At 63.0% G+C, this 57671-nt stretch carries 50 protein-coding genes (1 of these 50 running past the window's edge); 15 read left to right on the forward strand and 35 right to left on the reverse strand.

Translation table 11 applies throughout. The annotated features are described in order from the left end of the window. Positions 1-308 precede the first annotated feature (308 nt). From gshB to AC1RTQ_RS15935, 7 genes are all read right to left on the reverse strand, one after another. A complete protein-coding gene (gene gshB, locus AC1RTQ_RS15905) occupies positions 309-1256 on the reverse strand; it encodes a glutathione synthase (RefSeq protein ID WP_492877140.1) in 948 nt (315 codons plus the stop codon). 79 nt (positions 1257-1335) lie between these two features. Then, positions 1336-2514, reverse strand: a complete 1179-nt coding sequence (locus tag AC1RTQ_RS15910; protein ID WP_492877141.1) for a benzoate/H(+) symporter BenE family transporter — start codon at positions 2512-2514, stop codon at positions 1336-1338. A 138-nt stretch (positions 2515-2652) separates the two neighbouring features. Then, positions 2653-4521, reverse strand: a complete 1869-nt coding sequence (locus tag AC1RTQ_RS15915; protein ID WP_409817343.1) for a potassium transporter Kup — start codon at positions 4519-4521, stop codon at positions 2653-2655. Between the two features lie 78 nt (positions 4522-4599). Next, entirely contained in the window at positions 4600-5895 is a 1296-nt protein-coding gene (gene gshA, locus AC1RTQ_RS15920; protein ID WP_302092448.1) for a glutamate--cysteine ligase, read from the reverse strand. Between the two features lie 78 nt (positions 5896-5973). Continuing rightward, the gene (locus AC1RTQ_RS15925; protein ID WP_492877142.1) at positions 5974-7440 is read right to left on the reverse strand and encodes a TrkH family potassium uptake protein; all 1467 of its coding nucleotides are present in this window, start codon (positions 7438-7440) and stop codon (positions 5974-5976) included. Positions 7441-7449: 9 nt separating this feature from the next. Then, complete coding sequence (trkA, locus tag AC1RTQ_RS15930) at positions 7450-8910, reverse strand: Trk system potassium transporter TrkA (protein WP_492877143.1); 1461 nt, start codon at positions 8908-8910, stop codon at positions 7450-7452. An 83-nt stretch (positions 8911-8993) separates the two neighbouring features. Continuing rightward, positions 8994-10274 carry a glutamate-5-semialdehyde dehydrogenase gene (locus AC1RTQ_RS15935; RefSeq protein ID WP_492877144.1) on the reverse strand — a complete coding sequence of 427 codons (1281 nt, stop codon included), beginning with the start codon at positions 10272-10274 and terminating at the stop codon, positions 8994-8996. A 107-nt stretch (positions 10275-10381) separates the two neighbouring features. On the opposite strand from AC1RTQ_RS15935, the gene AC1RTQ_RS15940 reads away from it, so the two are divergent. Continuing rightward, positions 10382-10687, forward strand: a complete 306-nt coding sequence (locus AC1RTQ_RS15940; protein ID WP_304351744.1) for a hypothetical protein — start codon at positions 10382-10384, stop codon at positions 10685-10687. A gap of 162 nt (positions 10688-10849) precedes the next feature. On the opposite strand, the gene holA is transcribed toward AC1RTQ_RS15940, so the two are convergent. From holA to leuS, 3 genes are all read right to left on the reverse strand, one after another. Then, the gene (holA, locus tag AC1RTQ_RS15945; protein WP_492877145.1) at positions 10850-11902 is read right to left on the reverse strand and encodes a DNA polymerase III subunit delta; all 1053 of its coding nucleotides are present in this window, start codon (positions 11900-11902) and stop codon (positions 10850-10852) included. A 148-nt stretch (positions 11903-12050) separates the two neighbouring features. Further along, complete coding sequence (locus AC1RTQ_RS15950) at positions 12051-12563, reverse strand: LPS-assembly lipoprotein LptE (RefSeq protein WP_492877146.1); 513 nt, start codon at positions 12561-12563, stop codon at positions 12051-12053. 150 nt (positions 12564-12713) lie between these two features. Further along, positions 12714-15422, reverse strand: coding sequence for a leucine--tRNA ligase (gene leuS, locus AC1RTQ_RS15955; protein ID WP_409817352.1), 2709 nt, complete (start codon positions 15420-15422; stop codon positions 12714-12716). Positions 15423-15790: 368 nt separating this feature from the next. On the opposite strand from leuS, the gene AC1RTQ_RS15960 reads away from it, so the two are divergent. The 3 genes from AC1RTQ_RS15960 (at position 15791) to AC1RTQ_RS15970 (ending at position 18119) form a co-directional block, all read left to right on the forward strand. Then, entirely contained in the window at positions 15791-16996 is a 1206-nt protein-coding gene (locus AC1RTQ_RS15960) for a mechanosensitive ion channel family protein (RefSeq protein ID WP_492877148.1), read from the forward strand. Positions 16997-17065: 69 nt separating this feature from the next. Further along, complete coding sequence (locus tag AC1RTQ_RS15965) at positions 17066-17647, forward strand: DJ-1/PfpI family protein (protein ID WP_003060496.1); 582 nt, start codon at positions 17066-17068, stop codon at positions 17645-17647. A 118-nt stretch (positions 17648-17765) separates the two neighbouring features. Further along, positions 17766-18119: a ribbon-helix-helix domain-containing protein gene (locus tag AC1RTQ_RS15970; RefSeq protein WP_409817354.1), complete on the forward strand. Its 354-nt coding sequence runs from the start codon at positions 17766-17768 to the stop codon at positions 18117-18119. Positions 18120-18122: 3 nt separating this feature from the next. Here AC1RTQ_RS15970 and AC1RTQ_RS15975 read toward each other — a convergent pair whose 3' ends face one another. The 3 genes from AC1RTQ_RS15975 to trxA form a co-directional block, all read right to left on the reverse strand. Further along, a complete protein-coding gene (locus AC1RTQ_RS15975) occupies positions 18123-18611 on the reverse strand; it encodes an META domain-containing protein (protein ID WP_492877151.1) in 489 nt (162 codons plus the stop codon). Between the two features lie 65 nt (positions 18612-18676). Further along, positions 18677-19678, reverse strand: coding sequence for a nuclease-related domain-containing protein (locus tag AC1RTQ_RS15980; protein WP_492877153.1), 1002 nt, complete (start codon positions 19676-19678; stop codon positions 18677-18679). Between the two features lie 209 nt (positions 19679-19887). Then, a complete protein-coding gene (trxA, locus tag AC1RTQ_RS15985; RefSeq protein ID WP_492877155.1) occupies positions 19888-20838 on the reverse strand; it encodes a thioredoxin in 951 nt (316 codons plus the stop codon). Positions 20839-21157: 319 nt separating this feature from the next. Between trxA and AC1RTQ_RS15990 the strand changes: the two genes are divergently transcribed. The 5 genes from AC1RTQ_RS15990 (at position 21158) to AC1RTQ_RS16010 (ending at position 26400) form a co-directional block, all read left to right on the forward strand. Continuing rightward, entirely contained in the window at positions 21158-22135 is a 978-nt protein-coding gene (locus tag AC1RTQ_RS15990) for an ABC transporter ATP-binding protein (protein ID WP_492877157.1), read from the forward strand. After that, on the forward strand, positions 22132-23544 hold the full coding sequence (locus AC1RTQ_RS15995) for a hypothetical protein (RefSeq protein WP_492877159.1): 1413 nt from the start codon (positions 22132-22134) through the stop codon (positions 23542-23544). The genes AC1RTQ_RS15990 and AC1RTQ_RS15995 overlap by 4 nt, the downstream gene beginning before the upstream one ends. A 100-nt stretch (positions 23545-23644) precedes the next feature. Then, complete coding sequence (purE, locus tag AC1RTQ_RS16000) at positions 23645-24139, forward strand: 5-(carboxyamino)imidazole ribonucleotide mutase (RefSeq protein ID WP_304351735.1); 495 nt, start codon at positions 23645-23647, stop codon at positions 24137-24139. Beyond that, the gene (locus AC1RTQ_RS16005; RefSeq protein ID WP_492877161.1) at positions 24136-25392 is read left to right on the forward strand and encodes a 5-(carboxyamino)imidazole ribonucleotide synthase; all 1257 of its coding nucleotides are present in this window, start codon (positions 24136-24138) and stop codon (positions 25390-25392) included. Before purE ends, AC1RTQ_RS16005 begins: the two co-directional genes overlap by 4 nt. Before the next feature lie 9 nt (positions 25393-25401). Further along, the gene (locus AC1RTQ_RS16010) at positions 25402-26400 is read left to right on the forward strand and encodes an L-threonylcarbamoyladenylate synthase (RefSeq protein WP_492877163.1); all 999 of its coding nucleotides are present in this window, start codon (positions 25402-25404) and stop codon (positions 26398-26400) included. Positions 26401-26502: 102 nt separating this feature from the next. On the opposite strand, the gene AC1RTQ_RS16015 is transcribed toward AC1RTQ_RS16010, so the two are convergent. From AC1RTQ_RS16015 to dacB, 3 genes are all read right to left on the reverse strand, one after another. After that, complete coding sequence (locus tag AC1RTQ_RS16015; protein WP_492877165.1) at positions 26503-27174, reverse strand: OmpW/AlkL family protein; 672 nt, start codon at positions 27172-27174, stop codon at positions 26503-26505. Positions 27175-27209: 35 nt separating this feature from the next. Beyond that, on the reverse strand, positions 27210-28385 hold the full coding sequence (locus AC1RTQ_RS16020; protein ID WP_492877167.1) for an SGNH/GDSL hydrolase family protein: 1176 nt from the start codon (positions 28383-28385) through the stop codon (positions 27210-27212). 249 nt (positions 28386-28634) lie between these two features. After that, on the reverse strand, positions 28635-30083 hold the full coding sequence (gene dacB, locus AC1RTQ_RS16025; RefSeq protein ID WP_492877169.1) for a D-alanyl-D-alanine carboxypeptidase/D-alanyl-D-alanine endopeptidase: 1449 nt from the start codon (positions 30081-30083) through the stop codon (positions 28635-28637). A gap of 173 nt (positions 30084-30256) precedes the next feature. Here dacB and tsaB point away from each other — a divergent pair, with 173 nt between their 5' ends. The 4 genes from tsaB (at position 30257) to corA (ending at position 33582) form a co-directional block, all read left to right on the forward strand. Beyond that, a complete protein-coding gene (tsaB, locus tag AC1RTQ_RS16030; protein ID WP_304351730.1) occupies positions 30257-30964 on the forward strand; it encodes a tRNA (adenosine(37)-N6)-threonylcarbamoyltransferase complex dimerization subunit type 1 TsaB in 708 nt (235 codons plus the stop codon). A 7-nt stretch (positions 30965-30971) separates the two neighbouring features. Next, entirely contained in the window at positions 30972-31484 is a 513-nt protein-coding gene (rimI, locus tag AC1RTQ_RS16035; RefSeq protein WP_034372809.1) for a ribosomal protein S18-alanine N-acetyltransferase, read from the forward strand. Next, the gene (locus AC1RTQ_RS16040; protein ID WP_492877172.1) at positions 31475-32383 is read left to right on the forward strand and encodes a uracil-DNA glycosylase family protein; all 909 of its coding nucleotides are present in this window, start codon (positions 31475-31477) and stop codon (positions 32381-32383) included. The genes rimI and AC1RTQ_RS16040 overlap by 10 nt, the downstream gene beginning before the upstream one ends. 212 nt (positions 32384-32595) lie before the next feature. Further along, entirely contained in the window at positions 32596-33582 is a 987-nt protein-coding gene (gene corA / locus AC1RTQ_RS16045; protein ID WP_492877174.1) for a magnesium/cobalt transporter CorA, read from the forward strand. 84 nt (positions 33583-33666) lie between these two features. On the opposite strand, the gene AC1RTQ_RS16050 is transcribed toward corA, so the two are convergent. Then, positions 33667-35253 carry an aldehyde dehydrogenase (NADP(+)) gene (locus tag AC1RTQ_RS16050; RefSeq protein WP_492877176.1) on the reverse strand — a complete coding sequence of 529 codons (1587 nt, stop codon included), beginning with the start codon at positions 35251-35253 and terminating at the stop codon, positions 33667-33669. 246 nt (positions 35254-35499) lie between these two features. Here AC1RTQ_RS16050 and AC1RTQ_RS16055 point away from each other — a divergent pair, with 246 nt between their 5' ends. Together AC1RTQ_RS16055 and AC1RTQ_RS16060 are read left to right on the forward strand one after the other, a co-directional pair. Further along, positions 35500-36582, forward strand: a complete 1083-nt coding sequence (locus tag AC1RTQ_RS16055; protein WP_492877178.1) for an Ldh family oxidoreductase — start codon at positions 35500-35502, stop codon at positions 36580-36582. A 171-nt stretch (positions 36583-36753) separates the two neighbouring features. Beyond that, positions 36754-37464, forward strand: coding sequence for a GntR family transcriptional regulator (locus AC1RTQ_RS16060; RefSeq protein ID WP_012840221.1), 711 nt, complete (start codon positions 36754-36756; stop codon positions 37462-37464). A gap of 78 nt (positions 37465-37542) precedes the next feature. Here the strand turns inward: AC1RTQ_RS16060 and AC1RTQ_RS16065 are convergent, their stop codons facing one another. The 18 genes from AC1RTQ_RS16065 to AC1RTQ_RS16150 all read right to left on the reverse strand — a co-directional run. Further along, complete coding sequence (locus AC1RTQ_RS16065) at positions 37543-38535, reverse strand: TRAP transporter substrate-binding protein (RefSeq protein WP_492877180.1); 993 nt, start codon at positions 38533-38535, stop codon at positions 37543-37545. 45 nt (positions 38536-38580) lie between these two features. Beyond that, on the reverse strand, positions 38581-39846 hold the full coding sequence (locus AC1RTQ_RS16070) for a TRAP transporter large permease (protein ID WP_034382281.1): 1266 nt from the start codon (positions 39844-39846) through the stop codon (positions 38581-38583). A gap of 1 nt (position 39847) precedes the next feature. Then, the gene (locus AC1RTQ_RS16075) at positions 39848-40480 is read right to left on the reverse strand and encodes a TRAP transporter small permease (protein ID WP_012840224.1); all 633 of its coding nucleotides are present in this window, start codon (positions 40478-40480) and stop codon (positions 39848-39850) included. A 212-nt stretch (positions 40481-40692) separates the two neighbouring features. Beyond that, positions 40693-41637, reverse strand: coding sequence for a dihydrodipicolinate synthase family protein (locus tag AC1RTQ_RS16080; RefSeq protein ID WP_034382285.1), 945 nt, complete (start codon positions 41635-41637; stop codon positions 40693-40695). Positions 41638-42386: 749 nt separating this feature from the next. After that, on the reverse strand, positions 42387-43655 hold the full coding sequence (locus AC1RTQ_RS16085; RefSeq protein ID WP_492877183.1) for an MFS transporter: 1269 nt from the start codon (positions 43653-43655) through the stop codon (positions 42387-42389). Between the two features lie 150 nt (positions 43656-43805). Beyond that, a complete protein-coding gene (locus tag AC1RTQ_RS16090; RefSeq protein WP_492877185.1) occupies positions 43806-44870 on the reverse strand; it encodes a porin in 1065 nt (354 codons plus the stop codon). 206 nt (positions 44871-45076) lie between these two features. Next, positions 45077-46036 (reverse strand): PDR/VanB family oxidoreductase, encoded by a 960-nt coding sequence (locus AC1RTQ_RS16095; protein ID WP_492877187.1) that lies wholly within the window; start codon positions 46034-46036, stop codon positions 45077-45079. Then, positions 46033-47058 carry a Rieske 2Fe-2S domain-containing protein gene (locus AC1RTQ_RS16100; RefSeq protein ID WP_302092475.1) on the reverse strand — a complete coding sequence of 342 codons (1026 nt, stop codon included), beginning with the start codon at positions 47056-47058 and terminating at the stop codon, positions 46033-46035. The genes AC1RTQ_RS16095 and AC1RTQ_RS16100 overlap by 4 nt, the downstream gene beginning before the upstream one ends. 24 nt (positions 47059-47082) lie before the next feature. Next, complete coding sequence (locus AC1RTQ_RS16105) at positions 47083-47304, reverse strand: recombinase-like helix-turn-helix domain-containing protein (RefSeq protein WP_003060438.1); 222 nt, start codon at positions 47302-47304, stop codon at positions 47083-47085. Between the two features lie 184 nt (positions 47305-47488). Next, the gene (locus tag AC1RTQ_RS16110) at positions 47489-48466 is read right to left on the reverse strand and encodes a Bug family tripartite tricarboxylate transporter substrate binding protein (protein ID WP_492877190.1); all 978 of its coding nucleotides are present in this window, start codon (positions 48464-48466) and stop codon (positions 47489-47491) included. Positions 48467-48643: 177 nt separating this feature from the next. Beyond that, on the reverse strand, positions 48644-49615 hold the full coding sequence (locus AC1RTQ_RS16115) for a VOC family protein (protein WP_492877192.1): 972 nt from the start codon (positions 49613-49615) through the stop codon (positions 48644-48646). Between the two features lie 186 nt (positions 49616-49801). Beyond that, a complete protein-coding gene (locus tag AC1RTQ_RS16120) occupies positions 49802-51277 on the reverse strand; it encodes an aldehyde dehydrogenase (protein WP_492877194.1) in 1476 nt (491 codons plus the stop codon). A gap of 11 nt (positions 51278-51288) precedes the next feature. Beyond that, positions 51289-52983 (reverse strand): thiamine pyrophosphate-binding protein, encoded by a 1695-nt coding sequence (locus tag AC1RTQ_RS16125; protein WP_492877196.1) that lies wholly within the window; start codon positions 52981-52983, stop codon positions 51289-51291. Beyond that, a complete protein-coding gene (locus tag AC1RTQ_RS16130; RefSeq protein WP_492877198.1) occupies positions 52976-53776 on the reverse strand; it encodes an SDR family oxidoreductase in 801 nt (266 codons plus the stop codon). Before AC1RTQ_RS16130 ends, AC1RTQ_RS16125 begins: the two co-directional genes overlap by 8 nt. Next, positions 53769-54644, reverse strand: coding sequence for an IclR family transcriptional regulator (locus tag AC1RTQ_RS16135; protein ID WP_492877200.1), 876 nt, complete (start codon positions 54642-54644; stop codon positions 53769-53771). Before AC1RTQ_RS16135 ends, AC1RTQ_RS16130 begins: the two co-directional genes overlap by 8 nt. Before the next feature lie 127 nt (positions 54645-54771). Beyond that, positions 54772-55548, reverse strand: coding sequence for an SDR family oxidoreductase (locus tag AC1RTQ_RS16140; RefSeq protein ID WP_302092482.1), 777 nt, complete (start codon positions 55546-55548; stop codon positions 54772-54774). Between the two features lie 321 nt (positions 55549-55869). After that, positions 55870-56628, reverse strand: coding sequence for a 5'-methylthioadenosine/adenosylhomocysteine nucleosidase (locus AC1RTQ_RS16145; RefSeq protein ID WP_492877202.1), 759 nt, complete (start codon positions 56626-56628; stop codon positions 55870-55872). A gap of 131 nt (positions 56629-56759) precedes the next feature. Then, on the reverse strand, positions 56760-57671 hold the 3' portion of the coding sequence (locus tag AC1RTQ_RS16150; protein WP_492877204.1) for a Bug family tripartite tricarboxylate transporter substrate binding protein. The gene runs 75 nt beyond the window's last position; 912 of the gene's 987 nt are visible here — the last part of the coding sequence; its start codon lies off the right edge, out of view; the stop codon is at positions 56760-56762.

Genomic DNA, 57671 nt, shown 5'->3' on the forward strand with positions numbered 1-57671 from the left:
AGAGTTTGTTCCGAAGAACTGGCTGCTTGCCCTCAAACGCCCACGCTTATCGGCTGTATTTTTTTAAGGAACCGAGTGCAAAATCAAAAACTTGATCCTGAATCTCGTTGCTTGCTGCGATCAGCGAAGCCTTGAATTGTATCACAACTTTGCCGCCTGATTTCATTCAGATCGACTAGCAAAAATTTGCATTTCGCTCAGTGAAGCCTTGCATTGTACACAGATTTTTGCAGTCCAGACAACACCTGCACGGACATCCAGACAAAGAACCCCGGCAGGCAAAGCCTGCCGGGGTTCTTTGTCGCTTCTCAAGCGCGAGCGGCCTGCTCCAGTGCGTCGACAAACAGCGCAGCCACATCGCAGCCGGTCTGATCAAAGATCTCCTGGAAGCAGGTGGGACTGGTCACATTGATCTCGGTGACGTTATGGCCGATGACATCGAGCCCGATCAATAGCAGGCCGCGCTGCACCAGGCGCTCTCCAATGAACTCGGCAATTGCCTTGTCCTGCTCCTCCAACGGCCGGGCAACCCCCTTGCCACCAGCCGCCAGATTGCCGCGCACCTCATTGCCCTGCGGAATGCGAGCCAAGCAGAACGGCACGGGCTTGCCACCGATGATGAGCACCCGCTTGTCGCCATGAACGATGTCGGGCAGGAACTTCTGCACCATGACACTGGTGGAGCCGCCCTGATTCAGGGTTTCGATGATGCTGCCTAGATTGCGGCCGTCTTCGCCAACCCGGAAGATGCCCATCCCCCCCATGCCGTCCAGCGGCTTGAGGATGATGTCCTTGTGCTCCGCATGAAAGGCACGGATATCCTGGGCACTGCGCGTGACCAGCGTCGGCGAGATGAATTGCGCAAACTCCATGATGGCAAGCTTTTCGGGGTGCTCGCGCAGGGCACTGGGCTTGTTGAAGACCTTGGCCCCCTCGCGCTCCGCCTGACCGAGCATGTGCGTGGCATAGAAGAACTCGGAGTCGAACGGCGGGTCTTTGCGCATGACGATGGCGTCAAAGTCTGCCAGCACCGTCTGCGCAGACTGGGTTTCCTCGAACCATCGCCCCTTGTCCCCTGTCAGGGTGATATGCCGCACCCGCGCCATGACCTTGGAGCCACTTTGCCAGGAGATGTGGCGGGGCTCACAGGCCACGATCTGGTGACCTCGGCGCTGAGCCTCACGCATCATGGCAAAGGTGGAGTCCTTGTATATGACAAAGGATTCCAGCGGATCGGCGACAAACAGTATTTTCATGGTGAAAAACTCTAGCGGTAGAGGTAGATACCGGCATCATGCCCAGCCGGGCATAACACCACAATATGACGGCAGATACTCAGGTCTTGCGCACACGCAGGCTCTGGACAAGCAAGGCCAGGCTGCCAGCGACCACGCCCCAGAAGGCCGAGCCCACCCCTGCGATGACGACGCCGCTGAGCGTGACCAGAAAAGTGATGAGCGCCGCCTCTCGGTGCTTTTCTTCCTTGAAGGCCGTCGCCATGCCGCCGCCTATGGAACCCAGCAGGGCCAGTCCGGCGATGCAGGCCACCAGCTCCCTGGGGAAGGCGGTCAGCAGACCGGTAACCACTGCACCAAAGATAGCTATCAATATATATAGCAGTCCGCACACGGCAGCAGCGGTATAGCGCTTGTTTCTGTCCTCATGCGCCTCGTCTCCCATGCAGATCGCCGCCGTGATGGCACTGAGGTTGAGGGCATAGCCGCCAAAAGGCGCCAACAGCAAGGTCGCCACGCCGGTCATGCTGATGACCCTGGACACCGGTATCGGATAGCCTGTGGCGCGAATCACCGCCACGCCCGGCAGATTCTGCGAGGCCATGGTCACGACGAACAGGGGCAAAGCCAGGCTGATGAGCGCCTGCAGCGAGAACTCGGGAGCCGTATAGACCGGCATGGCCAGACCTGCGTGTACGGCCGACCACTGCATCTGCCCGCGCAGCGCAGCCCAGGCAGTTCCAGCCAGCAAGGTGATGATGACCGCATAGCGCGGAGCCATGCGCCGCGACAGCAGATAGGCGAGCAGCATGACCAGCCCCAGGGACAGATTGGTCTCGGCCGCAGAGAAAGCCTGCATGCCGAACTTGGCCAGCACGCCGGCCAGCAGGGCCGAAGCGATTTCCATGGGGATGCGGTTCATGATGCGTTCGAACCAGCCGGTCACCCCGACCAGGATGATGAGGGCCGCGCTGACGATAAAGGCACCGATCGCCTCTGCCATGGAGAAACCACCTGCCAGCCCAGCGGTCGCCAGCACCGCCGCCCCCGGGGTGGACCAAGCCACCATGACCGGCATGCGCAGAATCAGCGAAGGGACCAGCGAACACAGACCCATGCCCAGGCCCAGCGCCCAAATCCAGGAAGTGATTTGCTCAGGCGTGGCATGAAAGGCCTGCGCCGCCTGAAACACCAGGGCTACCGAACTGGTAAAGCCTACCAGCACGGCCACAAAGCCTGCGGCCACGGCGGCAGGACTCAAGTCTTTGAAAAAGCGCATCCGTGCATTCTGGCACCAGCCCCACCGAAAATGATGCGCCCCGTGCGAGCGTGAATGGCGAAGCCCGCCATAACTTCAAAAATCATAGCTACTAGCGCTTACTGGTAAAGCGCTAAAGGCATATTTGACTCAAAATTTTTACAACTCGATCTTGGAGCCCAGCTCCACCACCGAGTTGCTCGGGAGGTGCAGGAAGTCAGCCACACGGCTCGCGTTCTTGTGCATCTGCGCAAACAGCTTTTCGCGCCAGTGCGCCATGGAGTTGTTCATGCGCGGGATGATCACATCACGCGACAGGAAATAGCTGGTGGACATGGAGTCCAGTTTGCAGCCTTGGGTACGCAGCTGCGCCAGCGCAGCAGGCACATCGGGCTCGTTCTTGAAGCCGTAGTGAATGATGACTTCCCAGCAGTCGCCGCCCAGCGACTCTGCCTCTACCCGCTTGTCCATCACAACCCAGGGCACTTCGTGGTTACGCACGGTCACAAAGAGATTGCGCTCATGCAGCACTTTGTTGTGCTTGAGGTTATGGAGAAGCGCATGCGGCACGGTGCCGGGCTCCCCCGAGAGAAAAACCGCCGTGCCGGGCACGCGCGTGGGCGGATGGCGCCAGGTGGATTCCAGAAACTGACGCAGATCCAGCGCATCCGCCTGCAACTTCTGATGCAGCAGCTCGCGCCCGCGACGCCAGGTCATCATCAGGGTGAAGACCGTGCCACCGATCAGCAGCGGGAACCAGCCGCCTTCAAACAGCTTGAGCAGATTCGAGGCGAAGAAAGCCAGATCCACCACGAAGAAGAAGCCCGTTGCCAGCAGGCACAAGGCCAGCGAGTAGTTCCAGCGATAGCGAATGACAAAGAAGGTCAGCATGGTGGTGATCAGCATGTCCAGCGTCACCGCAATACCGTAGGCCGCCGCCAGATTGCCGCTATTGCGAAACAGCAGAACAGCCAGCGCAATCGCCACAAACAGGCCCCAGTTGACCAGAGGCATATAGATCTGGCCAGTCTCCTTCACACTGGTGTGGCGCACTTCAAAACGAGGGAAGTAGCCCAGCTGAATGACCTGACGCGTCACGCTGAAGGCCCCTGTGATCAGCGCCTGCGAGGCGATCACCGTGGCCATGGTGGCCATGATGACCAGCGGCAGCAGCGCCCAGCTGGGTGCCATCATGAAAAACGGGTTCTTGACAGCCTCGGGATTGGCCAGCAGCAAGGCACCCTGACCAAAGTAGTTCAATGTCAGCGCCGGCATGGCAACGCTGAACCAGGCCAGACGGATAGGCTTCTTGCCGAAATGCCCGAGATCGGCATACAGTGCCTCGGCACCGGTCACGCAGAGCACGACCGAGCCCAGAATGATGAAGCTGATGCCCGGGCTGTTCCAGATGAAGCGGACCGCGTAATGCGGGCTGAGCGCAGCCAGGATTTCCGGATGCCCCATGATCTGATGCACACCCAGCAGGGCAATACAGACAAACCAGGTCACAGTGACAGGGCCAAAGAACTTGCCGATGCCTGCTGTACCGCGCTTTTGCACGAAGAACAGCAAAAACAGGATCACCAGCGTCAGCGGAATCACGGCCTTGGTGAAATGCGGCGAGATGACTTCCAGGCCCTCGACCGCCGAGAGCACGGAAATCGCCGGAGTGATCACGCCGTCGCCATAAAACAGCGAGGTGCCGAACATGCCCACCAGAAACAGCGTGCCGGACAGTCGCGGCTTGTCCTTGACTGTCTGCGAGGCCAGGGCCAGCATGGCCACCAGCCCGCCCTCGCCGTTGTTGTCGGCGCGCAGCACCAGTGTCACGTATTTGAGGGAGACGATGACCGTGAGCGTCCAGAACAGTACCGAGAGCACGCCATAGACGTTGTCTGGCGTGAACGGCACATAGCCTGAGCCGAAAACCTCCTTGACCGAGTACAAAACACTGGTGCCGATGTCTCCATAGACGACACCGATCGCACCCAGGGTCAGGGCGCCTAGCGAGGATTTCGAATTTTGCACAGGTCAGGAGCGACTCGTAAGGCAGTCACCGAGTGGGGAAATTGTCGGCATTGTGCGCTGTCCTCAGCGCCGGTGAGATCAGTCGTAGATTTCTGCGTCGGGATTAGTGGCTTCCAGCTCATAGCTGGCAGCCAACATGGCCAAACGTGCTATCACGCCATACATGTAGAAGCGGTTCGGGGCGCTGGCGCCCGGGCGCGCGCTGACCTGAGGCAGGTGATTGCTCTGCTGGAAAGCCAGGGGCACATAGCCCGCACCGGGGGCATTGAGGTTCTCGTCCTCGCCGCGCTCGGGGTGCATGCGGTAGAAACCGCCCACCACGTAACGATCCATCATATAGACCACAGGCTCGGCCACGGCGTTGTGCATGCGCTCATAGGTCAGCACGCCCTCCTGCACGATGACGTCATGCACGGTCTGGCCGTCCTTGATGACTCCCATCTTGTTGCGGCTCTTGCGCGGCAACGCGGCCAGCTCCTTGGCATCGCGCACGGTCATCACGCCCATGCCGTAAGTGCCGTTGTCGGCCTTGACCACGGCAAACGGCTTTTCCTTGATGCCATATTCCTTGTACTTGCGGCGCACCTTGCCCAGGATCACGTCCACCTGCTCGGCCAGGGCCTCCATGCCCGTGCCTTCGGCAAAATCGATGTTCTCCACATGGCCGAACAAGGGATTGATCAGCCAGGGGTCGATGCCCAGCAGCTTTCCGAAGCGCTTGCCGACTTCCTCGTAGCTCTGGAAGTGGCGACTCTTGCGACGCACATTCCAGCCTGCATGCAGCGGCGGCAGCAGATATTGCTCGTACAGCTCCTCGATGATGCCGGGCACGCCGGTGGAGAGATCGTTGTTGAGCAAAATGGTGCAGGGGTCGAAATCCTTGAGGCCCAGGCGGCGCTTGCTGCGGATCACCGGCTCCAGCTTGATCTCGTCACCCAGCGGCAGCGTGATGGACAGCGTCTTCTTGATCTCGGGGCTGATGGAGCCGATACGCACGTTGAGACCCGCCATGCTGAAGATGCGCTTGAGCTGCAGCACGCTGGCCAGATAGTGGGTGTTGCGCGTGTGGTTCTCGGGGATGATGAGCAGATTGCGCGCCTCGGGGCATATCTTTTCGATAGCAGCCATCGCAGCCTGGACAGCCAGTGGCAGCATTTCATCGGTCAGGTTGTTCCAGCCGCCTGGAAACAGGTTGGTATCCACCGGTGCCAGCTTGAAACCCGCATTACGAATATCCACCGAACAGTAGAACGGCGGCGTGTGCTCCATCCATTCCAGGCGGAACCAACGCTCAATGGCAGGCATGGAGTCGAGAATGCGCTGCTCAAGTTCGTTAATGGGGCCGGTCAAAGCCGTGACGAGATGTGGAACCATAAATACCCTCAGGAGACGATGGTGGGGGGCAATTGTAGAGATTGAAGCATGAGATAGGTGTTTTCCCCAATCTTTGTTTCAACGACGCCAGAATGCCGGTGACAGCAAAGCCATGAAACTCAGTATCTCGAGCCGCCCCAACAGCATGCCCAGAGTACACACCCAGATCTGGAAATCCGTCAACACCGTGTAGTTGGATGATGGGCCAACCGCGCCCAGCCCCGGCCCCATGCAGTGCACGCTGGCCAGCACCGCAGAGAACGCGGTCAGAGGGTCGAGATCGGTCAACAGCAGCACCATGCTCAGCACAATGACGGTGGCACCGTAAACCAGCATGTAGGCCAGCACCGAAAAAATCATCGGGTTATCTACCACCGCATCGCCCAGCCGCACCGGCTGCACGGCTCGCGGGTGCACCAGACGTGTCATCTCGCGCCTGGCCTGCTTGACCAGAATCAGCATGCGCACCATCTTGATGCCGCCTCCGGTCGAGCCCGCACTGGTGGCCACCCCCGACAGCAGCAACAGCAAGACAGGAATGAACACCGGCCAAGCCAGATAGTCCGTGGTGGAAAAACCGGTGGTCGTGGCTACCGAGACGGTGTGGAACATGCCGTTGCGCAAGGCATCCAGCGGCCCATAGACACCCTTGATCCAGAGCAGCAGCGCCACCAGCAGGCCCGAGCCCAGCAGCACGCCAATCGTGGCGCGCATTTCGGGGTCGCGCATAAAGCTATCGATGCGGCCCTTGCGCATGGCCACGAAGTACAGCGCAAAGTTGCAGCTGGCCAACAGCATGAACAGCAGGGCCGCGACCTCCAGCAGTGGCGAGTTGAAATAGGCAAAGCTGGCATCGTGCGACGACAGCCCGCCCAGACTCACCGTGGCGAACATATGCATCAGCGCATCCAGGGGCTGCATGCCGCAGACCCAGAAGGTCAGAAAACAGCCAATGGAGAACAGCGCGTACACGCCCCACAGGCCCTTGGCCGTTTCGGTGATACGCGGCGTGAGCTTGGTGTCCTTGACGGGGCCGGCGGCCTCCGCCCTGAAAAGCTGAGCACCTCCTACACCCAGCAGCGGCAGCACGGCCACGGCCAGAATCAGAATCCCCATGCCCCCCATCCATTGCATGAAGGTACGCCAGACATTGATGGACACTGGCAGCTGATCCAGGCCGCTGAGCACCGTGGCCCCGGTTGTCGTCAGGCCCGATACGGCCTCAAAGTAGGCATGGGTAAGGCTGATGGAGATGCCCACCCGGTTCAGCCCCATCACCAGCGGCACCATGGCGCACAGCGGCAGCACCACCCAGACCAAGGTCACCAGAATCACACCATGGCGCGGTTGCAGATCCTGCTTGTGACGGTGCAGCCCCCCCCACAGCAGCAGGCCCACGCCAACCGTCAGTCCGATCGACCAGGGGTAGATGCGCCAGATGCCATCCTGGGTGAACCAGGAGATGCCAAAGGGCAGCAGCATGGCGCCGGCAAACATGATCATCAGCATGCCCAGCACACGCAGGACAGGGAGCAGGTCTTTCATGAGCGCAGCTTAGAAAAAGGTGGCGCTGACGCGGAACAGGTTTTCCACGTTGCGCACCAATCGCTTGTTGGGCAGGAAGAACACCACATGATCGCCGGATTCAATCACGGTATGGCTGCGCGGAATGATGACCTCGGCCTCCAGTGCCGCGCCTGCCACTTCCTCGCAGGTCTTGCCTTCTGGAATGCCGCGAACGATGAGACCGATATGCACTTCCTCGGGCAGGCGCAGCTCTTCCACCTTGCGGCCCACCACACGCGAGCTTTTGCGGTCGCCGCGCGCCACGATCTCCAGTGCCTCGGCCACACCACGGCGCAGGCTGTGCACGGCTTGCACATCGCCGCGGCGCACGTAGGCCAGGAACTCGCCCAGCATGGCTTGAGCAGGCGACAGCGCAATATCGATCTGCGTGCCGTGCATCAGATCGGCATAGGCGCGGCGATTGATCAGCGACAGAACGCGGCGCGCGCCCATGCGCTTGGCCAGCAGGCTTGACATGATGTTGTCCTCGTCATCGTCCGTCAACGCCAGAAACAGATCCACCTCTTCGATGCCCTCTTCCTCCAGCAAGGCCTCATCGGTGGCATCGCCTTCCAGCACCAGCACTTCGGCAGGCAACACCGACGACAGGCCCAGACATTGCTGGGCATTGGACTCGATGATCTTGACGTGAAAGCGCCCGGGCGTCTGCGCCAGCTTCTTGGCAAGTCGCAGGCTGACCTGGCCCCCGCCCGCAATCATGATGCGGAACACCGGCCGGCTCGTGCGCCCTGCCGGCAGGTTGATGGCCTTGAGCGCCTCGGACACATGCTCGGTCGCGGCCAGCATGAAGACTTCGTCGCCGGGCTCTATGCGCGTAGCCCCGTCACAGCGCACAAACCGGTCGGGCTCGTCCATGAAGCGGCGGTAGATCGCCACGATGCGCATGGCCAACTCGGGCATGCGCTCGCGCACCTGGGCAATCTGCAGGCCCACGGCAGGCGCGCCGGCGCGTGCGCGCACCGAGGCCAAGGCGGCTCGTCCGCCCGCAAAGGCCCGCACCTGCATGGCTTCCGGGTATTCGATGAGCTTGCGGATGTAATTGGTGACGGATTCCTCGGGACAGATGATGCGATCGACCGCAAAACCCTCCTTGCCCAGCACCGGGTCGTCCACCGCAAAGCTGGACGAGCGCACTCGCGCAATGCGGGTGGGAATATCGAACACGGCCTGGGCAATCTTGCAGCACACCAGGTTCGTCTCGTCCATGGAGGCACAGGCGATCAGCAGATCGGTGTCCTTGGCGCCCGCCTCGGCCAGCACCTGGGGATCGATGCCGTTGCCGACCACGCCGCGCAGGTCGAAGCGCGATTCCAGCTCGCGCAATGCGCGCGCATCCGTGTCGATGACGGTGATTCCGTTTTGCTCGGACACCAGACTTTCGGCCACACTCTGGCCTACGCGCCCGGCACCCAGAATAATGATTTTCATGGTGTTATGGAAAGGGATCCAAGCTGCGGCATTGAGTCATATCCGGAAAAGACCGCGCCTGCGGCTTCTCCGGCAGACGGACTTCAGGAACGGACTTCGCCGTCGCCCAAGACCACGTATTTGAGCGAGGTCAGCCCCTCGATGCCCACCGGCCCACGCGCATGGAACTTGTCAGTGCTGATGCCGATCTCGGCGCCCAGCCCAAACTCGAAGCCATCGGCAAAGCGGGTACTGGTATTGACCATGACGCTGGCCGAATCGACCTCGCGCAGGAATTTCTGTGCGTGCAGGTGATTGGTCGTCAGAATCGACTCCGTATGGTGACTGGAGTACTTGTTGATGTGGGCAATAGCCTCATCCACACCGTCCACCAGCTTCACGCTGATGATGGGCGCCAGATATTCCTCGTACCAGTCCTGCTCCACTGCCTCGGCCAGCTTGGCATCCTTGACGGTTTGCAAAATGGCCAGAGCCTCGGCATCGCAACGCATCTCCACGCCCTTGGCGGCATAGACGACACCGATTCTGGGCAGGAAGTCTGCAGCCACGGCACGCGCTACCAGCAGGCTTTCGCTGGCGTTGCAGGGGCTGTACTTGTTGGTCTTTGCGTTGTCGGCCACCTTCACGGCCATGGCGATGTCGCAGGGGTCATCCACATAGGTGTGGCAATTGCCATCCAGATGCTTGATGACGGGCACCTTGGCTTCGCGGCTGATGCGCTCGATCAGGCCCTTGCCGCCACGGGGGATGATGACGTCCACATAGTCGGGCATGGCGATGAGCTGGCCCACGGCGTCACGGTCGGTGGTTTCCACCAGTTTGACACCGTCTTCGGGCAGACCGGCTTCGGCCAGCGCCTGGACCACCAGCCTGGCCAGCGCCTTGTTGGAGTCAATCGCCTCCGAGCCGCCACGCAAGATGCAGGCATTGCCGCTCTTGATCGAGAGGCTGGCCGCTTCGATGGTCACATTCGGGCGGCTTTCATAAATCATGCCGAACACGCCCAGAGGCACACGCATCTGACCCACGCGGATACCGCTGGGCATTTGCTTGAGGCCGCTGATCTCGCCGATCACATCGGGCATGGAAGCGAGTTGCTCGCAACCTTCGGCACAGGTCTGCAGCACCTTGGGCGTCAGGCGCAGTCTGTCGACCATGGGGGCAGAAAGACCATTGGCCATGGCGCGCTCCAGATCGCGGGCATTGTCGATCTGCAGCGGCTCGATGTTCTCGCGCAGCAAACGGGCCAGCGCCTTGAGTGCTTTGTTTTTAGTAGCTGCAGACGCACGCGCCATCAGTGCAGAGGCAGCTTTTGCCTGTACACCAAGGTTGTGCATGTATTCGACGGTGTTGAGCGCGTTCATGGAGTGATTTTCGCCGAGATACGCAAGTTGCGCAGACAAGCCCGAGCATGAGGGGGTTTATGGCCCTGCGGACACCTACACTCGGCCTCTGAATCGCAAGGAAACTTATGAGCCACAACACCACAGCGCTGCAGGAAAGCGCCCGCCAGCTCCAGCAACTGCGCAGCGGATTCGAGCAGCTCGCCCACTCGCAGATCAGCGCCAGCGCCCTCGGCCAGCAGGCACGCGCCGCAACCGCACTGCTGCAGGCGCTGCCGCCACGCTATGGCGAGGTGCTGCTCAATCTACTGGACCGGCTCGAATCCAGCGCGCTGTTCACCGAGGAAAGCTGCTCCTTCAGCCAGAAGGACCTGCTGGACAACCTCCGAGCCTGGGCGGACAAAGCGCAGATACAACTGGAGAAGGTGCACTGAGCCGAGCACAGCGCAAAAAACCGACTCAGCTCTAGCGCGAAGGACACCGAGGAAGGGCCTACGCCGGCCGCGCCGCGCCGCCCCGCAACGAAGGTGCCGCCCCCCCGAAGACAGAGGGGAAGGCGGGGCCGCCCAGGCGGGGCTGCCCAGGCGCGCAGCGCCTCAGGGGGTGTTCCCTATTGTCGCCAGCTGCATGGCCAGCTGTCGCAGGGCCTGCCAGCTGTCGCGTGGCCAGCCCTCGCTGGGCAGGCCTTTGACAATGCCGTCCACCGCATGGGCAGCTTGCAGCAACTCGGCTGCGCGTGCATCGCTGACACGCGGCAGCAGCCGCTCCATCAGCCTCTCCTTGGGGCCCCAGATGCGGTTTTCGCGCAGCGCCATGGGCAGGGGCTTGCCGCCCGCCATGGCGTCCTTGACCCGCTTGATGTTGCGAATATCCTCGGCCAGCGCCCAATGCACCAGCACCTCGGCCTCGCCTTCGGCTTGCAGGCCATCCAGCATGCGCATGCTGCGCGCCACCTGGCCCGAGAGCACGGCCTCGGACAGCTTGAACACGTCATAGCGCGCCACATTGAGCACGGCCTGCTCCACCTGCGCCAAGCTCAGCTCGCCCTCGGGGTGCAGCAGGGCGAGCTTCTGAATTTCCTGGTGCGCGGCCAGCAGATTGCCTTCCACGCGGTCGGCAAAGAACTGCAGCGTGCGCTGCCCCTCTTCACCTGCGGCCACACGCTGATTCTGCAGCGCCAGACGCTGGGCAATCCAGTGCGGCAGCGCGCCGCGCTCCACGGGGTCGATCTGGATGGAGACGCCGTTGCCGTCCAGCGCTGCAAACCAGGCCCCGGTCTTGGTGGCCTTGTCCAGGCGCGGCAGACTGATCAGGGTCAACGTGCTGTCGTTGCCTTGAGCGCTGCTGGCCAGCTGCTGCAGCGCGGCGCTGCCATCCTTGCCGGGCTTGCCACTGGGGATGCGAATTTCCAGAATCTGCTTGTCCGCAAACAGGCTCAGGCTGCCTCCTGCCGCCAGCACGCCGCCCCAGTCAAAGTGCGCGCCCATGACGGTATAGCTGCTGCGCTCGGTATAGCCCTGAGCACGCGCCGCTGTACGAATCGCATCGGCCGCTTCCTGCTGCTGCAGCGGCTCGTCGCCATGCAGCACATAGAGCGAGCGCAAGCCCTTGGCCAGATGGGAGGGAAGCTGATTCAGCGCAAGCTGCATGGAGAAAATTTTTCTATTAAAAGTATCTGAAATGCCCTGATTTCAAGCGCCAGCAGCTATCAAATTCAGCAGGTCATCGCTGACGGCTCGCGGCCTCCGCCAGGGGGCGGCAGGCGACGTCCCGCCGCGCGGCGACTCAGGCAATGGCTTATGACACCTGCAGGCTCTTGACCGCAGCCAGGCGGCGAATGATCTGCTGCACGATGTCGTTGCGCATATCCTTGTTCAGCATTTCCTCTTCCACCGCCTTGGACAAGGCATTGGTTTCGTTATAGGTCACGTTGCGGATCTGGCGAATTTCGACGGGTTCGATCAGCTCGTCGCCGCCGGGCGTGCGCAGCGAGAAGCGCACAATCAGGCGCAGCTCGATTTCACGCACCTGACCGGCCACATTGGAGCCGATGATGACGCGCTGGGCCAGCTCGCTGATGATCTGGCAGATCACTTCGGCCGTATCGGGCGAAGCCGGGTCCTTGATCACGGTCAACTTGTCGCTGGCCGACTCCAGACTGCGACGCAGCAAGGTGCCCACGGGCGCACCACGCCCCGACTGCACGTAAATGGAGCGAAACACAAAATTCGGCGCACCGCGCAGGCGAAAGCCGCAGGCTCCCAGCAAAGGCGTCAAGGCCATCGCGGCCAGCAGCGTACGTTTTTGCATCAACTGTCCTCTAATCTTCAAGCCCTGCTGCGAGCATCGACTCTTGCTCCAGAAATACCGAGCAAGGGCCGCCCCGCAGCGAAGGTATTGTCCCCCTCCCGCGAAGCGAGAGAGGGGGAAGGCGCACAGCGCCTCAGGGGGAGACTCCGGTTACACCACGATATTCACCAGGCGACCCGGCACCACGATGATCTTCTTGGGCTCGCGGCCTTCGGCAAACTTCTGGTACTCCTCATTGGCCAGCGCCGCCGCCTCGATGGCCGCCTTGTCGGCTGTGGCGGACACCAGGATCGCACCGCGCAACTTGCCGTTGACCTGCAGCACCAGCGAGATCTCGTCCTGCACCAGAGCCTTGGGGTCGACCTGCGGCCAGGGGGCGTCGAGCAGATCGCCCAGGTGGTTGGCATAGCCCAGCTCGCTCCACAGCACATGCGCCAGGTGGGGCGTTGCAGGGTAGAGCACGCGCAGCAGAATGCCGAAGCCTTCGATCAGCGCCACCTTGGCGCCGGCGTCATCCAGGGCCTTGAAGTCTTCCAGCGCATTGATCATCTTCATTGCGCCGGAGACCACGGTGTTGTATTGCATGCGCGAGTAGTCGTACTCGACCTGCTTGAGCACGTTGTGGATTTCCAGACGCAGGGCCTTGGCTGCCTTGCCGAACTCCACATCATCGAGCGACTTGGCACCGGCCACGCCCTGCACCGCGGAAGCCATGTCCATGCCTGTCAGCTTGCTGCCGAAGTTGTAGACGCGACGCAGGAAACGATAGCTGCCTTCAACGGCGGCATCGTTCCACTCCAGCGTCAGCTCGGGCGGCGAGGTGAACATGGTGTACAGACGTGCGGTGTCGGCACCGTACTTCTCGATCAGATCCTGAGGGTCCACGCCGTTGTTCTTGGACTTGGACATGGTGCCCACGCCTTCGTAGTCGATGGCGGTGCCCACGGGCAGCAGGCCGTCGGCGCTGTCCACTTCGACCTTCAGCTTGGCGCCGATGATCTTGCCGGACTCGTCGAACACATGCTCCACATCCTTGGGCCAGAAGTATTCCTTGGCGCCCTTGGCCGTGCGACGGCTGTAGATGTGGTTGAGCACCATGCCCTGGGTCAGCAGCTTGCTGAAGGGCTCGTCGATCTTGACCAGACCCAGGTCGCGCATGACCTTTGTCCAGAAGCGCGCGTACAGCAGGTGCAGGATGGCGTGCTCCACGCCGCCGATGTACTGGTCCATGGGCATCCAGTAATCGGCGCCATCGGCCACCATCTGCTCGCTGTTCTTGGCGTCGCAGTAGCGCATGAAGTACCAGGACGAATCCACAAAGGTGTCCATGGTGTCGGTTTCACGGCGGGCGGGCTTGCCGCAGCAGGGGCAGACCACGCCGGCGTGGAAGGCCTCGGACTTGACCAGCGGATTGCCGGAGCCATCGGGCACCAGATCCTGGGGCAGGACCACGGGCAGGTCCTTCTCGGGCACGGGCTGAGGACCGCAATCGGCGCAATGAATGATGGGGATGGGGGTGCCCCAGTAGCGCTGACGGCTGATGCCCCAGTCGCGCAGACGCCAGGTGGTCTTGAGCTCGCCCAGGCCCTTGTCGCCCACGATCTTGGCCACGGCCTGCACCGCATCCTTGTGGCTCAGACCGTCGAGATCGCCGGAGTTGATCAGTACGCCGCGCTCCTTGTCGCCGTACCAGTCGCTCCACTGCTTGTCGTCATAAGCGGCCTGGCCTTGCACGGACACCACCTGCTTGATGGGCAGGCCGTACTTGTTGGCGAAGGCGAAATCGCGCTCGTCGTGGGCGGGCACGCCCATCACGGCACCGTCGCCATAGCTCATCAGCACATAGTTGCCGATCCACACCTCGACTTGCGCGCCGGTGATGGGGTGGGTGACGAACAGGCCCGTGGGCTTGCCTTCCTTTTCCCTGGCGGCCAGCTCGGCTTCGGTGGTGCCGCCCTTTTTGCACTCCTCGATGAAGGCTGCCAGCTCGGGGCTGGAGGCCGCCGCATGCAGCGCCAGCGGGTGCTCGGGGGCGACTGCACAGAAGGTCACGCCCATGATGGTGTCGGCACGCGTGGTGAAGACATACATCTTGCCGTCCTGGATCAGCTGGCCGTCTGCACCCTTGATGTCATGGGTGAAGGCAAAGCGCACGCCGGAGGACTTGCCGATCCAGTTTTCCTGCATCAGGCGCACCTTGTCGGGCCAGCCGTTCAAAGTGGCCTTCTCGTTGCCGAGCTGCACATGGTCCAGCAGCTCCTGGGCGTAGTGGGTGATGGCCAGGTAGTAACCAGGGATCTCGCGCTTTTCCACCAAAGCGCCGGTGCGCCAGCCGCGCCCGTCAATGACCTGCTCGTTGGCCAGCACGGTCTGATCCACCGGGTCCCAGTTCACCACCTGGGTCTTGCGGTAGGCAATGCCTTTTTCCAGCATCTTGAGGAACAGCCACTGGTTCCACTTGTAGTACTCGGGTTCGCAGGTGGCGACCTCACGGCTCCAGTCGATGGCCAGACCCATGGCCTGCATCTGCTTTTTCATGTACGCGATGTTCTCGTACGTCCACTTGGCAGGCGGCACCTTGTTCTTCAGCGCGGCGTTCTCGGCAGGCAGGCCGAAGGCGTCCCAGCCCATGGGCATGAGGACGTTGTAACCCTTCATGCGCAGCTGGCGCGTGAGCATGTCGTTGATGGTGTAGTTGCGCACATGGCCCATGTGCAGCTTGCCGCTGGGGTAGGGCAGCATGGAGCAGGCGTAGTACTTGGGCTTGCTTCCGTCTTCGCTGACGCGGTAGGCGTCCTTGGCTTGCCAGTGTTCTTGCGCGGCGCGCTCGACCTCGATGTGGTTGAATTTTTCTTGCATGGTGCAGTGCAGTGGCCGCCAGCCCCACTTGGGATCCGGCAAGGTAGAAATCTGAAATCAGCAGGGATTTTAGGCTGCCCGACCGCTTGCGCCGGTTTAGCCCCGCATTACCGCAAAACCCGCTGCGCCATCCGGGCGACCTTCCTGCACGCCACGCTGGGAAATAAGGCTTTGCGTAAGCTAGTGGTTGTTCACACATTGCTGAACTTTTTGCACGGCTGCCGGTCTGACCGGCCTGTTTCCGTGCCCGACGCCATCGCCTGCCTTCTGCCCGAAGTTGCCAGACTTGCGCTCCTGCCCCGGTCCATTCTTCTGAGGAGCTGCTCTTGCTTTCCCGCTGGTCTTTTGTTTCTGACTGGAATCCCGCCATGCAAATTCTGGCCTCGCTCTGCGTCCTGGCCCTGACCGCCCTTGTGGCCGGCTGGCTGACCCAGTGGCTGGGGCTCAAGGTCTTTCGCCGTATGCGCGACACCCTCAAGACCGGCTGGGCCCAGATCCTCATGCACGACAAGGTGCTGCGCCGCCTGGCCAAGGTCGTTCCCTCGCTGATCGTGCAGTTCGGCATCCAGGGCGTGCCGCATCTGGAGCCGCGCTGGACCACGCTGATCACCAATGTGGCGGTGGCCTTCACGCTCTACCATCTGGCGCGCGTGCTGTGCGATCTGCTCAATGCCACGAACGAGGCCCACGAACGCGACGAGGCGCGCAAGGCCGCCGTCCAGACCCATTCCATCAAGAGCTATGTGCAACTGGGCAAGCTGCTGGTCTGCAGCTTTGCCGTGGTGCTCATCGTGGCCACGCTGATGGACCGCTCGCCGCTGCTGCTGCTCTCGGGCCTGGGCGCCATGTCGGCCGTGCTGATGCTGGTGTTCAAGGACACCATCCTCTCCTTTGTCGCAGGCGTTCAGCTCGGCAGCAACGACATGCTGCGCGTAGGCGACTGGATAGAGATGCCCCAGGTCGGTGCCGATGGCTTTGTGACCGATATCGCGCTCAATACCGTCAAGGTGCAGAACTGGGACAAGACCATCACCACCATCCCTACCTGGCGGCTGATGACGGACAGCTTCAAGAACTGGCGCGGCATGTTCGACTCGGGCGGACGCCGCATCATGCGCTCGCTGAACCTGGACGCCAACACCGTGCATCTGCTCTCGCCCGAGGAACGCGCAGGCATGGGTCATATCGCCCTGCTGCAACCCTACTGGAGCGAGCGTGACGGCCTGCAGGCCATGCCCGGCGCGGCCGAGGCCGCCATGCCTACCCAGGCCATCGCCGCCCACCAGGTGACGAATCTGGCCGCCTTCAAGGCCTATGCCTACGCCTATCTGATGGGCCACCCGCGCATTGGCAAAGGCCCGGGCATGTTCCTCATGGTGCGCACGATGGAGACATCGCCCACCGGACTGCCTCTGCAGCTGTTCTGCTACACCAACACCACCGTCTGGGTGGAGTACGAAGGCATACAGGGCGAAATCTTCGATCATCTGATCGGCGTGCTGCCGCAGTTCGGACTGACGCTGTACCAGCGTTCGTCGGACTACGGCACACACTACCCAGCCGCCAAAATGTAGTAGCCCGTTAATACCCGCAGCACCGCATGCCTGTCCACAATGGTTTGACACTTCAACAGGAGACAGACCATGGCAGGCAAGAAGATTTTGATGATTTGCGGCGACTACTGCGAAGACTATGAAACCATGGTCCCGTTCCAGGCCCTGCTGGCCGTGGGCCATACCGTGCACGCCGTCTGCCCCGACAAAAAGGCCGGCGACCAGATCAAGACTGCCATCCACGACTTTGAAGGCGCACAGACCTATAGTGAAAAGCCCGGCCACAACTTCACGCTCAACGCCACGTTTGCCGATGTGAAGCCCGAGCAGTACGACGCGCTGGTCATCCCCGGCGGCCGCGGCCCCGAGTATCTGCGCGGCTATGAAAGCGTGCGCGCGGCCGTTCGTCACTTCTTCGACACCAACAAACCCGTGGCCGCCGTCTGCCACGGCGCGCAACTGCTGGCCGGGGCCGGCGTGCTCAAGGGCCGCACCTGCTCGGCCTATCCCGCCTGCCGCGCCGAGGTGGAACTGGCCGGAGGCAGCTATGCCGACATTCCCGTCGACCAGGCCCATACCGAAGGCAATCTGGTCAGCGCTCCGGCCTGGCCCGCTCATCCGGCCTGGATTGCACAGTTTCTCGCGCTGCTGGGCACGAAGATCTCACACTGAAATTGGCCTTCAGCGCTTTCCCATCAAGCGCAGCAAGCTATCAATTCAAGAGTCACCCACTTGACGCCGCACTCACCGGGCCACACCATGGCCCGGTTTTGTTTTGGAGAGTCGCGCCATGTGCCAGGTCTTTATCAGCGCCGATCCGCAGCTCTGGGCCCACCGGGCCCGCTCCATCCGCCTGCATGGAGTGGCGACCAGCATCCGGCTGGAAAACCTGTTCTGGCAGGTACTCGAAGAGATTGCCGCGCGGGACGGCTATACCGTTCCCCAGCTCTGCACCAAGCTCTACGACGAGCTGCTGGCAGAGCGCAAAGCGGTGAGCAACTTCAGCTCTTTCTTGCGCGTGTGCTGCACCCGCTATCTGGCGCTGCAGCTGTCGGGCGAGATTCCGCAGGACATGGGCATACCGATTCGTTCGCTGGGCAATGCCCCGTCACTCAAGTCCACCAGCCCGCAACTGACGCACTGAGGTTCAGCGCAGATACACGGCCTCGAACCGTAGCAGCGCACGCCCCTCGGCATCGCTGAGCACCAGCTTCTGCCCCTGCACGGCATAGCTGCTGACCTGGGCCAGGGTTGCCATCAGCAGTTGCTCCCGGCGCATGCCCTGCACACAGGCCATGCGGGTGCTGCCCACCGCCGAAAAACGCAGCCAGCGCCCGTCCAGGCTGTAGTTGCCGCGCAGGCGATTGCAGCCGCCTGCACCATGAAAGCGGCCGCTGCCGACCTCCAGCACCAGATGCGGCTCGGGCTGGTTGTCATAGGCGCTGACATACGGGCCATCACCCAGCTGCACCAGCTTCCAATAGGTATTGAGCAGTGGTGCTTGCACGGCGGCCATGGCCTCGCCCTCAGACGCCGCGCTCCCTGCATCTGCAGCGGCGCCAGCCAGGACGCCCAACAGCAAGAGCACCCCCAGTGCCGGACCAAGCAAGGCGCGCAGGTTCGAGAAAGCAGTCATCACAAACACCTCTCTGGCCATCGGCACAGACAGAAAAAGCGCTGACAGCTCATATTTCAGAAGTATCAGACGTGCCCGCGCACAAAACTGCAGGCCGCCGCATTGGTACAGCGCCAGACGGCCTGCCCCGCCAGCGGCCCGCGCTGCATCAGCAACTTGCGCAGCGGCCATTCGCACTGCGGGCAGAGTGGCTCTGCTGCATCTGCCGCAGTGTCAACCATCTTGGCAGGAGCCGCAACGGCTGGCTGGGTGGGCTGTACCTGCGCTGACAGCTCCCTATCGACTGCAGCCGAAGGCGGCGCCGACATGACAGGCTCCAGCAGAATATCCACCGTCCCGGGTGCGGGCGGCCTGACCAGTTGGGCCGAGGCTTCTGCCGCCGGCTCCAGCCTGGGTTTGCGGGGTTTGCGCGCCTTGCTGGCCGCCTGCAGTTGCCGGACATGCGCCACATGCTGCCTGTCGGTGGCACGACCGGGCTGCAGCCGCAGCTCGTTGAGCTTGTCCAGCAGCGCCTGCATTTGCTCGGGGCTCCACACGGGCTGGGTAAAGCTCTGGATATGGCCGACAAAGCCAAGGCCGCGTGTGACATGGGCCGGCATCTCGGTCTTGAACTCGCAGTCGCCCACAAAGGCGATCACCGAGTGCAGATGCTCGGGTGCAATGTCCAGCAGCGACTGCAAGGTCTTGATGTGCTTGTAGTTTTGGCGCAGAGGATTCTGGAAGCGGCTGCGTTTCCTGAAAATCTGCTGCGTCCATTCACGCTGCTTTTCAGTGCCGAAAATCCAGCCCTGGAAGTTCTTGGTTTCCAGCACAAACAGGCCATAGGGCGAAAAGATCAGATGGTCGACCTGCGTGCTGCCGCCATCCGCCGTGGGAAGGGTGACGTTATGCATGTCCACATAGATCAGCGGATTGAGCTGCCGGCGAATCGCCGCCTGCACGGCCCGCTCGCCACGCCAGCCCTTGAAGCGTGGAGAGCGCAGCACGGCCGCCAGCACCGCGAATGCCAGCGCCAGCCCCAGATAAACAAAGAGGCCCGGAAAGGCCACTGAAAAGATCTGATCCATCGCGAGTCTCGTTCAACGCAATCGCCAAAACTGGCGCCCCCAAAAGCAGGGGACAGCGAGCAATACCTGGACGCCCCCCACCGCCGCGCAGGGAGGCTGTCATCCCCCTCCCATAACGCGAAGCGCGTAGAGAGAGGGACGCCCGGAGAGGGGCACCCGGCTAGGGGCGCCCGGCTAGGGGAAGGCGGGCAGCGCCTCAGGGGGAGTCTCTAGTTCAACGCCATGCTCAAACGACGACGGTAGCTATTGACCATGGCCGTGGCCTCATCCTGCTCGGCGCTGTTCTTGCCCAGCAGCTCGATGCCGCCGCCGGTCTTGCCGGGCACGGCGTCCTGCTTCTTGGGCTTGGGCGGGGTCAACAGCTCCAGCACGCCGACGATCAGATTGCGCGCGGCATGATCGTTCCAGGTCTTGTCGCGCATGAGGATTTCCAGCAATTCGTCCATGGCGTCGGTCCACCGGCTGTGGGCCAGCAGCGCGCGCGCACGGCCAAAGCGGGCGTCGAAGTCGCGCTTGTTGGCAGCGATGGCGGCGTCGTACTTGGCCACATCGGCATTGTCGTCCTGCACGGCAAATTCCAGCGCCTTGAGCCACTGGTTCAGCGCTTCGAAGCGCAGCGGCTGGGGAATGCGCTTGATGGGTTCGGCCAGCAGGGCCGCAGCTTCCTCGAAGCTGCCGGTGGCGATCAGCAGGCGCACATAGTCAAAGCGCGCATCGTCGTTGGCCGGATCGGCCGCCAGCGCATCGGCCAGCTTCTGCAGCGCCGCCTGGGTGTCACCGGACTCCAGCAGGGCCTGGGCTTCGTCGGCGTCAGCCTCGGCCGCCAGCTCGCCCTCCGAGGGCAGATGCTTGTCCAGGAACTCGCGCAGCTTGCCCTCGGGCTGGGCACCCATGAAACCGTCCACGGGCTTGCCGCCGATCATCAGCACGCAGGTCGGGATGGAGCGGATGCCGAACATGCTGGCCAGTTGCTGCTCCTGATCGGAGTCGATCTTGACCAGCTTGAAGCGGCCTTCATAGGCGACTTCCAGCTTCTCCAGCACCGGACCCAGCGTCTTGCAGGGGCCGCACCAGGGCGCCCAGAAGTCCACCAGCACGGGCACAGCCATGGAGGCGGCTACGACTTCGGCTTCAAAATTCTCGAGGGTGACGTCAATCATGTGATTCCCAATGCTGCTTGTGCGCTGCCACGCGGGCAGCGGCGCTGAAAAGTCTGCGAACCGGCCACTCCAGCAGAGTGCCCACCGCACGATGCTGCGATTCTCCACGCAAATGCGCGAGCGCAAGCCATAGACCAGAATGGACCGGGTCTTTGCTACTCAGATGGGAGCAGCTTGCGCATGTTTCAAGGTCAACTCAAGGTGTTTTATGCCGGCAATCAATGAACGGCATGCGCAAGCAGCTACGGTTTAAAGAGTGACCACCCCACAGTGCCTCGCGCCCCTGGGCTATATTGATCGCGAACCAAGGAGCGCAGACTTGATTGAAGTTTCACAACTGGTGTTTGAATATCCGGGCCACCGCGCCCTTGACGGCGTGAGCCTGTCCATCGCTGCGGGCAGCGTGACGGCACTCGTCGGCCCCAACGGCGCCGGCAAATCCACGCTGATGCGCTGCATTGCCGGACTGGAGCAGCCGCTGTCTGGCCATATCCGCGTCAAAGGCCTGTCGGTCGAGGAGCAGCCGCGCGAAGTGCACCGCCACCTGGGCTATCTCTCGGATTTCTATGGCCTGTACGACCGGCTCAGCGTGATGCGCTGCCTGCAGTACTCGGCCCTGTCCATGGGCGCTGCGCCCGCCGACGTGGATGGCCGCGTGCAGCAGGTGGCCCAGCAACTGGGCCTGACGGAGCTGCTGCACCGCCACCCGACCGAGCTCTCGCGCGGCCAGCGCCAGCGCGTGGCGATCGGCCAGGCCATCGTCCACCAGCCCGGCGTGCTGCTGCTCGACGAGCCCGCCAGCGGCCTCGACCCCGATGCGCGCAGCAGCCTCTCGACGCTGTTTCGCCAGCTTCAGGCCCAGGGCATGACTCTGATCGTCTCCAGCCACATCCTCAGCGAGCTGGACGAGTACTGCACCCATATCCTGAGCATCCGCGACGGCCGCATCGAAAGCCATGAGGCACTGCAAAACGCCCACGGCCCAGGCCAACCCGTCGCAGTTGGCCAGCAGCCCCAGCTCTATGCACTGGAAGTGGCCATGGAGCAAAGCGAAGGCCTTGAGGCCCGCCTGCGTCAGGCCTTGCTGAGCGCCTCGGTGCAGGACTTCGACACCACGGGCCGCCGTCCGATCCAGTTGTGGCTGCCTGCTGGCGCCAGCGCACGCGCCCAATGGCTGGCCCAGATGGTGCAGGCCGGCATTCCCATCGCCGCGCTGTACCCGGTGCGCGAGCGGCTGCAGGACCGCTATGCCCGCACGGCCCAGGCCCGCGATACCGAAAGTCAGGAGCAAGCATGAGCCAACGCAATCCCGAATTCCAGCGCCAGCTCTGGCTGAACTGGCGCCCCTCGCTGCTGGCCTGGAGCCTGGGCCTGAGCCTGCTCATCCTGGCCCTGCCCTTCGCCCTGTCCTCTGCCAAGGGACTGCCCGGCACGCTGAGCATGACCGCCATTGCCGGCCTGTACCTGGCTGCCATCATCTATGGCAGCGTGCTGGCCGGGCGCAGCCTGGCCGAGGAAGCCAGCCAGAACACCTGGGACTGGCAACGCCTGTCCGTGCTCACCCCCTGGCAGATGGCCTGGGGCAAGCTGCTGGGCGCCACCTTGCCTGCCTGGCTCTATGTGCTGTGGTTTGCGCTGGCCGTGGCGGGTGTGACCCACTTCTGGGCGCTGGAGCCCCTGAAGTTGCAACACACGATTGGCCTGGCCGTGATCTGGGGCCTGGGCCTGCAGACCTGGGCCATGAACTCCGTGCTCATGAGCTGGGGGCTGAGGGACAGGCCTATCAATCGCCGGCGAGCAGCACTGATGCCTCTGCTGATCCTGTTCTTCGCACCCGGCCCCTTTATCACCCCTGTCTACAAGGCCATTGTGGACTTCGACGTCGAGCCGGTGTTCTGGTGGGGCCTGGACGTGGGCGGCCTGGGCCTGGCCTATCTGGCCGGCACCCTGGTGCTGGGCCTGGGGCTGCTGGCCCTGTGGCGCCAGCTATGCACCCGACTCGATGTGCGCACCCTGCCCTGGGCCTGGCCTCTGGGCCTGGCACTGGCGGGATTTTTCGCAGCCGGCTCGCTCAACCTGGGCATTGCCGAATTTTTCAGCAGCACCGCCTGGATCGCGCTGATCGGCACCGCCTATGTCGCCCTGCAGCATATGGACCAGCATCTGCGCGCCTGGCGCCAGGTGCAATGGTCGGCCTCGCGCCAGCGCTGGCGCGAGGCGCTGGAGGCACTGCCGCTGTGGCCGGTCAGCCTGCTACTGGGCTTTGCCATGGCCTTGCTGCTGCTGTTCGCCCCCCAGTCACTTGAGGCGGCCATCAGCGGCAAGCTCAACAGCTTTACCTTCTATCTGTGCCTGCATCTGCTGCGCGACTGCCTGCTGCTGACCGGCTTCGCCCTGCTGGTGGGCAGACTCAAGTCCCCCCTGGCCTCGTTTGTCATCGCCTGGCTGATCCTCAACATCGCCGCTCCGCTGCTGGCCTATGGCATGGGCGGCCATACGGGCGCCATGTTTGTTCAGCCCGTGGTGGCCATGTGGATGAGCTCGCCGGACGGCCTAGAGCAAGTCGGCGCCTGGCTCAGCTATGTGCCCTGGGCTTCTCTGAGCCTGCAGATACTGGTCACGCTGGCCTGGGTCATCCATCTCTTCAGGGACCGCGTGCTGGGCTTTGCACGCGATAACGCGGCGGCCCACATCCGGGAGTCATAGTTGCTTTGCCCGGACGGCTATGCCCCACAGTCGGCCGGCAATGCAGCGAAACCGTAAAATCGGGGGTTCCACTAGGCCGGGCGGCAGCGCCCTGAAGAACATGAACCCCATCCAAGTTGGCGTAGTCATGGGTTCCAGCAGCGACTGGGACACCATGCAACACGCAGTTGCCATCCTCCAGCAATTCGGTATCGCTTTTGAAGCGCAGGTCGTATCGGCCCACCGCATGCCGGACGACATGTTCCGCTTTGCCGAAGCTGCCGCCGACCGAGGCCTCAAGGCCATCATTGCCGGCGCCGGCGGTGCTGCCCACCTGCCCGGCATGATTGCCGCCAAGACCACCGTGCCGGTGCTGGGCGTGCCCGTGGCCAGCCGTCACCTGCAGGGTGTGGATTCGCTGCATTCCATCGTGCAGATGCCCAAGGGCGTGCCCGTGGCCACCTTTGCCATCGGCAATGCCGGTGCGGCCAATGCGGCCCTGTTTGCCGTGGCCCTGCTGGCCAACGAGGATGCCGAGCTGCGCAAAAAGCTCGAAGCCTTCCGCGCCGAGCAGACCGACGCGGCCCGCAACATGACCCTGCCGGTGAACGCATGAGCGACCGCGACACGCAAGCAATGAGCGCCACCGGGCCGTCCCAAGGCGCGAAGGCCCCCTTGGGGGGCAGTGCTGCACACGCAGTGGCAAACGTGGGGGCCCCCATTCTGCCGGGTGCGACGCTCGGCGTGCTGGGCGGCGGTCAACTGGGCCGCATGTTTGCCCATGCCGCACAGGCCATGGGTTATTTCACCGCCGTGCTGGACAAGGACGAGACCAGCCCTGCCGGCCTGGTCAGCCACCAGCATGTGCGCACCGGCTACGAAGACCCCCAGGGCCTGGCCGAGCTGACCAGACTCTGCGCAGCCGTGACCACCGAGTTCGAAAACGTGCCCGCCGGCTCGCTGAACAAGCTGGCCGAGAGCCTGCCCGTATCGCCCGCCGGCTCTGCCGTGGCGATCGCCCAGGACCGCGCTGCCGAGAAAGCCCACTTCGTGAAGTGCGGCGTGCCCTGCGCCCCCTATGCCGTGATCGAGACGGCCGAGCAGTTGGCGGCCGTCAACGACGCGCTGCTGCCCGGCATTCTCAAGACCGCACGCATGGGCTATGACGGCAAGGGTCAGATCCGCGTCAAGACCCGCGACGAGCTGGTCAAGGCCTGGAGCGAGCTCAAGCAGGTGGCCTGCGTGCTCGAAAAAATGCTGCCGCTGGCGCATGAATGCTCGGTCATCGTAGCGCGCGGCCGCAATGGCGACATCGTCAACCTGCCCGTGCAGCGCAATCTGCACCGCGACGGCATTCTGGCCGTGACCGAGGTCTACGAAGGCAACGTGCCCGCAGCACAGGCCGAGCAAGCGGTAGCCGCTGCGAAGTCCGTAGCTATCGGCCTCGATTACGTGGGCGTGCTCTGCGTGGAATTCTTTGTGCTGGACAACGGCCAGCTGGTGGTCAACGAGATTGCCCCGCGCCCGCACAACAGCGGCCACTACAGCCAGAACGCGATGGATGTGTCGCAATTCGAGCTGCAGGTGCGCTGCATGACCAATCTGCCCCTGGTGCAGCCGCGCCAGCACAGCGCCACCGTCATGCTCAACCTGCTGGGCGACCTGTGGTTCAAGAACGACGGCACTGCACAGGCTCCGGCCTGGGACCAGGTCCTGGCCCTGCCCGGTGCCCACCTGCATCTGTACGGCAAGGTCGATGCCAAGCCGGCCCGCAAAATGGGTCACTTGAACATCACCGCGGCAAGCCCCGAAAAAGCGCGTGAAACCGCTTTGAAGGCCGCTGAAATCCTCGGCATTGCTGCGTTTTAAGGAAAACACGTGATTCTGGATGGAACGCTGGAGTCCTCGGTGCACGCCGCTGCGGCTGCGCTGCAGCAAGGCCGGCTGCTGGGCCTGCCCACCGAGACGGTCTATGGGCTGGCCGCAGACAGCGACAACGATGCGGCCGTGGCGCAGATCTTTGCCGCCAAGGGCCGCCCGGCCAACCATCCGCTGATCGTGCATGTGGCCGACGCCGCCGCCATCACCCGCTATGCCAAGGAAGTACCGGTCTTTGCCCAGCAACTGATCGATGCGTTCTGGCCCGGCCCACTGACCCTGATCCTGCCGCGCCTGCCGCATGCCGCCAAGGCATCGACCGGCGGTCAGGACAGCGTGGGCCTGCGCTGCCCCTCGCACCCCGTGGCCCATGCGGTGCTCAAGGCCTGCCAGCAGCTTGATCCGCCGGTCTGGGGCGTCTCGGCCCCCAGCGCCAACAAGTTCGGCCGCGTCAGCCCCACCACGGCCAAGCATGTGGCCACCGAGTTTGGCGAAGAACTGCTGGTACTCGATGGCGGTGCCTGCGAAGTGGGCATTGAATCCACCATCGTCGACTGCACGCGTGGCGTGCCCGTGCTGCTGCGTCCCGGCGCCATCACACGTGACGATATCGAGCGTGCCTGCGGCCTGCGGCCGCTGTCGAAAGAAGAGCTGACTGCGGATACCCCGCGTGCCTCGGGAACTCTTTTGGCCCATTACGCGCCCAACGCCAAGGTGCGGCTCATGGATGCCAGGCAGCTGCAATCGGCGCTGGACATCCTGGGCCGGGATGGCAGGAATATTGCCATCTATCACCGCAGCCCCCTCCATGTCACAACGGCCCAGTTGCTGCTGCGCCGCATGTCCGACGAGCCGCGTGACGTGGCCCGCGAGCTGTTTGGCATGCTGCGCAATTTCGACGACTGGGGCGCCAAGCTGATCTGGATCGAAACCCCGCCAGACACCGCCGACTGGGAAGGTGTGCGCGACCGCCTGCAGCGTGCGGCGGCTGCGGGCTGAGTCCAGCCGCCCAGAGGCCGCTGCTTAGCCGAGCAGCCGAGTGGGTTCAGCAATAAAAAGTCCGGGCATGCCCGGACTTTTTCATGAGTGCCCCTCAGCGCCTCAGAAGCGGTAGCCGACGGCCAGGTTAAACACATCGGGATTGAGCCTGACGCTGATGCTCTGGCCCGAAGACAAGTGGATCTTGGTCTTCAGAAAGCTCTTTGCGTAGGAGGCATCCACGAACCAGCGTTCGCTGAAGTTATAGACAAAGCCCAGTTGCGCCAGGGCACCAAACTTGTCATCCAACCTGGCGGTGGTCGGATTCGCCTGAGTGCCCCCCGTCAGGCCGTTGAGCGTGGCCGTGGTCTTCTCGCCATAGAAATGGGCATAGGTCACGCCCAGGCCCACATAGGGACGAAATGGAGCATTCGCTTCATTGAAGCGGTACTGCAGCATCAAGGTCACGGGAATGGCCTTGGTACTGCCCAGCTTGCCCACGCCGGCAATCGAGCCGGCTCCCGACAGGTCATGCTTGAAAGGTGTGGCCAGGGGCACATCCAGCGCCAGATTGTCGGTCACCATATAGGTGATGCCGCCGCCCAGCTGGGTGTTGCTGCCGGCGTCGACCTTGGTGTTGGGAAACGATGGCGCCGACAGATTGCCGCTGCTCACATCGGGCGCCAGATGGGTCACGCCCACACGCGCCATCCAGCTTCCGGCCGATTGGGCACTGGCCAGACCGCAGGCCGCCAGCGCAGCAGCGGCTGCAATGATCCGCACAGAAATTTTCATGGTTTTGTCTCCTTGTTATTGAGGTGCGGACGGATTTACAGCCAGCCCTTCTGGGCCAGAGAGCGGGAAACCAGCTGGCTCATTTGCTGATGGCCGTAAGGCGTGGGGTGGAAACTGTCGGCAAAGACATGGTGCTGCCACCAGTCAGGGCTGGATTTGCCGGGTGTCGCACTCAAGGCCGCTGCCGTGCAGGTGGGGAAGGTATAGGTGGGCAGGCCGCTGTCGTCCACGCCAGTGATCGGGCAGACCGGGTCCTTCACGTTGTCGAAGTCGTACTGGGCCGGGTTGCTGATCTGGCTCTTGAACTCGGTGTAGAAGTCGACCAGGGCCACCTGGGACAGGCCTGCCAGGCTGGCGGCCAGCTGGTTGTTGAAGACCTGTACCAGGGCATCGAACGACGCTTCCTGCTTGGCGGCCGCAGCAGCCCCCTGATCCCCGCCGCCTGCGGCCTGGGCAATGCTGGCCAGGACCATCTGGAAGCGAGGTGTCTTGGTGATGGCGGGAACATTCAGCACGGCCACACGCGTGGCGCCCTTGGCGACCACATTCTGCGCAATGGAGCCGGCCAGAGTCTTGGCCAGGGTCTGCAGATAGGCACCCGCCGCCAGGCCGGCAAACTTGGAGGCATCGCCTCCGGCCTGGGTCATCAGGGCCGTGGACGTGCCAGGAGCCTTGGAATCCAGCCAGGCCACCATGGCGTTCAGCGGCTGCGAATTGCCCTTGGCCGCAGCAATCAGTGCCCCGATCACGTCGGCGGCATCGTTGGCGCCGCCATCGATGACGACGAGATCATCAGCGCTGAAGCCTGCCTTGGATGCGATCTGGATCTGCACCAGTACCGACTTGGGCGATGTCGGCGCATCCAGCGGGTTCACGCGGCCACCACCCACTGCATAGTTGGTGCAGGTGGCGACTTCCTGATAAGTCGTGAGATTCTCGTCACCGGCACGAAAGTGGGCGCACAAGCTCTGGCTGAACTGGTCGGCAATGCGCTCGGGCCAGATCATGGTCGAGCCGGCACCGGTGGGCGCCGAGCCCTGTACCGTGAACTTGAAGCCGAAGGTGCCGCTGTCCGAGAGGCTGTCGCCCATGACCTTGACCGAGGTGACCTTGGCCTTGGGGGTGGTATCGGCACCACCTCCGCCGCCGCAGGCCGCCAGCAGGCCCACCGTTGCCATTGCAGCCGCCAAGAGTTTGAGTTTGCTTGCCAAGATGATGTTCTCCTGAGGTGTTGTGAATCGCACGGTCGTGCTTTTTTCCTCAGCGTCATCGTAGCGACACTCATCCCCGCGTTGTTATCGGGCAATTACCGATGGTCGGACAAAAATCCAACGCCCAATAGCCTGGTCATCGTGCTGTCACGCAACAAAAAACCGGACCAGGGTCCGGTTTGTCGAGGCTGGCAAAGGGCGGCGATTGAGCAGGTTGAGCAGGGATAGAGCGGCCGCCCCCCCTGGCGACTACTGGGCCGCCGTCCAGTCCACCAGTGCATCCCAGGCCGTGCGCGCTGCGGCCGCATTGGCATGGTTGGCCATGGCCACCAGCACATAGCGCTGCCCGCTGGCACCGTCGACATAGCCGGCCAGTGCGGCCGAATCGCGCAGGCTGCCGGTCTTGAGGTGGGCCGCGCCCGCAAACCGGCTCTTGCTGCGGCGCAGCGTACCGTCCACGCCGACGATGGGCATGGAGGAGACGAACTCGGGCATCACGGGCGAGACCCAGGCGTTCTGCAGCATCTGCCCCAGTCCGCTGGCCGTGATGCTGGCATTGCGGCTCAGGCCTGCGCCGTTGTCCACCACGGGCTGCTCGGCATTGCCCCAGCGCGCGGCCCACCACTGGGCCAGCGACTGCCTGGCAGAGTCGAAGCTGGCCACGCCGGTGCGCTGCATGCCCAGGGTGAGCAGCACATGCTGGGCCATGATGTTGTTGCTGTATTTGTTGATGTCGCGCACCACTTCGGACAGTGCCGGAGACTCCAGCTGGAACGCCGGCTGCAGGCCCTGGGGCACGCTGCCGTCGCGCACGGCGCCGGTGAGCTTGCCGCCCAGCTCGCGCCACATGCCTTCTATGGCCTTGGCCGCAAAGCGCTCGGGCTGCGCCGGTGCGATGGACCAGCTCTTGTCGCCGCAGCTTGCCGGATAGCTGCCGTTGAAGGCGATGCGCTGCGGATTGTTCATGTCCAGCTGCATTTTGCTGCGCCAGTCGCCGCAATCAGAAATAGGAGCAGCCAGCGCAACTGTTTGCTGGTTTTCCATGCCAAACATTGGTGGATCGTACTGAATACGAGCGACACCAGCTCCTGTATCAGGAGCAATATTCAGCGCCACGGCCTTGTAGTTGATCAGCAGCGCATCGGGCGAGGCGTTGTAGGGCCGCCAGGGCTCGTTGTCGAAGACCGCCGCATCATGCGCGGGCAGCTGAAAGGCGCTGCGGTCCAGCACGATATCGCCCACGATGACCTTGATGCCCATGCCTTGCAGGCGGCGCAGCATCAGCCACAGGCGCTCCAGCACCAGCTTGGGATCGCCCTGGCCCTGGATGTAGAGATTGCCGCGCAGGGCACCATCGACCACCGGGCCGCCCAGATAGACAGGCGTGCGCCAGACATAGGCCGGGCCCAGCTGGTCGAGCGCCGCATAGGTGGTGACCAGCTTCATGACCGAAGCCGGATTCATGGCCTGGTGCGTGCGCCAGGCCAGGTTCGGTGGCGATCTGCCGTCCACATTCATCACCAGCAGCGATACGGCATCGCGTGGAATCTTGGCGCGTTGCAGCGCCGCGTCCACGGCGGCGGGAATGCGGGTGTCGGCAGGCAGGGACTGCGCCAGCGCGGGCTGGGCCAGCAGCGCCAGCAGCGATGCGCCCAGCGCGCTCAGGGTCTTGCGAAGAAAGAAGGGGGTCTGCAGCATGGGGCCAGAGTCTACGCCGGGCTTCGCCCATGCCGGGCATTGGCCGCGCCTGCGGCAAGCTGGCGGCGGGCGTCCGATAATGCAGGGCTACGCTGCCCTCTGCTACAGCCCAGTGCAGACCAGCGCAGTCCATATTGCGCTCCAGCCCGCCTGCGGCTGACGCCCCGCCGAACATGAATCTTCTCGCCATCGACACCAGTACCGATACCTTGTTTGTTGCCGTCCAGCGTGGTGATGCCATCTGGCAGCACAGCGGGCCGGGCGCGCAGCAGTCGTCGGCCCAGTTGCTGCCGGCCATCCGCCAGCTCATGAAGGATGCGGGGCTGAGCTTCGCGCAGTTGGACGCCATTGCCTTCGGGCGCGGTCCCGGCTCCTTCACGGGCCTGCGCACGGCCTGCGCCATCACCCAGGGTCTGGCGTTTGCCGCCAAGGTCCCCGTGCTGCCCGTGGACTCGCTGCTCACCGTGGCCGAAGAGGCCCGTCATCTGCATGGCTGCACCGAGGTCGAGGCCGTGCTCGACGCGCGCATGCACGAGGTCTATCACGCCGCGTTCCGCTATGTGGACGGCCAGTGGATCGAGCCCGAGGACTTCGGTCTGTGCGCCCCGGAGGCTCTGCAGGCTGCAGCCGGCCATGCCGTGGCGGGCAATGCCCAGCCCGTCTACCCCGAGTTGCTGGCGCCCGCTGCCCGCCATGTGCACGCCATGCCCACGGCCACGGCCATGCTGCGCCTGGCACCGGCACTATTGGCAAAAGGCTGCGCGGTGCCGGCCGAAGAGGCGCTGCCGCGCTATATCCGCGATAAAGTGGCAAAAACCACGGCCGAGCGCGAAGCCGAGAAGGCCGCCGCTGCTGCTGCCTCCGACGCCGCCTCCCGATAAGCACCTCATGACCTTGCCCAGCCGCTCCACACTCGCCACCGACGCCAGCACCCAGGATGCGGCATCTCTGGTGCATTTCGAGCCGCTGTCCGCGCTCTGGCTCGACACCCTGCTGCCGATCGAGGAGCAGGCCTATGCCCATCCCTGGACGCGCGGCAACTTCCAGGACGCCATGGTGGCCGGCTACCAGATACAGCTGCTGGTCGATGCCGATCACCAGCTGCTGGGCTACTTTGTCGCCATGCAGGCGCTGGACGAGGTGCATCTGCTCAATATCACCGTCAATCCGGCCTGCCAGCGCCAGGGCTGGGCGCGCGTGCTGCTCGATGCACTGGCGCTGTGGTCGCGGCAGCAGAATGCCCAATGGATCTGGCTGGAAGTGCGCGAAAGCAATGCCCGCGCCCGCGAGGTCTATCTCAGGCACGGCTTTGCCGAAGTCGGCCTGCGCAAGAACTACTACCCCAACCCCAACGGCCCGCGCGAACATGCGGTGCTCATGAGTCTGAAACTATGGCCCTGAACCTGGATGCCCGCCAGCGGGCCATGCTGCATGCCATGGGCATTACCGTCTGGCTGCCCGATCCCGTGGAACCCGCAGCAGCGGCTGCTGTCGCCGCCGCACCGGTCGCCGAGCCCCTGCCCGTCGCGGCGCCGGCAATGCGCGTGGCGCCGCCTGCCCCCGCAAGCCCGCCCGTAAGCCCGCCTGTGGTACAGGCCGCCGCTCCCGCAGCGGAGGCAGTGCCGGCACCGGCCCAGCCGCCCGCCCAGACCGCCAGGCCCGCCAGCCCACCGCCCCAGAACCTGTCCGGCCATCGGGCGCACGAGCCGCGTCAGTTTGTGCAGCAGCCTGCCGCAGGACCGGCCGGCGAGCCCGGCCTTGGCTGGACCATCAGTCCCGCCCAGCTGGTCTACCCCCATGCGCCTCAGCATGTGCAAAGCGCTGAGCAAGGCGGCTGGCTGATCCTGCTGGAGCCTGCCGCCAACCCGCCCCTGCTGAGCCCGGCGCAAAGGCCTGCGGCCGACAGCGCCCAGACGGCGCTGCAGGGCGATGCCGCCAAGCTGCTGGACAATATGCTGCGCGCCCTCGGACTGCAGGAAAAACCGCGCGTCTTCAGCGCCGCACTGCATCGCGCGCCGCCCGATGCCGACCTCAGTCATGCCCAGGCGCTGCAACCCGCTCTGGAGGCTCTGCTGCGAGAGCTGCGCCCTGACTGCGTACTGGTTCTGGGCCTGGCCAGTGCACGCGCCGTGCTGGGCCGCCATGATGCGCTGGGCCGGCTGCGGGCCGAGCCGCACCACATTGCGGGCGTGCCCACGGTGGTGACCTACGACCCCAACTATCTGCTGCGTGCGCCGCAGGCCAAGGCCGGAGCCTGGGCCGACCTGGTGCAGGCCGACGCATTTACCAAGGGGCTGTGACAGGCGGGAGACAAGCCCCGCTTGCCCACTCTCCCAACGATGCCGCACGCGACATGCTGCAGTGCAACGTAGCATAATCACTGGCTTCGATTTATTGAAAGACATCCGTGGAAACCTACCCTAGTTGGTAGCTTTCAGCTCCCGGTAAAGACTGTGGGGGTTGAAAGCGCCCTGATCCCTGCAGAACCTCAAGAACAACCGGGAGTGAGCTGATGCTCAACATCTTTACGCTAGCCAATGGCCGACTCGTTCAGGAAGAAATCGAGTCCCTGGCAGACCTTGAACGCTTTCGCCCCGTCTGGGTCGATCTGGAATCGCCAACCCTTGAAGAAAAGCGCTGGATCAAGCAGCACTACGAGCTGTCCATCCCTGAAGATGCGATGGACGACGATATCGAGGAATCGGCGCGTTTTTACGAAGAAGACAACGGCGAGCTGCATATCCGCAGCGACTTTCTGATCGACGACGACGAAGACCCCCGCTCGGTGCGCGTGGCCTTCATCGTCAACCAGCAAAACGCAGCGCTGCGCAGCCATGGCGTGCTGTTCTCCATCCACGACGAGGATGTGCCTGTCTTTCGCTTGTTGCGCATGCGAGCGCGCCGTGCGCCCGGCCTGATCGATGATGCCAAGGACGTGCTGCTCAAGCTGTTTGACGCTGACGCCGAATACTCGGCCGATACGCTGGAGCGCATCTACGACGACCTGGAAAAAGCCAGCAAGATGGTGCTATCCGGCGACGTGACCGACGAGATGGCCAAGGAAGTGCTGGGAGCGATTGCCCGCCAGGAAGACTTGAACGGCCGCATCCGCCGCAACGTCATGGACACGCGCCGCGCCGTGAGCTTTCTGATGCGCTCCAAGATGCTCAATGCCGAGCAGTTCGAGGAAGCGCGCCAGATCCTGCGCGACATCGAGTCGCTGGACAGTCACACCGCCTTTCTGTTCGACAAGATCAACTTCCTGATGGACGCCACGGTCGGCTTCATCAACATCAATCAGAACAAGATCATCAAGATCTTCTCGGTGGCCAGCGTGGCCTTGCTTCCGCCCACGCTGATTGCCAGCGTCTACGGCATGAACTTCAGGTTCATGCCCGAGCTGGAATGGGAATTCGGCTACGGCTACGTGGTCGCCCTGATGATTCTGAGCGCCGTCGGCCCCATGCTGTACTTCCGCAAACGCGGCTGGCTGAAATAACACATGCCCGGCACAGCTGGTCGCTCACACATCGACACAAGCAAGCGCCCTCTCCTTGAAACAGCAGAGCGCGCTTGCCACCAATCAACGCGCCTCTAGATCGCCATTGATCACTCGGGCAAGTCCCTGTGGGTTCGCTTGCTGCACTGCCGCTGGGAGCAGCACATCCGGCAAATCCTGATAGCACACCGGGCGTAGAAAGCGGTCAATGGCGCTGGCGCCCACAGAAGTGAACATAGCGTTGGACGTGGATGGGAAAGGACCTCCATGCACCATGGCGTGGCATACCTCGACTCCGGTCGGAAAACCATTGGCCAAGATGCGTCCCGCCTTGCGCTCCAGCACGGGGATGAGGCGCTGCGCGTCGGCATAGTCTGCGGGATCGATCTGCAGCGTCACTGTCAGTTGGCCCTCCAGTTGCTCAGCCAGTTGGAGAACCTCATCGAAATTCCTGGCCCGAATGATAATAGAGGCCGGGCCAAACATCTCCTCCTGCAGCACAGGCGATGACAACAGGCGCTGCACATCCGTCACATACAGCGCGGCCTGTGCAGCATTGTGCAGTCCATCCGCAGGCCGCCCTTGTGCAACTTTCTCCACACCTTCCGCACCACCAACCTTGGCAACGCCGGCATCAAAGGCCTGGTGAATGCCCGGCGTCAGCATAGTCTGGGCCGGCTTGGTGGCAAGCGCCTGACTTGCGGCATCGATGAAGCGCTGCACATTGCGGTCACCAATGACCACCACCATCCCAGGATTGGTGCAGAACTGCCCCGCCCCCATCGTCAGCGAATCGGCAAAACCGCGCCCTATCGACTCTGCACGCGCGGCCAGGGCGGCCGGCATCAGAAACACCGGGTTGATGCTGCTCATCTCCGCGTAGACGGGAATGGGTTCCGGGCGTGCGTTGGCGATGCGCATCAACGCAAGCCCTCCCTGGCGCGATCCGGTAAAGCCAACGGCCTTGATGGCAGGATGTGCTACCAATGCTTCACCCAGCTTGCGCCCGGCTCCCATCAGCAGGGAAAACACCCCTTCGGGCAACCCCAAATCTCTGACCGCTTTCTGAATCGCTCGACCCACCATTTCGGAAGTGCCTAGATGGGCGCTGTGGGCCTTGACGACCACAGGGGCACCTGCAGCCAAGGCCGACGCCGTATCGCCCCCTGCCACCGAGAACGCCAGCGGAAAATTGCTCGCACCGAACACAGCCACCGGGCCCAGTGCCATCTTGGCCAGGCGCAGGTCGGCGCGTGGCAGCGGCGTGCGCTCGGGCTGTGCGTGGTCGATGGCGGGGCTCATAAAACGGCCATCGCGCACCACCTTGGCAAACAGCCGCAACTGTCCAACCGTGCGCCCACGCTCGCCTTGCAGGCGCACCAGCGGCAGGCCGCTTTCGGCCATGGCGCGCTCGATCAGGGCATCGCCCAAAGCCATGATGTTGTCGGCAATCAGCTCCAGAAATTCTGCACGCTTGGCAAGCGACAGCTGACGGTAGGGATCAAATGCCTGCACCGCCAACTGGGCAGCCCGTTCCACTTCGGCCTGCCCTCCCATACCGAACGTGGGCGTTGCGATGAATTGATCCATGCGGGGATCGAACGCTTGCTGCTGTCCTTCTGTACCGCGCACCGAACTCGCGCCGATAAGCATTTCGCCAGTAATTTGCATCTTTGTCTCCTAATGTGTTTATGGATCGAAATGGCAGAGCTCCAGCCGACCAGGAAGTGCAAGCAACGCCTAGATAACGCACGATCTCGTCAGGAATATGAGCGCCTTTGAAAATCATAGAGTATCTTGTTAATATATTTAAATTATCCTTAGAAAATTTTCCACCAATCTTGACAGGCTTCTTTGCCATTCAGCGCAACCAGGGCACGTCAACAAGCAGTCCATAACCAAGCACAGGAGCACGCCATGGAACTCATGCCAAACATCGACCTGAACCACCCTGGCCAAAGTGCTCAAACAACCGCATCGAAACCAGGCCACACTGCACTGACGCTGGATGAGGTGCACAACCTGGCCTATCGCGTATTTACTCACCTCGGCCTGTCTGCTGAACATGCGCAAGCCATTGCGCGCGTGATCACAGCGGGAGAGCGCGACGAGTGCCATTCGCATGGCATGTACCGGGTTCTATCGTGCGCTCGCACGCTCCAGCATGGCGCTGTCGTGCGCGATGCCATACCCATCATCAGCGACCGCGGACCTGGCGTCGTCGCCGTCGATGCACAGCGCGGCTTCTCACAACTCGCTTTCGAGATGGGCAGCAAAGTACTGCTCGAGAAGGTCCGGACAACCGGGATCGCAGCCTTGGCCATCAACAACTGCTATCACTTCTCAGCCCTGTGGCCCGAAATCGAAGCCTTGGTCGAGCATGGAGTTGCGGCCCTAGCCATGACTCCCAGCCATTCCTGGGTGGCCCCTGCGGGCGGAAGCCGACCTGTTTTCGGAACCAACCCGATCGCCTTTGGTTGGCCCAGGGTCGGTGCTCACCCCTACATTTTTGACTTTGCGACCAGCGCAGTGGCCCGCGGTGAAATTGAGCTCTACCAAAGAAGCGGTCGCGCACTGCCCGAAGGCTGGGGGGTCGACGCCGAAGGCGCCCCAAGTACCGATGCCACAACCGTACTCCAACAAGGCGCCATGCTGACTTTTGGCGGCTACAAAGGCTCAGCCCTGTCGACCATGATCGAGCTGCTGGCAGGGCCATTGATTGGCGACATGACCAGTGCTGAATCCCTGCGCATCGACGACGGTGCCGGTGCAACCCCTTGTCATGGCGAAATCGTTATCGCATTTGATCCCCAATTTTTCAGCCCGGGCAATTTCATCGAAGAGCGTCAACGTGCTGAAAAGCTGTTCGAGAGTATTACCGGCCAAGGGGCGCGCCTGCCTTCCCAACGCCGCTTTACTGCAAGACGCCGCAGTCTAGCCAATGGATATGTGCAGATCCCCGAGCCCTTGCTTCGTGACATCCAGCAGCTGTTGAACTAGGCTCATGAGAACATGCTCGCATGCCTCTGCTGAGGATGAAGGATCCAGATGAAGAGTTTTGTCACAGGCTGCACCAAGCGCCAAGCCCATGATGTATTCTAAATATCGGATTAATATAATCAAAACCCTGCCATCTCTGCTCTTGCGACACGATGGCGACAGCACGCTTTTTTGATGCCAACTTCCAAGAAATCGCCAGCTGCACGTGTAAAAGCCGCTGCAACAAAAACCAAGACTTTGCCTACGGTGAAGCGCCGTGCTGCAGACCTTGCCTACGACGCCATTGAAACCATGCTGTCGACCATGCAACTTGAGCCTGGAAGTCCCATCGTGGAGGCGGAGCTGGCAGAGCGCACTGGCATGGGCCGGACGCCTGTGCGCGAGGCATTGCTGCGCATGATCTCCATCGACTTGATCGTCCAGCAGCCGCGCCGCGGACTACTGGTTTCCAACATTGATCTGGCAGAGCACCTGGACGTCATCCAGACACGCAGGGTTCTGGAGAATCTGTTGGCGGCTTGCGCTGCCCGGCGAGCCTCGGTGCAGCAGCGCAAAGATATCCTCCAATGTGCCAAGCAGATGGTCGCTGCAGCCAAGCGCGGCAACCTGGAAGAGTACATGCATGAGGATCATGCGCTCGATGCCATCATCCATACTGCCAGCCGCAACCGTTCAGCAGTCAAAAGCGTCACGCCTCTGATCGTGCAGTGCAGACGTTTTTGGTATGCCTACCAGCATGAAGGCGATATCCTTGAAGGCGCACTTGCTCATCTGGAGCTGGCTCAGGGTATCTCTACCGGGGATGAAGCGGCCGCCATTACCGGCGCCAACCGCCTGATGGACTATCTGGAAGCTTTTGCCAGACGCATTATCGAAAGCTAAACAGCAGACCGCTCCCAGGGGGGGCGGCCTGCTGTGCATATTCATGGCGCCTCCCAATCGGCGCCCCCTGATCATCAATCAGAGCTTGGCTCCCACCGCACGCAGTTCTGCAATCTGAGGCGCTTTGGGCAGCCAGATCTTGTCGAAGGCATCAATCGCAGGCTTATTGTCAAAGGCATTGATATCGCGAATGGCAATCGACTCCTTCTTGAGTTTCTCCAGCAGGCCAACCTCTGTCGTCACGATATCGTTGATCTGGCCGTCCAAGGCTTGGTTGGTCAATTGGCGAATCAGGTCACGGTCCTTCCCATCCAGCGTAGCCCAGATACGACCCGAGAACAGTGGTGCCACAGGCATGAACAGCGCGTTCATGGGCATCATCAGTTTCGACACCTTGTCAAAGCGCTGGCTCCAAGAGAGCTCTATATCCGCCTCAAGCCCATCCACTTGTCCATTGGTCATGGCATCGAACACCGCAGGTGTGGGAATGGGAGTCGGCGCTGCCCCGAAATACTGGTAAAAGTCACGGTAAACCGGCGTCGGATTAATACGCAGCTTCATACCCTTGAGGTCATTGGGCGTCTTGATCTCCTTGTTCGAGAACACCACACGCATGCCGGTGATGCCCCAGCCCAAACCGATGCAGCCGGTTTCGCGCGGCAGCACATCCAGCAATTTCAAGGCTGCAGGCGTCTTGACCAGCTTCGCTACAGCAGCAGTGGATCGGACAAGATATGGCGCATTGATCGAGGCTACGCTCGAAACACGCGTTCCCAGCTCTGCAGCCTGAATCCACCCCATGTCCAGTGCACCCGATTGCAACTGCTGCATCATGGCCGACTCATTACCCAATTGACCCGAATGAAAAACGGTCACCTTGAGCCTGCCATTGGTTTCTTTCGCCAAAGCTTCACCAAACTGCACCGCCGCGCGATTCCACGAATGCCCTGCTGGCGTGATGACGCCTAAGCGCAGTTCCTTGGCCGCAGCCGCACGCGAAGGCGTCACAAAGGCCAGTGGAGCAGCGGCAACAGCTGTGGTCTGAAGAAAGTGGCGTCGATTGAGTGTCATGAAAAACTCCGTAGAGGGAAGGGCGAAGCAAGGCGAAGAATCGGATCAGTTCAGCAAGCCCAACGACAAGCTGGGGAACAGCGAGAGCATGACAAGTGCCACGCAACTGATGATGAAGAATGGCAACGTGACGATGAACATGGGACCCGGCTTGGCACCAGTGACCGCTGCAGCCACGAAGAAGCTCAGCCCCACCGGCGGCGTCATCAATCCCAGCACCAGGTTGATGACGATCACCACTCCAAAGTGGCGGGGGTCGATGTGGTAGATCTCGGTGGCGATGGGCAGAAGAATCGGCGCGGTCATGATCAAGCCTGGAATGCCGTCGATCACCGTGCCAATGACCAGCAAAATCACATTGACCAGCAGCAGGAAGGTAATCGGGTCATGCGCCACGGTCTGCACCCAGGCAGCGACCATCTGAGGTACCTTGCCGTATATCAACAACCACGAGAACACTGCCGCTGCTGCAACCAGAAACAGCACGATGGCCGAGTAGATGCCCGAGCGCAGCATGATCGCGCCCAGGTCTGAGTATTTGAATTCACGGGTCACATAGCGACCGACCAACACTGCGCTGATCGCGCCCACAGCGGCAGCCTCCGTGGGGTTGGCGAAGCCGGTGAGGATGGAACCCACGATGACCAGCGGAATCAACAATGTCGGGCTGGAAACCAGCACGGTCTTGGCCCGTTCGAGCAAGGTTCGCTTGGGGCTGCGTGGATAGTTGTAGATCACGCCCATACAGGCAATGACTGCAAAGAACAGCACCGTCAACAGAACACCTGGCAATATGCCTGCGATCAGCATATCGCCCACCGCGACCTGGGCCAGCACGCTGTAGACCACAAACATCACCGACGGCGGAATGATCGGACCCAACATGCCGCCATACACGGTCAGGCCTGCAGCAAAGGTCTTGTCGTAGCCTTGCTTCTCCATCTCCGGCACCATCACCTGCGACATGATGGCCACCTGCGCCGTTGCGGAGCCAATGATGGATGACACCAGCATGTTGGCCAGGATATTGACATAGGCAAGCCCGCCCTTGATGGAGCCCACAAAAGCCATCGACAAGTCCACCAGTCGGCGTGTAATGCCGCCGCTGTTCATGACCTCACCGATCAAGATAAATAGCGGTATGGCGATCAGACCATAGCTGTCCACCCCCCCGAACATCTGGGAAGGAAAGGACTGCAGCAACACAGTGTTCTCGGTGTTGTAGATATAAAAAATCCCCGAAAGGCAAAGACAGAGGCCGATGGGAACACCCACCATCATGATTGCGATGAAGAAAATGGAGGTCAGCATGTCAGTTCACCGCGTCCGGGTTGGTTGCCGCAAAGCCAGGGTGCTGGCGCTTGGGTGCGAGGCTCATGTCTTCCAACAGGTTGGCAAGCGCATGCAGGCTCATACAGACTGCGAAGATCGGCATGATCAGTTGCAGCACCCAGACCGGCCACTCCAGCGTCTGGGTGTGTTCGGTATAGAGAAAGTTAAACGACTCCGCCGCGTATTCCTTGGCATCAAACCCCTTGCTGGCAATACCAATGGGATCCATCCAACGCCAGCACATCGCAAAGAGCGCCAAAGAAAAAAACAGCACTCCGACCGTGGCAATCACCTTGGCACGCCGCGCGTTGCGAGGGCTCAGCTTATCGGTGAGCATCGTCACTGCAAAATCCAGTCGCAGGCGTGTCATGACCGAAGCACCGATGAAGGTGAGCCAGACCACGGTGTACACCGCCGCTTCATCCACCCAGTACAGCGGCATGCCGCTGTAGCGTGTCACCACATTGAGCAAAATGAGTGCGGTCAGAAAACACATCGCGAAGGTGAGCAACCACCGTTCCATGCGCAGCAGCGCATCAGAGGCATCCAGCACCCAGCGCACAATCCATGGTGGCTGCTTGATGGCGGTAGCGGGTCGGGTTGTATCGTCCATATAGGTTCTTTAGATTTGACGAAATGAGGCGCAGAAGATTGAATACATCTCAAAAATATATTAAATATATTAGAAGTTTTTTCAATTGATCCAATAGGTGTTTGCCTGGAAACCAGGCGAAACTGCTAACCCTGGTTCCTGGAAGATGCAAGCTTCCGATCTGGATCGATGCCCCAAAAAAAGCTCCCCACGGGGAGCTGACTCGCGCTGGATCAATGACTCAGACCCTTGGACCAGGCGGCATACCAGTTGCGAAAGAGTTGATACTGGGATTCGGCATACCGGCGTTGTGAGTCGGTCAATACATCGCTTGCATTGAAGTGCAGCGTGTACTCCTTCTTGCCGTTGAGGACCAGCAGGTGCTTGTAGTACAGAACCAGATCCGTGCCTTCGTCAAAGGACGACAGCACGGCCAGTGCAGCATCCAACTCCTGAGCTTGACGCCGAGCAACGACATCCCCCTGGGCTGCTTTTTTGCTCAGTTCAACCAGGAGCAGAACTTCCTTGGGTAGTGCATTGCCAATGCCCGTAATGCAACCCGTCGCACCGCAATTCACAAAACCATAGAACACCTGGGTGTCGACACCTGCCATCAATGTGACGTCGTTGTCTTTCGAGGTGATGTGCTCTGCGGCATAACGCAGGCCTTCTGCACCACCGAACTCCTTGAAGCCGATCAGGTTGGAGTACTTGGCGCGCAGCTCAAAGAACATGTCGGCGCGAGTTGCAAAGCCGTAGTGTGGGCTGTTGTAGATCACGGCCGGCAGTTTCGGGGCGGCTTCCAAAATAGCAGTGAAGTGGGCTTTCTGCGCAGCCAGGGAAGTGCCGCGCGACAACACCCGAGGAATCACCATCAACCCCTGTGCTCCCACTTTCGCAGCGTGGGCGGCATGAGCCACGGCTTCTTTCGAGTTCACCGCGCCGGTCCCCACAATGGTCGGGATACCTGCGGCCACCAGCCTGGCCACGCCCTCTTGGCGTTGCTCTGCCGTGAGAAGAGGCCAATCCCCCATGGATCCGCAATACACAACAGCGCTCATGCCTGCGGCCATGAGCTCTTTGCCCATGGCGACCAGCGCGTCGTAATCTGGCGTGCCTTGTGCGGTGCATGGAGTCATGAGTGCAGGAATGGTGCCGGTAAAGATGTTCGTTTCCATAAAACTACCCTTGTAAAAACCACCTAAGAACACCGCCTTCAGTTCCGCGTAAGTCCTTTTCACGAAACCGTTTTTTGGGATAACGCTCGCTGCATCAGCGCACAGAATCCAGTTGAGCGGTGAAATACTTCGCCTTTAAATAGACTGCAAATATATTTGAAATATTCAAAAACAAAGACTAAGTAGTTCTTAGGCGTTGTGCAATAGGGTTCTCCTGGATACCTCGCCGAGATCGGCACCGCCCTCCCGTTGCATCCAGGCAGCGGTCCGCTCGCGACTATGGCCCCGCAGCGGCAGAAGCACCGCCCTCAGTTACTGCCCGGCGCTGCGGTCAAACCCGGCGCCGGGGTCAGGATGCACAGGTGATCGTTGTATGGCACACAAACCGCTCATGGAGGCAGCTTTGCGCTGGTCCCGGTCGCATGCCGACGGGACTGCCTCTTGCATCCCAGTTCGATGAGCTCGCGCGGTTGTTCCGCATAGTCGCGGACGCGCTGAATGCGATGTTCGTCATCGCTCATTACCGCAGTTCCAGTCTGCCAGCACCAAGGACCAAGTGCATTGACGCACTCCACCTCAGCCCTGCCCCATGCACGCATGGGATGAAGTCAAGCGCAGGCCCAGGACTGAAAATCCACAGGTCGCAGAGACAAGGTCACTGCACTGCAGAAGCTATCGTCTGAGCAGCATCACAGATGCATAAGGCAGGATGATCTGAGACTGCTTCCACTGAACAGGTTGAGGGTAGCTTACGCTGCACCACCCTCACCGCGCTCGCGCACCCAGAGCACGATGCCGCACAGCATCACGATCACCTGCGTGCCTATCAGCGCTGCAAAGCCCGCGAAAAATCCCGCACTCACGCCGCCGCGGGCCGACAGCGCGCCTATCACCGCCCCCATGATCGCCGGCATGAAACCTGCGACCAGGCTGCCCGCGCCGTTGACCACGCCATAGGCGCTGGCCACATGCTCGGGCCGCGCGCAGTGCTGCACGGTGCTGGGGATGGCCGGGCTCATCAGCCCCCAGCAGAAGTTGGCGGCAATCAGGCAATAGGCCGCCGCATAGCGGTCTTCCATATGGATGGCCAGCCACACGGCAATCGCCACGCCCATGCTGCCGAAGACAAAGATCAGCGGCACCTGGCGGCGCGCGATGCGGTCGATGATCATGCCGCCCACGAAGACGGCCGCCACGCTCGCATATTGCGGCAGCGAAGCCAGCCAGCCCATCTCGCGCATGGAAAAGCCGCGCGACTCCTTGAGATAGGCGGGCAGCCAGTTGCTGCTGCCCCAGAGATAGGACAGAAAGGCCGCCGTGAGAATGGTGATCAGCCACAGATAGCGCGTGTGCATGGCGCCGCGCACGATCTGGCCGACCTGACCCACAGCCGCGCCCAGCGACTGGGGCTTGGGCATGCCGGTCTCCACCTTGGGCATGCGCACAAAGGCCCAGACCAGGGGAACGCCCAGCAGCACATTGATCAGGCCCAGCACATGGAACGAGGTCTCCCAGTTGTGGCCTACAACCAGGTAGCCGACGAAGGGATAGCCCACCGCCAGGCCCAGTCCGGTGCCCATATTGACCAGGGAGTTGGGCTTGCCGTTCTCGCGGCTCTCGAAATGCGCCTTGATGTAGCTGCCGGCCAGGGAGAACAGCGGCCCCTCGGACACGCCCAGCAGAATGCGCGATGCCAGCAGCAGCCCGTAGCTGTTCATGGCCGGCGACAGAAACGTCACCACGCCCCACAGCAGCAAGCCGGCAAACAGGCTGCGGCGCACGCCGAACAGCGCCGCGCAGAACGGCGTGAGCACAAAGGATGAAACACCGTAGCCGACCATGAAGGCCGTGGCCAGCAGGCCCTGACGCGTTCGGTCGTCAGGGGTAAGGCCGATGTGCGACAGAAAGTCGGGATCGGTGATGAGGACCGAGATATTGATCCGGTCCACGTAGGAAATGGCGACGATCACGAACAGCGTGACCACGCCCCACCAGCGCAACGAGCGTGAGTCTTTCATGATAGGGGTCCGGCTAGCGTTGAGAGAGAGAAAAGCCGGGACCGGCACCCGCCGGCCCCGCCAGGGCGCACGTCCTGGCGGGCGCGCGGTACGGCAGCCGTGCTGCTGCCGAAACCCCGGGGCCGGCCCATGCCGGCCCTAGGGGCAGGATCAGAAGAAGTGGCGGATGCCCAGCTCCAGGCCGCTCGCATTGCCGCCCGGCGTGGTGCCGGGAGCGCTCAGCCCCTGCACGCCGATGGACTTCGCCGCCGAGCCCTTGTTCTTCAGGAAGGCATAAGTGCCGTAGACCTGGGTGCGCTTGGAGAGGTTGTAGCCATAGCCCACGCTGATCTTGTTCCAGTCCGCATTGCTGCCGGACAGGTTGTAGTGGCCGAAGGAGGCACGGGCCTCGCCATTGCCCACGGGAGCGGTCACGCCCAGCTGCACGGCCGTGATCTTGGTGCCGCCGCGCTTTTCCGAGGCCCACAGCAGCATGGGCTTGGCCACCCCGAAGTCGTAGGACAGGCCCACATTGTTCGCCGTCAGATTGGTGTCGCTGGTGTTGCCGTAGAGCCGGCCCGTGGCCAGCGCACCGTTGAAAGCGCCCTGGCGGTAGCCCAGGCGCAGGCCGCGGTAGTCGCCCTCGCGCTTGTTGGGCGCACCGCTGGGCTGCTCGCCGAATGCCAGCTGAGCCTGGCCGTAGAAGCCGCCCAGGTTCTGGGGCAGGAAATAGCTCACGGCATTGCTGATCTGTATGGGCGCACCGCCGGTCGAGGGAACGCCCGGGATGCCCAGCATGGTGAAGGCACCCGTGCCACCGACGCCATTGGTCAGGAAGGGATCGAAGATCAGCGTGTTCAGAAAAGTGGCAGAGTCATCGCGCCCCAGGCGCACCTCGCCCCAGTTGCCCATCAGGCTCACGGTAGAGCGGCGGTTGAAGCTCAGGCCGCCGCCCGCAGCCTTGCCAGCGCCGCTGTCCACGTCCAGGCCGGCCTCAAGCCAGAAGCCCGCCTTCAGGCCACCGCCCAGATCCTCGGTGCCGCGAAAGCCCAGACGGCTGATATTGGCACCACCTGTGGAAAGGCCGGTCTTGGAAGCGCCCGAGCCGCCCAGATGGGCCACGCCGACGTCGACGACGCCGAAAAGCTCGACCTTGGACTGTGCCGAAGCGGCACCAGACAAAGACGCCAGGCAGGCTAGCGCCACGCCGAGGACCGGCGTATGGATGGATTTCATGGTTTGTCTCCTCTAGGAGTGGTGAGTTGTCTTCAGTTGCTGGCCCAGGGCCTCAATCGTCAATTCAGCACGGTCCGGCCCAGGGACACCGAGGAAGGGCCCGGGCCGGCCGCGCCGCCCCACGCCGAGGGTGTCGTCCCCCTCTCCCGCCCTCTCCCGCACAGCGGATATAGAGAGGGGGAAGGCACGCAGCGACTCCGGGGGTGTCATATATCCAGGACCAGCCGCTCGCTCTTGCAGCCGGAGACGCAGACCATCATGACCTTGTTGCCGGCGCGCTCCTTGGGACTGAGCACCGAGTCGCGGTGGTCGGGCACACCTTCCAGCACGCGGGTCTCGCAGGAGCCGCAGACGCCTTCGCAGCAGCTGTGGTCCACATCGACACCGGCGTCCAGCAGCGTGTCCAGCAGTGACTTGTCGGGCGTGATCTCGATGAAGCGACCGCTGCGCTTGAGCTCCACCGTGTAGTTGCTGCGCGCATCGGACGATGCCTTGACCTCCACCGGCGTGAAGCGCTCGATGTGGGCGTTGGCATGGCCGAGCTCGGCGCAGAACTTCTCGAAGGCATCAAGCATGGGCGTGGGGCCGCAGGAATAGTGGTGCAGCCCCGCCTCGGGGGCGCGCTGCGCCAGCAATGCCCGCAGGTCGGGCGGGCCGCCCGCTTCAGCATCGAAATGCAGTTGCAGCGGCATGCCCAATGCCTGCAGCTCGTCCAGAAAGGCCGCGCTCTTGCGCTCGCGCGCAAAGTACAGCATCTCGAACGAATGTCCCTGGGCCTTGAGCCGGCGTGCCATGCACAGCATGGGCGTGATGCCGATGCCGCCGGCCACCAGCACCGAGTGCGTTGCCGTCTCGTCGAGCGCGAAGTGGTTGCGCGGCTCCGAGATGGTGATGGGCATGCCCACGCGCAGCGACTCGTGCACGCAGCGCGAGCCGCCACGACTGGCGCGGTCGCGCAGCACGCCGACCACGTAGCGGTGGCGCTCGCGGCTGTCGTTGGACAGGGAATAGCTGCGCACCAGCCCGTTGGGCAGGTGCAGGTCGATATGCGAGCCGGCCGTAAAAGCCGGGAACTCGCCGCCATCGACCGGGCGCAGCTCCACGCTGATGGTGTCCTGGGCCTCGAAGCGCAGCGTGTGCACAAAGGCCTGCAAGCTGTTGCTCATGATGCGATGCCTTCGTCGATCTGTTCCTGGGCCTGACGACGCAGGTGGCGGCGCAGGCGCACCAGGCCGATGTCGTGCTGGTAGAGGTTCTCGCGCTCGTTGGCGTCGGCCTCCATCTGCTCCATCATGATGCGGTCCTGCTCCAGCACGGCCCAGTGGCGCGCCTCAAGGCGGTTGCGGTAGAGGAAGCGCCAGGTGTCGCGCATCCAGCCCTGCACCTTGCGTGCGCGCCAGAAGAACACGGCGCACAGATCGGCGCTGATGGGCGTGACGCAGGCCACGATGGCGAAGTTGCCGCCAGGGCCGCCGGTCTTGGGATACGGAATCTCCAGGCGCATCCACTGCACGCCGGTTTCGCCGTATTCGGTCCAGTCGAAGTTCACGCCACGCTGGCCGACCTTCTCGAACACAAAGCCGTGATCGGTGTCACGCACCTGGAAGCTGGCCTTGCTGTCGCCCTCGGCCATGGAGTGCGACTGCTTGTGCAGGAAGGTGCCGTGCATGGGGTCCATGACGTTGTCCAGCGCGTAGCGGTAGTCGCTGCGCCACTCGGCATAGCACAGGAAGTTCGAGTACTCGGGCGAGCTCAGCTCCTCGGGCAAGGAGAACTCGGGAGCCTCGTCCACATGCTTGTCGCTGTTGTAGAGAAAGATCGCGCCGTGCATCTCGCGCACATGAAAGGCCAGCGCGGCGCGCGAGCCTTCGAGCTTGCAGCCGGGGCTGCCGGGCACCTTGGTCACCGTGCCGTCGCAGCGCACTTCCACGCCGTGGTAGGGGCAGGCCAGGCGGTCGCCCAGGATCACGCCCTGGGACAGCGGCGCGCCGCGGTGCGGGCAGTGGTCTTCCAGCGCATGCACCTGCCCGGCGGCATCGCGCCACAGCGCGATCTTGCGGCCGAAGCGGCGCAGCGAGACGGGCTCGGTCTTGACGAAACCCGAAGGGCAGACCGCATACCAGAGGTTCTTCAGACCCGTGTTGAGCAAACGGTCCACCGGATCGATGGTGATGGTTTGTACGTTCATGGAGTACTCCTGTCCTGTTCTGTCTCAATAGCCCAGCCGGGCCATCAGCGCCTGAAAGCTGTCTTCGGTCCAGGGCTCGCCGTTCTCGCCGGCCGGGCCGCTGCGGTTGATGTAGGCCACCAGTTCGGGCAGCGTCTGCACGCCCTCGCCGAAGGCACGCTCAATGGAGTCGCCCAGCAGGTCCTCAAACAGGGTGGAGGCGCGCTCGCGCGCCTGATGCGGCTCGAGATATCGATCAGCGGCCATGGTTCTCTCCTTCGAAAACTGTCTTGAATCGTGGTTTGGTTTCATTGCCCGGAGCGTTGCCCTTCACCCGTATCGCGTGAATCTGGCGCAGCCCGACCTCAGGGACACCGAGGAAGGGCCGCCCCGCACCGAGGGTGTCGTCCCCCATGGGGGAAGGCGCGAAGCGACTCAGGGGGTAGGTCATTCAATCAGCCCGGATATCCAGGTCCTTGATCAGCTTGCCGAAGCGGTTGTAGTCGGCAGCATTGGTCTTTTCCAGACGTGCCGGCTCGCCGCCTGCGGGCAAAGCGCCGAAGGCCGCCATCTTGGAGACCACGTCGGGCATCCTCAGAATTTCATTGAGGTGGGTGTTCAGCAGCTTGACGGTCTCGGGCTTCATGCCCTTGGGGCCGAACAGGCCTTGCCAGGCCGACACTTCCACATCCTTGACGCCCTGCTCGGCCAGCGTGGGCACATTCGGTGCCAGCGGACTGCGCTGGGCATCGGCCACGGCCAGCACGTTGACCTTGCCGCCCGCGTAGGGCGCGATGGGCCCCCAGGTCATGAAGGTCGTAGGCACATGGCCGCCGATCAGGTCGTTGACCGCAGGCGCCACGCCCTTGTAGGGAATGTGGGACAGCTTGGTGCCTGCGGCCTTGTTGAACATCTCGCCCAGGATGTGCATGGGCGAGCCGCTGCCGGGGCTGGCATAGGTCAGGCCGTCGCGCTTGCCCTGGCTCGCCAGGGTCTTGATGTCCTTGATGCCCGAGCTCTGGCTGGCAGCCACGAACATGGGCTGCACGCTGGTCTGCACGATGGGCGTGAAGCCGCCGAGCACGTCGTAGCTCGAACCCGCATTGGTCTTGAGCACGAACTGGGCGATGGCAAAGGTATTGGGTGCCAGCAGCAGGGTATAGCCGTCGGGCGCAGCCTTGGCCACATGCACGGTGCCGATGGTGCCGCTGGCACCGGGCCGGTTGTCCACCACCACGGGCTGACCCAGTCGCTGGCCCAGCTTCTCGGCATACAGGCGCGCCATGGCATCGGTATCGCCGCCGGCCGGATAGGCCACGACGATGGTGATGGGCTTGCTCGGATAGGCTTGCGCCAGCGCGGAACCGGACATCTGGGCTGCAGCCAGCAATGCAGCAGCGATAACTACCTGGCGACGAATATTTTTCATGAAATAGCCCGTGGGGTTGTGGTTAAGCCTCTAGCCAGCCAGAGGATCTGGAGAATTCGCTCACATCAGAGACACCGAGCAAGGGCCTGAGCCGGCCGCACCGCCCCGCAGCGAGGGTGTTGTCCCCCTCCCGCGAAGCGAGAGAGGGGGAAGGCGCGAAGCGACTCAGAGGGTGTTTCATTTCTTGTCTGTCAGGAACTTGCCGTCGGCAGCCCCCACGCCCTTCTGACGCCGGGTGTTGCCGTCCAGGCCGCCGTCGATGGCCCATTCGGCGAACACTGTCGGACCGGGTTCGAACTCGCGCGGCTGCCATTCGGCAGTGAGCTGGTCTTCGTCGGCGTAGTACTCGACCAGTGCACCGGCCGGATTCTTGAAGTACCAGAAATAGGCCGAGGACACGGGGTGGCGACCCGGGCCGAGCTGGGTGTCCCAGCCGCAGCGCGAGATGTGCATGCCGCCGCCGAAGACTTCGTGGATGTCGCGCACGGTGAAGGCCACATGGTTCAGGCCTGCATGCTTGTCGGGGCGCTGCAGCAAGAAGATGTCATGGTGGCCACCGTCGGGCGCGGTACGCAGAAAGGCGCCGCGCTCTGGGTAGCGGTCCGAGGCCGCAAAGCCGAAGTTCTCCACGTAGAAGCGCTCGCAGGCCTGCACGTCGCGGACGAAGAACACCACATGGCCAACCTCGATGGGCTGGGCGCGCTCGTAGGCCGGGCTGGCCTGGTTGACGCGGCCCTTGCGGTCCCAGGTGTTGTACTCGGCGCTTTGCATCTGCACATCGCGCTTTTGCGTGAGCTGCAGCCGCACGGCCAGGCCGTTGGGGTCGGTGCAGCCGATACGTCCGCCGTTCGGGCCGCCCTGCTTCACAAAGCCCGGCAGCTGAGCGATACGGCCTTCGTAGAGGGCCAGGTCGGCTTCGCTTTCCACGCCCCAGACCACCTCGCGCAGCGTGGGTCCGGCTTCGATCGCGGGCGGCAGATCGGGATGCTCGGTGGCGGCCACGATCACGCGACAGCCGTTGAGGGTCTCGAACACCAGCCGTTCGGCCTGCTCCTCGACCAGGCTCAGGCCCCAATCGAGGAAGAACTGGCGGCAGGCCGCCAGGTCGTCGGCGCCGTAGCTGATTTCGTCAATGCCCAGTACGCTCATAAAAAATCCTTTCTTTACCCGATCACGCGCCATGCGCTGCCCACATCGCCTGCAACCGGCGCGATGCATCGGCGGACGCCGAGCAAGGGCCGCCCCGCAGCAGGGGCTGCCCCAGCGAAGGTGTCGTCCCCCTCCCGCGCAGCGAGAGAGGGGGAAGGCGCGAAGCGACTCAGGGGGTGTTGCATCTCAATTCGCCCAAGCGATGGGGCTCTCGTTCAAGCCCCAGTACAGGCTTTTCTGCTCCATGTACTGCTGTATGCCCAGACGGCCTTTTTCACGGCCCAGGCCGCTGTCGCGCCAGCCGCCGAAGGGTGTGGAGATGGAAAACTGCTTGTAGGTGTTGATCCACACGGTGCCGGCCTGCACGGCGCGGCCTATGCGCCATGCGGCCTTGTAGTCGCGCGTCCAGATGCCGGCGGCCAGCGCATAGACGCTGTCGTTGGCCTGCTCCAGCAATGCCTCTTCGTCATCGAAGGGCATGGCCACGAGCACGGGGCCGAAGATCTCCTGCTGGCAGATCTGATCGTCGTTGGTCACGCCTTCGAGGATGGTCGGGCGGTAGTAGTAGCCGCGCTCGTACAGCGCGCCCTCGGGGCGGTGGCCGCCGGTGCGCAGCCGGCCGCCTTCGGACAGGCCCAGCTGCACATAGCTCTCGATGGATTCGCGGTGCTTGGCGGTGATCAGCGGGCCCATCTGGGTGCGCTCGTCGGCCGGATCGCCCACGCGCAAGGCGGCGGCCTTGGCCGTGAGGCGCTCCATGAAGTCGCCGTAGAGCTTCCTCGCCACGAACAGGCGCGAACCGGCGATGCAGGACTCGCCCGAGGAGCTGAATATGCCGTAGAGCACGCCGTTGACGGCGTGGTCGAGGTCGGCGTCCTCCAGCACCATGGTGGCCGACTTGCCGCCCAGCTCCAGAGAGACGGGCATCATCTTGTCGGCCGCGATGCGGGCGATGTGCTTACCCGTGGAAGTGCCGCCCGTGAAGGACACGCGCTTGACCAGCGGGTGCTTGGTGATGGCGTCGCCGATCACCGAGCCGCGGCCGGGCAGCACGCTGACGATGCCCTTCGGAACACCCGCTTCCTCGCAGATGCGGGCCAGCTCCAGCGCCAGCAGCGGCGTGGCTTCGGCAGGCTTGACGACCACGGCATTGCCCGCGGCCAGCGCGGGAGCGAGCTTTTGCGCCTCGCTGGCAATGGGCGAGTTCCACGGCGTGATGGCCGCGACCACACCCATGGGCTCGTAGACGCTCATGCTCATGAAGTCGCCACGCGAGGGCGTGATGGTCTCTTCCATGGTCTCGCAGGCCGCAGCGAAGAACTGGAAGGTGCCGGCGGCGCTGGCCACCAGGGCGCGCGTCTCGCTGATGGGCTTGCCGTTATCGAGGCGCTGCAGCTGGGCCAGAGGCTCGGCGCGCTCACGGATCAGCTGGGCCACACGGTGCAGCACGGCGGCGCGCTCATGGGGCTTTTTCTGGGCCCAGCCGCTGGTGCGGAAGGCATGGTCGGCCTTCTCTATGGCCTCTTGCACATCGGCCAGGCTGGGGGCGCGCAGGCGGCCCACCACCTCGCCGGTCGCGGGGTAGAGCGAGGCGGACTCATCGCCGTCGCCAAGACGCCATTCGCCGCCGATATTGATGGGGAGCAGTTCTAGCTTGGACATGGTGAAACTCCTCACTGAGCCTTGGTGGTGGCCGGGATCTGATCGAGCTTGTTCACCGGCGGGCCCGAGAACGTGGTCTTGAAGCTGCCGATGGCGCGCATGTCGATCTCCAGCAGGAAGGGCCCCTTCTTGCCCCAGGCGCCTTCCAGCACTGCGGGCAGCTCGTCGAGATGGCTCACGCGGGCATGGGGCAGCTTGATGGATGCGCACAGCTGGGCGTAGTCGGGCGTGTGCAGCTCCACATAGCAGCGGCGGCCGCCGTAGGAGGCGTCCTGGATGTTCTGGATCACGCCATAGCGCTGGTCGTTCATCAGCACGATCATGGTGTCGCACTCTTCCTGCACCAGGGTGGCGAGCTCGCCCAGGTTCAGGATGAAGCCGCCGTCGCCGGCCAGGCCCAGGGTCTTGCGGCCCGAGCCGCTTTCGGCCGCGCCGATGGCCGCACCGATGGCCATGGGCATGCCCATGCCGATGCCGCCGCCCGTGGCGTGCACGCCGGCGTTGGGCGCGAAAAAGCGCAGCTCGCGGTTGCCCCAGGTGCTGTTGGAGACGGTCACGTCACGCACCCAGTTGAAGTTGCGCCCCACGGCCTGCTGCAGCTGCTGCACCAGGGTGCTGTAGGGGCCCAGGCCGTCGCGCATGGTGGCCACGACCTCGTCGTGCACCTGGCGCAGGTCGGCCAGCAGCTCGGGGTCGGCCTTATAGCCGCGCGCTTCCAGGCGGTCGGCCAGGCCGTTCAGGGCCAGGGCCGAGTCGCCGCAGACAAAGCCGTCATCCCTATAGCAGCGGCCTTGCTGGGCGGCGTCCACATCGATGCGCAGCAACGGGCGCGGCAGCTTGAGTTCGTACTTCAGCGTCTCGTTGCTGCGCAGGCGCGTGCCCACGGCCAGCATGGCGTCGCAGCGCTGGTAGAAGGCTTCGACGGGCTTCTGGATGTTGTAGGCGCCCAGGGAGGCGGGGTCGTCCTCGGGCACGATGCCGCGGCCCTGGCCGGTGCTCACGATGCCGAAGCCCAGGGCCTTCAGGCGCTGCACCGCAGCACCGGCATGGCGAGCACCGCCGCCCAGCCACAGCAGCGGACGCCTGGCCTTGGCCAGTTGCTCGGCCAGCGCGTCGAGCGCGGCCTCGCCGGGAGCCAGCACCGCCACCGGCAGCGGCGACAGGTCGGCGGGCATGGCAATCAGTGCCTGCTGGATGTCGATCGGGATCTCCACGCTGACCGGGCCCGTAGGGGCAGTCATCGCGGTCTGCACCGCAGCCTTGAGCGTGGACAGGCAGGTCTCGGCGCTCAGCACGCGGAAAGCGGCCTTGGAGACGGACTTCAGCATGGTCAGCTGGTCCGGCGCCTCGTGGATGTACGACAGCTTCTTGTCCAGATACTGGGTCTCGATCTGGCCCGTGATGTGCAAGAGCGGCGTGCCGGCCGTATAGGCTTCCACCAGGCTGCCGGCGATGTTGCCCGAAGCCGGGCCGGTGCTGGTGATGCACACACCCAGGCTGGATGTGGAGCGCGCGCAGGCGTCGGCCATATTGCCAGCGCCGGCCTCGCCGCGCGCCATCACGAAGCGCACCTTGCCGCGAGCAAACATCGCATCGAGGATGGGCATGTTGTGGATGGAGATCACCCCGAAGGCAGCCTTCACGTCGCAATGCTCGAGGAATTCGGCGACGGCAGCGCCCACGGTGATTTGATTTTGCTTAGGCATGACGAGAATGGCCTCCGGAAACGTCGATGTGGCTGCCCGTCGTGTACGACGACAGTGGCGTGGCAAGAAAGAAAATGGCGCGGGCCGCTTCGGCAGGCTTGCCAAGGCGCCCCATGGGGATGTGCTTTGTGCTTGCGAGCGCGCCGCTCCACTGCTCCCAGGTCTGGCTCTTGTCCTCGCGCGCTTCGAAGCGGCGGCGCCACTGGCCGGACTCGATCAGGCCGACCAGGATGCCGTTGACGCGTATGCCCTTGGGCGCGAACTCGGTGGCCATGGAGCGCACCAGGTTCTTGAGGCCGGCGCGCGCCGCCGAGGTCGCGACCATGTGGGGCTCGGGCTGGGAGGCCAGCAGCGAGTTCACGCAGACGATGGCCGAGCCTTTGCCGCGTTCGAGCTGGGGCAGAAAGGCGCGCGTGGGATGCAGCACCGAGAAGAACTTCAGGTGCAGCTCCTCGGTCCAGGCTTCGTCACTGGTGTTCTCGAAGGTGGAGACACGGCCCTGACCGGCGTTGTTGATGAGGATGGAAGCCGGGCCAAGAGCCGCTTCACTGGCGCGGGCGAACTGCTGCACCTGCCCGGCATCGAGCACGTCGCAGGCCTGTGCGAACAGGCGCTCGCGGGCCTCGGGGTGGCGCTCGAGCAGTTGCTTGACGGCCTGCTCCAGGCGCTCGGGATTGCGGCCGCACAGGGCCACGCGTGCGCCCTGGGCCAGCAGCAGCTCCACCGTGGCCAGGCCTATGCCGGAAGAGCCGCCGGTGACGACGGCCGTGGCGTCGAGTTTGAAATCATACATGGCCGCCTCCTGCGCGCCTTGAAGTGATGGACAGAACCTGCGCGCTGGACTGCGGCCGGTAGTTGAGCAGCTCGGACAGTTCGTCGGCCGCCGCGCACACGCGCGGCACCAGCTCCGTCTGGCGACCGGGGTCGATCTGGGCCGAGGCCAGGGTCACACCCAGGGCCGCGATGACGCGGCCGCTGTGGTCACGCACGGGCGCGGCGATGGTGGAGATCGAGCTTTCGTAAAAACCTGCACCGGCCACATGGCCGCGCTCGCGATCGGACTGCACCAGGTCGAACAGCTCGCCCACGGTCCTGGGCGTATTGGGCGAATGGCCTTCCAGATGCTCTTCGGGATAGAGGGCGCGCAGCTCCGGCAGCGACAGGTCGGCCAGCAGGATGCGTCCCAGCAGCGTGGCATGGGCGGGCAGCCGCGTGCCCACGCGCACCGAGCTGGTCAGCGGCGTCGGCGGCGTGACCTTGGCCACATAGACAATGGAGCGGCCGTCGCGCACCACGATGTTGCAGGGGAAGCGGATTTCCTCGCACAGCCGCGCGATCACGGGCTGGCCCAGCTCGGTCAGGTCCATGGAGGACAGGAACTCGAAGCCCAGGCGCAGCACGGACAGGCCCAGCCGGTAGTCGTTACCGCCCTCGGCGCGTTGCAGAAAGCCCATGCTCTCCAGCGTGTTGAGCATGCGAAACACCGTGGCGCGCGGCAGCTGCATGCGACGCGCCAGCTCGGGCGCACCCAGCGCGGGGTTGTCGCGGCCGAACTCCTGCAGCAGGCGCAGACCGCGCTCCAGCGCCGGCACCATGTACTTGTCGGAGCCGCCGTCGACGACGCTGTCGGTCGCGCTACCGGAAAGGGAAGAACCTGACATCTTCAACTCCTCAATTCGTTGCAGGCGTGGCCAGAAGCCGGGGACACCGAGGAAGGGCCGCCCCGCACCGAGGGTGTCGTCCCCCTTGGGGGGAAGGCGCGAAGCGACTCAGGGGGCTCTTCATTTTTCAATTCATGACGAAGCCGCCGTTGACGGGCAGGACCTGCCCCGTCACAAAGCGCGCACCGTCGGACAGCAGATAGGACACGGCACCCGAGACATCCTCGGGCCCCTGCTCGCGCTGCAGTGCGCGCTGGTCGATGTAGAGGCGATGGCGGTGCTCGGGCACGTACTCGGTGGCCTCGACCAGCACCAGACCCGGCGCCACGGCATTGATGGTGATGGCGTCCGCGCCCAGCTCGCGCGCCATGGAACGCGTCATGGCCATCACGGCGCCCTTGCTCGCCACATAGGCCATCAGGTTGGGCGCGCCCCACATGGCGGTGTCGGAAGCCAGATTGACGATGGCACCGCGCCCGCTGTCCTTGAGCGCCGCACGGCAAGCACGGGTCATCAGCCAGACGCCACGCACATTGACGTTCATCACCTGATCCCACTTTTCCAGGGCGATGTCGTCCATGCCCTTGCCGCCGGAGTCCGTCACGGCCGCGTTGTTGACCAGGCCGTCCAGACCGCCCAGGGTCTGCACGGCCTGCTGTGCGCACTGTTCGATGGAAGCCGGGTTGCTCGCATCAAAGGCGACGCCGTGAGCCTCGAAGCCCATGGCGCGCAGCTTGGCAACGGCTTCGCTCAGCAATTCGGCGCGCAGATCGGCCATCACAAGCTGTGCCCCCTGCCGGCACAGCGTCTGCGCAAAAGCAAAACCCAGGCCGCGCGCAGCGCCGGTCACAAGGATCCGGCGCCCAGCGAGCTGACCGGTGGAAGGCATGGTGTTGAGGGTCATCTTAAACCTTGTTTGTTTCAAATATGAAATGACACTTTTTTCTTGAAACAGGACTGCAGTTTAGTGAGCCTTCTTTTGAGTCAATACCCGGAGAAACCCGTAGCCCCTCAGCCATAGCGACACACGGACGTAAAAAAACCGCGACAAGCGCGGTTGAAAGGAAAACGAGGCAACAAAAGGTATCCGGCCTGAACTGTCGGCAGGCCGGATCGGAATTCATCAATATCAATATCGATAGCTTATAGCGCTTACCAATGAATGACTTCAGACATAAAACACCTTGAAAGTCATATTAATCAATAGATTACAGCTATCAAAAAATTAGCAAACAGCCTGTTTCTTCACGGGCGTCTGGCGCAGAAAGTCCAGCACCACGCGTTGCGCGTATCGGCTTGCCACCGTGCGCACGAAATCCGAAAAATCCACATGGGCGCTGTCGTCCGCCCGGTCCGAGATGGTTCGCATCGCGGCAAACGGCGTGCCGTAATCCAGGCAGGTCTGGGCCACGGCGGCGCCCTCCATCTCCACGGCCAACACGGCATGGCCGGCGGCCTCCAGATCGGCTCTGAGCTGTGCGCTGGCCTGGCGCGAGCTGACAAACTGATCGCCGCTGGCAATCAAGCCCTGATGGACGCGAGCCGAAGCATACGCAGCCACGATGCCGGAGCGAACCGCCGAGTCGGCAGCCTGCACCAGCCTGTCCGTCGCCGCCTCGTCGCAAGCCAGGGTGCTGCAGCCGTAGCCGGGCAACTGCCAGCGTGGAAAGATCGGCGAGGCATCCATGTCATGCTGCAGGAAAGTCCGCGCGATCACCACATCGCCCACGTTCACATCCGCACCGATGCCGCCGGCCACGCCGGTGAACAGAATGCCGCGCACGCCAAAGCGCTCGATCAGCGCGGCGGTGGTGGTGGCAGCGGCCACCTTGCCGATGCCCGACAGCGCACACACCACCTCATGCCCGTGCAGGCGGCCCAGCCAGAAGTCGCGCCCGGCATGGCGCAGGCATTGCATGTCCTGCATGGCGTCGACCAGGCCGTGTTGTTCTTCGGCAAGAGCGCTGAGAATGGCAAGCGTCATGGATGGGGATACTCCGGAACAGGGGCCGGGAGGCCCTGGTGAAAGCACAAAAGAAAGTACAAGGAAAGCACAAAAGCGGCACCAGGCCGCTTTGGGGGGATGCGCAAGAGGCGCGATTAGAGCACGAGGGCTTACTGCGCCTCGATCTCATGACTTTTGATGATGGGCGCCCAGAGCCCGGTTTCCTTGCGGATCAGCTCGCCGAAGGCCTCGCCCTTGACCACCCAGGGCGTCATGCCCTGTGCTTTGAGCTGATTGAGCGCCGCCGGGGTCTTCAGAATCTTGTCGATATCCTCGCCCAGCTGCTTGACCACCTCTGCAGGCGTGTTCTTCGGAGCCAGCACGCCATACCAGGAGGAAATGGCAATCCCCGGCACGCCGGCTTCGGCCAGGGTCGGCACATTGGGCAAAAAGCCCGAGCGCGAGCCGTCGGTCACGGCCAGCGCGCGCAGCTTGCCCGACTGCAGATGGGGCAGCACGGTGGGCAGATTGGCCACGATCATGGGGATGGTGCCGCCCAGCACATCGGTCACGCCCTGGGCCGAGCCTTTGTAGGCCACATGCATGATGTCCGCGCCCGACTTGTCCTTGAACAGCTCGCCGGCCAGATGCAGGCTGGAGCCCACGCCGGGCGAAGCGTAGCTGATGGAGTTGGGCTTGGCCTTGGACAGCGCCACCAGTTCCTGAACCGACTTGGCCGCCACCTGCGGATTGACTGCAATGACATTGGCCGTGCGCCCCATGGAAGCCACGGGCACGAAGTCGCCGAACACGTTGTAGGGCAGCTTGGGCATCAGCGTCGGGTTGATGGTCAGATTGCCCTGCGGCACGACCAGCAGCGTATGGCCGTCGGGCTTGGCACGCTTGACCATATCGATGCCGATATTGCCGCTGGCACCGGGACGGTTATCGACGATGGCCGCCTGCTTGTAATGCTCGGTCAGGCCGGTCGCCAGAATGCGCGCCAGGATGTCCACAGGGCCGCCGGCAGGGAAAGGTGCAATGACGGTGAACGGCGCGGCAGAAAGCTGCTCTGTGGCAGT

It is taken from the genome of Comamonas sp. GW821-FHT11H03, from assembly GCF_058807955.1.

Coding starts and splice junctions, on each gene's coding strand:
- AC1RTQ_RS16140 (WP_302092482.1), bottom strand. CDS start 55,548: ATGACCCTCAACACCATGCCTTCCACCGGTCAGCTCGCTGGGCGCCGG.
- AC1RTQ_RS16040 (WP_492877172.1), top strand. CDS start 31,475: ATGGCCCTGAACCTGGATGCCCGCCAGCGGGCCATGCTGCATGCCATG.
- AC1RTQ_RS15965 (WP_003060496.1), top strand. CDS start 17,066: ATGGCAGGCAAGAAGATTTTGATGATTTGCGGCGACTACTGCGAAGAC.
- AC1RTQ_RS16130 (WP_492877198.1), bottom strand. CDS start 53,776: ATGTATGATTTCAAACTCGACGCCACGGCCGTCGTCACCGGCGGCTCT.
- AC1RTQ_RS16090 (WP_492877185.1), bottom strand. CDS start 44,870: ATGAAATCCATCCATACGCCGGTCCTCGGCGTGGCGCTAGCCTGCCTG.
- AC1RTQ_RS16005 (WP_492877161.1), top strand. CDS start 24,136: ATGAGCGACCGCGACACGCAAGCAATGAGCGCCACCGGGCCGTCCCAA.
- leuS (WP_409817352.1), bottom strand. CDS start 15,422: ATGCAAGAAAAATTCAACCACATCGAGGTCGAGCGCGCCGCGCAAGAA.
- AC1RTQ_RS16135 (WP_492877200.1), bottom strand. CDS start 54,644: ATGTCAGGTTCTTCCCTTTCCGGTAGCGCGACCGACAGCGTCGTCGAC.
- AC1RTQ_RS16115 (WP_492877192.1), bottom strand. CDS start 49,615: ATGAGCGTACTGGGCATTGACGAAATCAGCTACGGCGCCGACGACCTG.
- AC1RTQ_RS16080 (WP_034382285.1), bottom strand. CDS start 41,637: ATGGAAACGAACATCTTTACCGGCACCATTCCTGCACTCATGACTCCA.
- AC1RTQ_RS16055 (WP_492877178.1), top strand. CDS start 35,500: ATGGAACTCATGCCAAACATCGACCTGAACCACCCTGGCCAAAGTGCT.
- AC1RTQ_RS16100 (WP_302092475.1), bottom strand. CDS start 47,058: ATGAACGTACAAACCATCACCATCGATCCGGTGGACCGTTTGCTCAAC.
- AC1RTQ_RS16085 (WP_492877183.1), bottom strand. CDS start 43,655: ATGAAAGACTCACGCTCGTTGCGCTGGTGGGGCGTGGTCACGCTGTTC.
- holA (WP_492877145.1), bottom strand. CDS start 11,902: ATGCAGCTTGCGCTGAATCAGCTTCCCTCCCATCTGGCCAAGGGCTTG.
- AC1RTQ_RS16095 (WP_492877187.1), bottom strand. CDS start 46,036: ATGAGCAACAGCTTGCAGGCCTTTGTGCACACGCTGCGCTTCGAGGCC.
- AC1RTQ_RS15975 (WP_492877151.1), bottom strand. CDS start 18,611: ATGACTGCTTTCTCGAACCTGCGCGCCTTGCTTGGTCCGGCACTGGGG.
- AC1RTQ_RS16015 (WP_492877165.1), bottom strand. CDS start 27,174: ATGAAAATTTCTGTGCGGATCATTGCAGCCGCTGCTGCGCTGGCGGCC.
- AC1RTQ_RS16145 (WP_492877202.1), bottom strand. CDS start 56,628: ATGACGCTTGCCATTCTCAGCGCTCTTGCCGAAGAACAACACGGCCTG.
- gshA (WP_302092448.1), bottom strand. CDS start 5,895: ATGGTTCCACATCTCGTCACGGCTTTGACCGGCCCCATTAACGAACTT.
- purE (WP_304351735.1), top strand. CDS start 23,645: ATGAACCCCATCCAAGTTGGCGTAGTCATGGGTTCCAGCAGCGACTGG.
- AC1RTQ_RS16105 (WP_003060438.1), bottom strand. CDS start 47,304: ATGGCCGCTGATCGATATCTCGAGCCGCATCAGGCGCGCGAGCGCGCC.
- trkA (WP_492877143.1), bottom strand. CDS start 8,910: ATGAAAATCATTATTCTGGGTGCCGGGCGCGTAGGCCAGAGTGTGGCC.
- AC1RTQ_RS15950 (WP_492877146.1), bottom strand. CDS start 12,563: ATGCAAAAACGTACGCTGCTGGCCGCGATGGCCTTGACGCCTTTGCTG.
- AC1RTQ_RS16120 (WP_492877194.1), bottom strand. CDS start 51,277: ATGTCCAAGCTAGAACTGCTCCCCATCAATATCGGCGGCGAATGGCGT.
- AC1RTQ_RS16065 (WP_492877180.1), bottom strand. CDS start 38,535: ATGACACTCAATCGACGCCACTTTCTTCAGACCACAGCTGTTGCCGCT.
- AC1RTQ_RS15925 (WP_492877142.1), bottom strand. CDS start 7,440: ATGAAAGACCTGCTCCCTGTCCTGCGTGTGCTGGGCATGCTGATGATC.
- dacB (WP_492877169.1), bottom strand. CDS start 30,083: ATGCTGCAGACCCCCTTCTTTCTTCGCAAGACCCTGAGCGCGCTGGGC.
- AC1RTQ_RS15970 (WP_409817354.1), top strand. CDS start 17,766: ATGTGCCAGGTCTTTATCAGCGCCGATCCGCAGCTCTGGGCCCACCGG.
- AC1RTQ_RS16050 (WP_492877176.1), bottom strand. CDS start 35,253: ATGCAAATTACTGGCGAAATGCTTATCGGCGCGAGTTCGGTGCGCGGT.
- AC1RTQ_RS15960 (WP_492877148.1), top strand. CDS start 15,791: ATGCAAATTCTGGCCTCGCTCTGCGTCCTGGCCCTGACCGCCCTTGTG.
- AC1RTQ_RS16070 (WP_034382281.1), bottom strand. CDS start 39,846: ATGCTGACCTCCATTTTCTTCATCGCAATCATGATGGTGGGTGTTCCC.
- AC1RTQ_RS16125 (WP_492877196.1), bottom strand. CDS start 52,983: ATGCCTAAGCAAAATCAAATCACCGTGGGCGCTGCCGTCGCCGAATTC.
- AC1RTQ_RS16110 (WP_492877190.1), bottom strand. CDS start 48,466: ATGAAAAATATTCGTCGCCAGGTAGTTATCGCTGCTGCATTGCTGGCT.
- AC1RTQ_RS15995 (WP_492877159.1), top strand. CDS start 22,132: ATGAGCCAACGCAATCCCGAATTCCAGCGCCAGCTCTGGCTGAACTGG.
- AC1RTQ_RS15910 (WP_492877141.1), bottom strand. CDS start 2,514: ATGCGCTTTTTCAAAGACTTGAGTCCTGCCGCCGTGGCCGCAGGCTTT.
- gshB (WP_492877140.1), bottom strand. CDS start 1,256: ATGAAAATACTGTTTGTCGCCGATCCGCTGGAATCCTTTGTCATATAC.
- AC1RTQ_RS15980 (WP_492877153.1), bottom strand. CDS start 19,678: ATGGATCAGATCTTTTCAGTGGCCTTTCCGGGCCTCTTTGTTTATCTG.
- tsaB (WP_304351730.1), top strand. CDS start 30,257: ATGAATCTTCTCGCCATCGACACCAGTACCGATACCTTGTTTGTTGCC.
- AC1RTQ_RS16075 (WP_012840224.1), bottom strand. CDS start 40,480: ATGGACGATACAACCCGACCCGCTACCGCCATCAAGCAGCCACCATGG.
- AC1RTQ_RS15940 (WP_304351744.1), top strand. CDS start 10,382: ATGAGCCACAACACCACAGCGCTGCAGGAAAGCGCCCGCCAGCTCCAG.
- trxA (WP_492877155.1), bottom strand. CDS start 20,838: ATGATTGACGTCACCCTCGAGAATTTTGAAGCCGAAGTCGTAGCCGCC.
- corA (WP_492877174.1), top strand. CDS start 32,596: ATGCTCAACATCTTTACGCTAGCCAATGGCCGACTCGTTCAGGAAGAA.
- AC1RTQ_RS15935 (WP_492877144.1), bottom strand. CDS start 10,274: ATGAACGCGCTCAACACCGTCGAATACATGCACAACCTTGGTGTACAG.
- rimI (WP_034372809.1), top strand. CDS start 30,972: ATGACCTTGCCCAGCCGCTCCACACTCGCCACCGACGCCAGCACCCAG.